Below are 57,671 nucleotides of genomic sequence, written 5' to 3'. Positions count from 1 at the left end.
CGGCAAACATTCCTGGAGGGGCGAACGTCCACCAGGAACTGCCACGTTCCCGGGTGATGTCTTCTAATTGTTCTAGGGACAAGTAGTTTGCTGCCGACAAGTCAAGTTTGTTGTGGGCCACCGGGCCATCCGCCCCCATGGCTGCTGCTTCCCAGCTCGCGGCCAAGAATTCTGCGTCGGTATCGTGCAGGTCCTCTACCCTACGCCGCACCTTTTCTGGGTCCATGACCAGAACATGCGTGTTATCCGGCACCAGGTCCAACAGCGACACCATCGGCGTATCCGCCAGCACCGGAAGCAACGCTTCCATGCCTTCCGATGGGATCTTTTCCGAGATCTTGGTGAGCAATTCCGCTAGCGTCGCGTTGGAAGCATACTCGCGTGCGAGTTTTTCCGCTTTCGCTGCTACCGCATCGGTAATGGGCAGTTCACGAGCCGGGAAAATAGCAACTTTGCCAACTTCGATCTCAGAGATCGTGCGTTGGTCTGCCACAGAAAACTGGCGGATATCGGTGATTTCATCACCCCAGAATTCGATGCGCACTGGATAGTCCAGGGTCGTGGGATAGACATCGACGATGCCGCCGCGTTTGGCGAATTGGCCTTTTTTACTGACCATATCGACGTGCGAATATGCACGGAATTCTAATTCAGCAACCAGCTGCTCAAAGTCATATTCTTGGTCTTCAGTCAAGCTAATCGGCGCCCGGCCATCGACAGATTCCAACACTGGCTGCGCCAATCCGCGTGCTGGGGTCACGATAACTTGCAGATCGTCTAAGCGGTGCAGCACGGCAGCACGCTTGCCGACGATATCTGCCCCCGGAGACAAACGCTCATGCGGCAAGGTTTCCCATGCGGGAAACATCGCGACCTTATTGCCCAGCATGGCAGCTAATTCTGCTTGTAGGTCTTCAGCTTCGCGGCCGGTGGCTGTGAGTACAACGACGGGGGCATGGTGCGCCAGGGTGCCGATAGCCCAGGGACGAGCTTGCGTAATGCCGGTGATGTGCAGGGTTGGTTCACCAACATGATTGATGAGCCCTTTGAGTTTCGGATCGCTGGCAGCAACTTTTAATAGGCCGGCGAGCATATTCACTTCGGGATCATTCTCCTGACTGAGATGGCTGGTGGCTGGAGCCTCACCCCTTGATATGAAAAAGCTTCCCCACCAGGACTCGAACCTAGAATGACGGTACCAAAAACCGTAGTGTTGCCGATTACACCATGGGGAAATGTCGACACTCCTACACTGCCATTCGAAACGACCATCAGTGAATGATGACATCGAGGCGATATGCAGTTGCGTGCCAACGGCTTGTAAGTTTACACAATCAGATGAAGAAATGAAAAACCAACGGCCACACAAAACGCCATACAACACGTAGCCAGGGCTTTTTCACACCCTACTCGCCATTACCATTAGCCTGGAATTATGAATCCCGGCTCCTCGCGCACCGCACGCAACCAGCAGCACAATGGCCGCCATATTGCTATCGCCAATGCCCTGCAAAACATCGGCGACCAGACTGCCTCAGCCAAAACTGTCTTGCCCTGGTTGTTTACTGCCGCTGGGGTGCCAGCAGCATTTTCTGGTTTGCTGGTGCCGGTTCGCGAGTCGTTAGCAATGCTCCCGCAGGCTGCACTGCGGGGTTGGGTGACATCACAGGAATCTCGGAAACGAATTTGGATATTGGGCTCACTTGGGCAAGCACTCTGTGCCGCGCTCATGGCACTCGCTGCATTGGTACTGAGCGGGCCCTCGCTAGGCGTCACGGTCGTGGCGCTTTTAGCCTGCCTAGCGATTTTTCGTTCCTTGTCTTCACTCTCCGGGAAAGACGTTTTGGGCCGGGCTGTGAGCAAGGGACAACGCGGCGCGGTAACCGGCACCGCGACCACACTATCGGGCATCGTCACTATCGCTGTCGGTGGCGTGCTGTTGTTCGTCCCCTCCCCAATTCCTACTTGGGTCGGCGCAGTCCTCATTGGGATTGGCGCACTCGGTTGGTGTGTGGCATCGCTTTCTTTCGCGCGTGTCGACGAAAACTTGGATACTCGCTCACTAAAGAAAGCCATGCAACCAGGCCTTCCCACCGACGCACTTCCCTGGTATCGCGATACCTGGCAGTTATTACGTGACGACGCTCATTTCCGGCAATTCGTCGTCGTTCGCTCTCTGCTCCTAGTCTCGTCACTATCCACCGCGTTTATCGTCACACTGAGCACGCTCAACGACAGCAGTTTCGCCGAATTGGGCGCCTTTGTGTTCGTCTCTGGTCTTTCAGCACTGCTTGCAGGAAAAATTTCCGGGATCTGGTCTGATCGTTCCTCCAAGACCGTGATGTCCGCCGCCGCTGGCACGGCTTCATTGGTGCTGTTGCTGCTGGTAGCAAGCTCACTGACTCTCCCTCCCGGCTGGAATTCCGTACTATTTCCACTGGGATTTTTCTTGGTGTCTCTCAGCCACGCCGCCATACGCGTGGCCCGTTCAACCTATCTCGTGGACATGGCTGAAGACGACCAACGCACCCGCTATACCGGCGCCGCAAACACACTGATGGGCGTGATTCTGTTATGCGTCGGCGCGTTGTCGTCTGTCATCGCACTCAAAGGCCCTGCTTGGGCGTTAGTATTTTTGTCTCTCATTGGTTTTGCCGGTGTTTGGGCAGCTCGCAAGCTTCCGGAAGTCTCACAAGGTGGCTAAAACCCCACGGTCAAGCGCGCACGCGCGAACACATCGTTATGATTGGTGCCATTAGTTAACCCCCATTTGTTCAGGAGTGAATTCTCGCTGTGGCTCAACAATCTTCCTGCGCGGTCATCGTCTTAGCTGCCGGCGCCGGTACACGGATGAAATCTACGACCCAGAAAACGCTGCATGAAATTGGCGGGCGCTCGCTGCTTTCCCATAGTGTGCACGCCGCGGTCGGCTTAAATCCGGACAATGTCGTCGTGGTCGTCGGCCACCAGCGTGAGCAGGTAGTGCCAGCCGTCGACACGCTTTCCGAGGAACTCGGCCGTAAGCTGACCACCGCCGTGCAAGAAGAACAACTTGGCACCGGGCACGCGGTGCAATGTGCGATGGCTGGGTTGGAAGATTTCCAGGGCACCGTGATTGTCACCAATGCTGATGTGCCCCTACTGCGACCAGAAACCCTCGATCACCTACGCGAGCACCATGAATCCGCACAAGCTGGCGTTACGGTGTTGTCCGTCGAACTTGCCGACGCCACCGGCTATGGCCGCATTGTGCGCGACGATAATCAGCAGGTTACCGCAATTGTCGAGCATAAAGATGCTTCAGCAGAAATCCGAGAAATTACCGAAATCAACTCCGGAGTCTTCGCTTTCGACGCTGCCATCCTGCGCGATGCGCTCACACAACTGAACACGGATAACGCGCAGGGCGAGTTGTATATCACTGACGTGCTGGCTATTGCGCGCGAGGCTGGCCATGGGGTCGGTGCCTATGTCGCAGCTGATGCTGGCGAGCTCGCAGGCGTCAACAACCGCGTACAGCTGGCAGAAGCAGGCAAGGAATTCAACCGCCGCACCGTAGAAGCAGCCATGCTCGGGGGCGCTACCATTGTCGACCCTGCCACCACCTGGATTGGCGCGGATGTCACCGTGGGCCAAGACGTCACCATCCACCCGGGTACGCAGCTGTGGGGAAAAACCTTCATCGCGGACGGCGCGGAAATTGGACCGGACAGCACACTCACAGATGTCGTCGTAGGCAAGAATGCGCGTGTGATCCGTGCCCACGCAGAAAGCTCGCGTATTGGCGCAGGGGCGAACGTCGGACCATTTACCTACCTTCGCCCAGGTACAGAGTTGGGTAATAACGCCAAGCTCGGTGGCTTCGTTGAGACGAAAAAAGCCACTATCGGTGAAGGCTCCAAAGTTCCGCACCTGACCTACGTGGGTGATGCGACCATCGGCAAACACTCAAATATTGGTGCTTCTTCGGTCTTCGTTAACTATGACGGCGTGAACAAGAATCACACCGTGGTGGGCGATCACGTGCGCACAGGTTCAGACACGATGTTCATCGCACCAGTAACCGTGGGTGATGGCGCCTATTCTGGGGCAGGTACAGTGATTAAAGACGATGTTCCACCAGGGGCACTGGCCGTCTCAGGTGGCCGCCAGCGCAATATCGAGGGCTGGGTCGCGCAAAAGCGCCCGGGTAGTCCCTCTGCGCAGGCTGCACAAGCTGCCGAAAACAGCACAGCCGACAACGGCGAAGCTGACAATCGCAGCACTGATAACGGCAGTGACCAGGGTTCCGAACAAGCGTAGACATCAAAGCAGAAGGGTTAATCCTATGACTGGCAAGATCGCTATGAACCAAAAGAACATGATGGTCTTCAACGGCCGCTCGCACCCAGACCTCGGCGAGGCTGTCGCCAAGGAATTGAGCACAAAAATCACCCCAATGCGAGCAGAAGACTTCGCAAATGGTGAGATCTTCGTTCGCTTTGAAGAATCGGTACGCGGCGCGGATTGTTTCGTTATGCAATCCCACGCGACCGTCGAAGGCGGCGATCTAAACAAATGGCTGATGGAGCAGCTCATCATGATTGATGCGCTCAAGCGTGGTTCCGCTAAGCGCATCACGGCCATTTTGCCGTTCTACCCATACGCACGCCAGGATAAAAAACACCGCGGACGCGAGCCTATTTCCGCTCGCCTGATCTCTGATCTGTTGCAATCCGCTGGTGCTGACCGTTTGGTCTCCGTTGATCTGCACACAGACCAAATCCAAGGCTTTTTTGATGGTCCAGTCGACCACATGCACGCCATGCCGGTGTTGACCGACTACATCAAAGAGAACTACCCAACTGAGAACATGTGCATCGTCTCGCCTGACGCTGGCCGCGTGAAGGTCGCAGAAAAATGGGCAAACGTCCTCGGCGGCGCACCGATGGCCTTCGTCCACAAGACGCGCAGCGTTGATGTAGCCAACGAAGTCGTCGCTAACCGCGTGGTCGGTGATGTTTCGGGCAAGGACTGCATCTTGGTAGACGACATGATTGACACCGGTGGAACTATCGCGGGTGCCGCAAAGATCTTGAAAGATGAAGGCGCCAAGTCTGTCGTTGTAGCCTGCACCCACGGCGTATTTTCTGGTCAAGCCCGAGAGAAGCTCTCGAACTGTGGCGCTGAAGAGGTCATCACCACCGACACCATCCCTCAGTCCACAGAGGGGTGGGACAACTTGACCGTGCTCTCCATCGCCCCTTTGCTGGCTCGCACCATCAACGAGATCTTTGAAAACGGTTCCGTTACCACGCTGTTCGAGGGGTCTGCCTAATGAAAAGCTTTGACGAATTCCGTGACAAAGTAGCCTTGGTTACCGGCGGCGGCTTCGGCATCGGCGAGGAAATCTGCTATGAACTCGGGGAATTGGGAACCCACGTTGTAGTCGCCGATTCCAAAGAACATAAGCCGTCTGAGGTGGCCGAAAAAATCCGTTCTAACGGTGGTTCGGCGTATGCCATTGAGATCGACATGACTGCCGAATCGGATTACAAGGCTGCGGTACAAACCGCCGTAGAGCAGTTTGGTGGTTTACATTACGCGGTTAATTCGCCAGGCTACGGCGGTGAAGGCGAACTCACCGGAAAGCTGAATGGTCGGCAATGGCGCGATTTGGTTGATCTCAACCTCAACGGCGTCGCTTATGCCATGCGTTATGAGATCGAACAATTCTTAGACATGGACATGAGCTCGGAGTGTTCCATCGTCAATGTCGCTTCTGTGCACGGGCTAGTGGCGGCTAAGGGCAAAGCAGCCTATTCCGCTGCCAAGCACGGCGTCATCGGGCTAACCCGTTCAGCCGCCGTGGAATACGGCTCCAAGGCAATTCGTGTCAACGCGGTGTGCCCAGGCTATATCCGGAACGCCCTGCTGGCGAATTTCATGGATGAAGATGAGCTGACCAAGCTGATCAACGACCATCCACTTGGCAGGCTGGGGTCAGTTCGAGAAGTTGCCGCGATGGTGCTGTTCCTGCTTTCGTCAAACGCATCGTTTATCACCGGCAGCACGCAAACCGTGGATGGTGGCTATACCGCCATTTAGGTCATCCCCATTTAAGACCATAATCTTTAAGAACATAGCAATTCCAGGTCTAGGCACAGTATCGCCTGTGTTTCGTTGCTGGCCTGCTGTTTGCTATGATGGCTCTCGTCTCGGCGAGGGCCATTCATTTTTGGCCGTTATCGACGCGATCTACACTTAACCCGGTAGCTCCCCCGGTCGTGGATGTGCCCTTGCCTGTGCACGTTTGTCCACATATTTATTTTCACTACACTGAGGAGTTATCTATTATGGCTCAAAATACCCCTGCTCTCGCGGCACAGCCACGTAATGAGTTTGGTAAGGGCGCTGCCCGCCGTTTGCGTCGTGAATGGCGCGTGCCTGGCGTTCTGTACGGCCCAAACACCGACCCAATTCACTTCTCTGTAGACCTGCTGGAGCTACAGACATTGATCCGTTACAACGGCCTGAACGCAGTTCTGGAATTGGAACTTGACGGCGAAAAGCACCTGTCCATGGTGAAGAACGTTGACCAAAACGTCCTCACCCTAGACGTCGATCACGTGGACCTATTGTCGATTAAGCGCGGCGAAAAGGTTGAGGTTGAGGTTCCTGTCACCGTTACTGGTGAGCCTGCCGCTGGCATGATGTTCATCCAGGACAACGACGTCTTGTTGGTTGAGGCCGACGTTCTGTCCATTCCAGAAGAGATCGAAGTTTCCATCGAAGGCGCAGAAGATGGCACCGTCATCACTGCAGCTGATTTGGACATCCCAGGTGGCGCCACCCTGGTCGCAGAAGAAGACACCGTCATCGTCTCCGTCATGGAGCCACAGGAAGACGAAGAACTCGAGGCTGCTGCTGCCGCCGCTGAAGAAGGCGGCGCTGAAGCCGGTGCAGACTCTGAAGAGGAATCCGATGAGGAAACCCCTGCAGATCGTCTGGACCCTGACACCGAGTCCTCCGACGACAAATAAGCCACTGGATAATCTAGCCGTCGGCTAGATATGCCCAAACAGAAAGTCGAGTCCACCCCATGCACACTGCGAACGCTCTGTCTCAGCACAATAGTGTTCTGATAGTTGGGCTCGGCAACCCCGGTGCGCGTTATGCACAAACTCGGCACAATATTGGCTATCGCATCGTCAATGAATTAGCAGAAACGACAGCTTTCCAGCCTGTGCCATTTAGTTTGCATAAACGTACCGGGGCTTTTGTGGCCGAAATGCCTGCTGGTTCTATAGGCTACGGCTCCCCAAAAATCATCCTGGCGCGCACCGGTACACCGATGAACACCTCTGGCGGTGTGGTCAATGCCCTGGCAAATTATTTTCATATTCCGGCTATCGGCATCGTCGCAGTTTATGACGATATGGAACGCGACTTTGGCGATTTCACTTTAAAACACGGCAGTGGCGATAAAGGCCACAACGGCTTGAAATCCCTTACCAAAGCTCTGGGTACCAAAGACTATGCTCGTCTCAGCGTTGGCATTGGACGGCCCCCTGGCAAGATGGATCCGTCATCGTTTGTTTTAGGCAACTTTTCCGCCGCCCAAGAACGCGAATTGGATTTTATTATTCCGGACGTCGCTGACTATCTCCGGAAGGCACTTCTATAAATTTTCCCCTCGGGAATCCTCTGATATCGGGATATCGATCACGAATAGCCGGTATAGTGGGAGTTACGACTGCACAGTTGCACCCAAAACGAGGAGTTCCCTTGAGTTTCGAATCCATTGCGGATGTCGTCCAACATATCGAAGATGAAGATATTAAATTTGTCGACATTCAGTTCACTGACCTTCCCGGTGTAGAGCACCACTTCAGCATCCCTGCCTCGGAATTTACTGAGGAGGCAGCAGAAGAAGGCCTGGCTTTCGACGGCTCCTCAATTCGAGGATTCACCACCATTGATGAATCCGACATGATGTTGCTGCCGGATCCACATTCTGCAATCGTGGATCCTTTCCGCACGACAAAAACCTTGAACATCAAATGCTTCGTGCACGATCCGTTTACTCGTGAACCGTTTTCACGTGACCCACGCACGACTGCGCGTAAAGCGGAGGAGTATCTGAAGTCCACAGGCATCGCTGATACCTGCTTCTTCGGCGCCGAAGCCGAGTTTTATTTGTTCGATAAGGTTCGTTTCGATACCTCCACCAATGCTGGTTTCTACGAGGTGGATTCGGACGAAGGCTGGTGGAATACCGATAAAGAAACCACTATCGACGGCCTACCAAACCCTGGCTATAAAAATCGCCCTAAAGGCGGCTATTTCCCTACCGCACCGTATGACCAGACCGTAGAAATCCGCGATGCCATGGCATTGAACCTAGAAAAGGTTGGCTTTGAGCTAGAGCGGTTCCACCACGAAGTGGGTTCCGGCGGCCAGCAGGAAATCAACTACCGCTTCTCCACCCTGCTGCACTCTGCAGACCAAATTCAGCTGTTCAAATACATCATCAAAAACACCGCGTTCCAGCATGGCAAGACTGCAACGTTCATGCCAAAGCCACTGGCTGGCGATAACGGTTCGGGCATGCACGCCCACCAGTCGCTGTGGAAAGATGGTGCGCCGCTGTTCCATGATGAAGACGGCTACGCGGGCCTGTCAGACATCGCCCGCTACTACATCGGTGGCATTCTGGAACATGCCGGTGCAGTACTGGCATTCACCAACGCCACGTTGAATTCCTACCACCGTCTGGTCCCTGGTTTCGAGGCGCCAATCAATTTGGTCTACTCCCAGCGCAACCGTTCGGCAGCCGTGCGTATCCCAACCACCGGTAATAACCCGAAAGCGAAGCGTTTGGAGTTCCGCGCACCGGACCCTTCGGGCAACCCATACTTGGGCTTTGCGGCAATGATGATGGCTGGTATCGACGGTATTAAGAATCGTATTGAGCCACATGCTCCGGTGGATAAAGACCTTTACGAGCTCCCACCAGAAGAGGCCCAAGACATCCCGACCGCACCAACCTCGCTGGAAGAATCGCTGAAGGCCTTGCAGGAAGACAACGAGTTCCTCACCGAAGGCGATGTCTTCACCGAAGACCTCATCGATACCTACATCAAGTACAAGTACGACGAGGAAATCACTCCGGTTCGCCTGCGCCCAACCCCGCAGGAATTCGAGATGTACTACGACTGCTAAGCACCAAGCTTCACGCGCCAGCGCCCCACTTTCGGTGGGGCGTTTTTTGGTTGGCTGTCATTTCGAGGAAACTAAACCACCGAATTTTAGGTCATCTATTCTTTACAGGTCGCATTTAGTAAGCTGAGAATTAGATACGAGATTAGGCCTGCCTTAACGTATCTGTCATAGTCTAATGTTGTCTAACGCTGTTTAACGCTGGTGGGCCTTAAAGAAAGGACCCACCATGCCCCGTACCTCCTCGAACCCCGATGGCAAGACAAATCCACTTCCCTATGCACAGCGCCGCGCAGAAGATGCGCCCGGACACTGGCTGCTTGCGCGGCTCGGAAAACGTGTGCTGCGCCCTGGCGGATTGGAACTCACCCGCAAGCTATTGCACAACGCCAAACTTACTGATGCCGACGTGGTCGAGCTAGCGCCTGGATTAGGCCGTACCGCCAGCGAACTACTCACTTTCCAACCAGCCAGCTATATCGGTGTCGACAAAGACGAAGATGCCGCGCGCATTACTGGGGAGATCGTCAAAGATACCGGCCGCATGGTACATGCAGATGCCGCAGATACTGGCCTGCCTGATGCTCATGCCGACGTTGTGTTGGGCGAGGCGATGCTGACGATGCAATCACCACGCGGCAAGCAGAAGATCGTGAACGAGGCAGTCCGTGTACTGCGCCCCGGCGGACGCTACGCCATCCACGAGCTCGGCTTGCAACCCGATGACCTCGACGATGAGTTCAAAACCGAGTTGCGCAAGAATCTCGCCCGCGTGATTAAGGTTAATGCCCGGCCGCTGACCATTGCTGAGTGGACGAAGCTTGTGGAAGAAGCGGGTTTGCAGGTGGAATGGACTGACACCGCACCCATGGCATTGCTGCAAATGCGCCGAAACCTTGCCGACGAGGGATTTTTGGGAACACTGCGCATCATCAAAAACGCCGCCCTGGACGCCGATGCCCGGCGCCGCATGTTGGCCATGCGCAAGCTATTTAATCAGCACAGCGATGTGCTGTGCGGCGTCGCACTCGTGGCACGAAAGCCAGAATAATTTTGGGAAAAGATCACAACTATTCCACCATCCCAACGCTTACCATTAGATAAAATGGTGGATGTATTCAACCGCAGAAAGGATGAACCATGACCTATGTAAACATCTCCGCACTGAGCTTTCCGGAAGGTGCCGCCGAAGAAATCGAGCAGCGTTTTGCGCAGCGTGCCAAGGGCGTCGACAAGGCAGAAGGGTTTGAAGGCTTCGAATTGCTGCGCCCCGTCTCTGGCGAAGATCGCTACTTCGTGATCACCCGCTGGGATAGCCAAGAAAACTACCAGAAGTGGTCAGACGCTCGCCCAGAAGGCAACCACGTGGAAGATGAAAAACGCGGCATGGCTGTCGACGTGCTCGGCTTCGAATCCATCCAGCTAGAACACTAAAGTGGAAAGCTAAAACCATCCTCGCGGCACGTTTAGCGTGTCGCATACGCACTAGCCCAAATAAAAGCCGCGGGTCCAATCTCGGACCCCGCGGCTTTTATCGGCAGTGGCACTAGTACCAGTGCATCAACTCCCCCGCGACTTATAGCTCGCTGATTGGACTGCGGTGCGGCAGCACACGTGGGCGCTTACCCGCAATATCTTCAACGCAGCGTACTACCTGGTTGGAGTAGCCATACTCGTTGTCGTACCAGCCGTAGACCACCAGGTGTTTGGTGCCATTGGCAATCGTCGCCAAGCCATCAAAACGTTCGGGGTAGGAACACGGATGGCATTACCGGTGAGCTTGCCCACTGCCCACAAATGGCAGGCATGGTGTATAGCTACTTAGGCTACAGAATGATCTATTCCGTGGTTGTATCACCCACCCCTGTGAGGGCCCAACCATCATAATTAACCTCAAAAATCAGAGGCAGGTCTGCCGGTAACCATCCACGATAACCAAAGTATTCCGGGGCCCTATGGGAGCACAAAGTAACATCTAGCCTATCGAGCACGTCAAAATCAACGTCACCGTCGGCATCTTTCAGGTACACCACCTCTTGAGTGTCGTAGCTGCCTAAGTCATAAGCCTCATCAGGCTCCAGACCCAGATGTTCGGAAATATCATCGACACTGGTGTACGGACATTGGACACCAAATTCTACCCAATGCTGACCATAAGCATCGCGAACCGAGATAGTAACCGGGCCCCCAGATTCACTTGCAGCTGGTAACGCTTGTTCAATTTCGCTTGAACAAGCCACCAAGAACGCCATCAAAGACAACGCAAGGAACGCTTTACCCTGCCCAAAACTCAAGGGAAAACGGGAAGAATATCTCATTTCGGCAATGTCTCTAGCAAAGATGCATTCGCCATATCTTTACAGACATAAACGATTCCCTTATCCATACCCTCTTTTCCTTTTATCATCAACCCAATAGCACGTCCTGCAGCATTGTTAAGAACATCCATCTCCGCTTCGCCTGGATCATTCGGCCATACGTCTTCGTGGTTATTCGCAATCCGTAACGCTGCATCTTCAGACAAATGCAAAGTCATCAATCCGCTCCAGTAGCAGTGACGAAAAGCACGGCATGGCTGTCGACGTATTGGGGTTTGAACCCATCCAGCTGGAAAGCTAAACCAGGCACCACGCAAACACAAAATAAAGCCGCGGGATCCGAGAGCGGACCCGCGGCTTTTATCGGCACTGGCACTAGTACCAGTGCATCAACTTCTCACGACTTATAGCTCGCTGATTGGGCTGCGGTGCGGCAGCACGCGGGGACGCTTACCCGCGATGTCTTCAACGAAGCGTACTACCTGGTTGGAGTAGCCATACTCGTTGTCGTACCACACATAGACCACCAAATGTTTGGTGCCATTGGCAATCGTCGCCAAGCCATCGACCACACCGGCTTTAACGGAGCCAACGAAGTCCGAGGAGACCAATTCTGGGTCGTTGACGTAGTCCACCTGCTGACGCAGATTCGACAGCAGCGCCACCTTGCGCAAGTAGTCATTGACCTCGTCCTTGGTCACCTCAGTTTCCAGTTCCAGGTTCAACACCGCCATCGAAACGTTCGGGGTTGGCACGCGGATAGCATTACCGGTGAGCTTGCCTTCGAATTCCGGCAAGGCCTTTGATACCGCCTTGGCAGCACCGGTTTCGGTGAGCACCATATTCAGACCCGCAGCGCGTCCACGACGGTCACCCTTGTGGTAGTTGTCGATGAGGTTCTGGTCGTTGGTAAACGAGTGGGCGGTTTCCACGTGGCCGTGCGCGACGCCGTAGCGATCGCCCAGTGCCTTGAGCACCGGAGTAATGCCGTTGGTGGTACAGGATGCTGCAGATAGCACCTTGTCATCGTCACTAATGCTGTCTTCGTTGATGCCGAAAACGACGTTCGGGATATCGCCCTTGCCCGGCGCCGTCAGCAAGACACGGTCTGCGCCCTTGGCCTCCAGGTGCTGCGACAAGCCCTTGCGATCACGCCATGCGCCGGTGTTGTCGACGACAATGGCGTTGTTGATGCCATAGGAGGTGTAATCGATTTCCTGTGGCGCGTTGGCGTAGATAACCTGGATCTTGGTGCCGTTTGCCCAGATAATGTTGTTTTCTTCATCCACGGAAATGGTGCCGTTGAATTCGCCATGCACGGAATCACGGCGCAGCAGCGAGGCACGTTTAATGATGTCGCCGTCGCCCTTGGAGCGCACGACAATCGCACGCAAACGCACACCGCCATAGGATGCTTCGCGCTCCACCAGGATGCGTGCGAGCAGACGACCAATACGGCCAAAACCGTACAGCACGACGTCGGTGGGTTCTTTCACGTTGGTGCGGCCACCAATGACTTCCTCTAACTCGGAGTGCAGGTAGTCAGAAAGATCAGTAGCACCGGATTGCGCAAACCCAACGGCCAAGCGCCCGACGTCGATCGATGCAGTACCCAAATCCATTGAGGTGAGTTCGCGCAGCACCGGCAGGGTCTTCTCCAGCGGCAAGTCTTCTTCGATGACCTGGTGCGCACGTTCGTGGGCTTTGATGATATCGATGTCGGTGACGCTAATCAGCAAACGACCAAAAATAGAGGTCACAACGTTGTTGTTGCGGTGCAGCGAGCTGATCAGCGGGATCATCTCCTGCGCCAGCGCGATGCGTTCATTCCAGTTGTCGTGTCCTACCTCGGCGGGCTGATTCACAGTCATCTTCCTTTACGCGGGGGTATCGGGGTGCAAAATTACAACCCACATCCTACCCTGATTTTGGTTACTACCCCCGTAATTGGGCAAGGATGTCGGCGACACTGCCCTGACCGATCTTGTCGACGTCTTCGCCGACCAAGCAATATGCCACCCGCGGATCATTCTCCTGTCGCAGTGGCGCCAGCAATGAGTTCAACAGCGGATACATCGCCGGCACGTCATCGTGGTGTTCGCGAATAAATTCCGTCTCGAGACCGCGGGCCACCCGGCCGGAAAACGCCCGGGTCGCAACCGAGGCACCCCCGGCCTGCAGTAGGGTGCGGTTGAACTCACTGGTGCCGGCTTCGTCGGCAAGCAAAAACGCCGAACCGCAACTCACCGCTTTCACCCGCGGAAGCTTAAGCAACTCACGGGCATCGTCAGCAGTACGCACCCCACCAGAGGCCACGAGTTGTGCATTCACGCCAGCCAGCGACATCGTCTCGATAAGATCAACCAACCCTAGCCCGGACGGTTGTTCTTCCACCGACCAGGTTCCGCGGTGACCACCAGCGGCTGGGCCTTGCACGACTAGAGCATCGGCACCTGCATCTTGCGCACTCAACGCGTCTTCAATACTGGTGACGGTCACCCATGCCTCGATACCAGCCTCATGCAGGCGGCTTATTTCTGCAGAGCTAAAACACCCGAATGTCGAGCTGACCACCGTCGGTGGATTATCGGCGGACACAACAGCATCCAACTTATCCTGCCAACCATTGCTGTAATCCAGGTTTGGAAGCTGATCCGCTACCGCGTAGTCGCGCTGTAATTGTTGGTGAAAAGCGCTGATCTCCGCAGTAATTTCCAGCGGGGTTTGTGGGGCAAATAAATTGACCCCGTAACGCACCCCCGAATCCATGCCGGCGAGCATGTACTGCGCGTGGTCCACCGAAGTGGTGCCGAACGCCAGAAAACCGAAGGAACCAGCTTTAGCGGCTGCGTTAACCAGCCGCGGTGTGGACGGGCCACCTGCCATAGGTGCGATGAGTATACGGGATTCTAGTTGGCGTAATACTTCCGACATATCTGCCAGGCTAATGCAGATCACCGGCGTGCAGCAGTCAGTAGAGAAAACCCCCGCAATAATGAGACACTGGGCGGGTGAATATTGTGCGCAACCTATTATCAAGAATTTTCGGACGCAATACCGAAAGCACTAGTGACGCAATCGCCAACCCCGCCGACGGTGGGTATCAAAGGGCAACGACCCAACAACCGGTATTAAATCTTGCTGACGTCACGGCCGAGTGGCTAATCGTCGGCTTGGGTAATCCGGGGCAAAAATATGTGGCCACGCGCCACAACGTGGGCTATATGGTGGTCGACGATCTGCTGGCCGCATCCGGCGAGACCCTCCAGCCTATTAAAGATGTGCAGGCTTTCGGCACCATCATTGAATGTGGCGAAAACTCCGCTCTGGTACTGCGCACCGCAAGCTTTATGAATAATTCTGGCCCGGCGATTGCCGAAGTTGCTCAACAACTGGGCATCCCCGCCGAGCGAGTGTTGCTTATTCACGATGAGTTAGACCTGAAAGAGCACAAAATCCGCCTCAAACAAGGCGGAAATGAAGCCGGACATAACGGCCTAAAATCGACGACTGAGCACCTGGGCACCCGTGATTATCCCCGCGTACGTATGGGGGTGGGCCACCCTGGGAAAGGAAACGACATCATTGCCTGGGTTCTAGGCCCGGTCCCAGCCGGGGCTGGTTTTGATGAGTTTATTGCCACCGGCGCCGAAGCCGCCCGGTTAATCGTGGCCAGGGGTTTAGGCGCCGCGCAAAACGAGATTCATTCTCGCTAATTAGTTTTGTGCAGTGCTGGTGACCTGGTCAAGCAGTTTGTCCAGGCCAGCCTTGGCCGCATCGGATGCGCGGAATTCACCATTGGCATCTTCTGGGTATGCAGCATTGAGGTCGATGTTCACGTCTTCGTCTGCCAGCTGCATAGCCAACATACCGCTAACTACAGTGCGCCAGGTGTCGGTCGCACCTTTGCCTGCCTGTGAGTAACCGTAGCCGACGAAACCGATTGGTTTGCCCTGCCATTCCTGGCCAAGCTGGTCGAAGGCATTTTTCATTGGGCCAGGTACGGTGCCGTTATATTCCGGAGTCACGAAAACAAAGCCGTCGTACTGGGCAATTACTTTGGCCCACTGCTGGGTCTTAGGATCCCCGTACTCGCCATTGGCCATGGCAGGGACGGTATCTGCAGCCAAAAATGGCAGGTCATGATCCTGCAGGTCGATGATTTCGTAATTGTGGCCGTCATTGCGGTGGGATGCGTGCTCGTGCACCCAGTGGCCAATCGCTTCACCAGCGCGGCCTGCACGGATCGAACCAATAAAGACACCAATATTCACGGTTACCTCCTAGAAATAATGAAGTTGATACAACAACAATAAAACGACTTTAGTTGACCTGTCAACAATAACTTCTTGGTATTCGTGAAAACCAGATCCACGTCGGCACGCACAGCACCGAACCATTAGACTGTTCAACCATGACCACTGCTGTTTCCTCCCCTGCCCACGAGGCCTCGCGCCGCCGCACCTTTGCTGTGATCGCCCACCCCGACGCGGGTAAATCAACCCTGACCGAGGCGCTGGCGCTACACGCACACATCATCACCGAAGCTGGCGCGGTACACGGCAAAGGAAACCGCAAAGCCACCGTGTCTGACTGGATGGACATGGAAAAAGACCGAGGCATTTCCGTGGCCTCTTCCGCGCTGCAGTTCAACTATTCCCCGGAAGGCCACGACGGCGAACCGTACGTGATCAACCTGGTAGATACCCCTGGACACGCAGATTTTTCGGAGGATACCTACCGCGTTCTCACTGCCGTCGACGCGGCAGTCATGCTCATCGACGCCGCCAAGGGCCTGGAGCCGCAAACACTGAAGCTATTCCGCGTATGTAAAGCCCGTGGTTTGCCGATTATCACGGTGATCAACAAGTGGGACCGGGTGGGCCGCGAACCTTTGGAGCTTGTCGACGAAATCGTCAACGAAATCCAGCTCCAGCCCACACCGCTATACTGGCCGGTCGGCGAAGCCGGTGACTTCCGCGGGCTCGCCCACATTAACGACGGCGGTGAAGCCGATAACTACATCCACTTCATCCGCACTGCCGGCGGTTCCACCATCGCACCGGAAGAGCACTACTCACCGCAGCAAGCTGGCGAAAAAGAAGCCGAGGCTTGGGAAACGGCGGTGGAAGAAGCCGAGCTTTTGGCTGCCGATGGCGCGCTGCACGATCAAGATTTATTCGAACAGTGTGTGACCTCGCCGTTGATTTTCGCCTCCGCGATGCTGAACTTCGGCGTACACCAAATCCTGGACACGTTGTGCGCAATCGCCCCAGAACCAAGTAGCCGCGAGTGCGACCCCAAGGTAGTGGAAAAGGCCACCGGGGCCATCGCCGAAACCCGCGAGGTGGACGACGATTTCGCCGGCGTCGTGTTCAAGGTTCAAGCCGGCATGGACCGCAACCACCGCGACACCCTAGCCTTTATGCGCGTGGTCTCTGGCGTCTTCGAGCGCGGCATGCAGGTCACGCACGCGCAATCTGGGCGCAGCTTCTCGACGAAATACGCGCTGACCGTTTTCGGCCGCACCCGCGATACCGTTGAGGCCGCCTATCCAGGCGATATCGTCGGATTGGTCAACGCGGGATCGCTGGCTCCTGGCGATACCATTTATTCGGGCAAGAAGATCCAGTTCCGCCCGATGCCACAGTTTGCTCCGGAAAGTTTCCAAACCTTGCGTGCAAAATCGCTGGGCAAATACAAGCAATTCCGCAAAGGGTTGGAGCAACTGGATGCCGAAGGCGTCGTGCAGATCCTGCGCAACGAACTGCGCGGCGACGCTGCCCCAGTGATGGCAGCCGTGGGCCCGATGCAATTCGAAGTCATGCAGGCCCGCATGGAGGTCGAATACAACGTGGAAACCGTCGTCGAACCCGTACCTTATTCGGTAGCACGACGCACCGATGCGGCCTCAGCTGAAGAATTAGGCCGCCAGCGCGGAGTGGAAATTTTCACTCGCACCGACGGCGAATTGATTGCGCTGTTCGGCGATAAATGGAAGCTCGCGTTCGTACAAAAAGAACACCCAGAGCTCACCATGGAGCCGTTGGTAGCCGATTAAGCATCAGCCCGCGCTGCGTATAAGTCGACTAGTATAGCTCGACCGCCCGCAAGTCGATACTGCCATCACCAGTGATTTCCAATTGGCTAATCGGGCGGTTCTTTACTGTTTCCGGCAAGCTAATCCTTAAGGTGCGTATCCAGTATTCACCGTTGCTGGTTTCCGTGGTGGCATCTTTCAGTACCGGGTTGGGTGTCGGCACTGGGACTGGCTGGCGGGAACCATCGTCCATGATCGCCGTAATTTCCAGCTTGGTTTCTTTCTTGCCGTCTTCCCGGCTGCCAGTAGGCATCATGTGCATGCTCAGCGCTTCCGCGCCTGCAGAACTCACCGGAACCACCGCGGGGGATTTAGTCAATTGCACGCGGGCATTGACAGAAGCGGAATTGACGATTCCCAGGTCCACGAAATCGCAGCGGTCGTCATACTGCACCGGGTTCATAGAGGGATAAATCCGACAGAACTCGGCCTCACTCCCTGGCAGTTGCGCTTCTGGCTCTGAAGCAATCCATTGCTCTGCAGCGGCCGGGGTGACAGCATACACACTCGCTTCTCTGCCTGCGAGCTCACTCGGTAGCTCGTCATCAGCCTGCAATGGATACGGCCCGTCTTGGCCACGGAGAGTTTGATCAAACCAAAGCCGGAGAGCTTCTGCTAAAAATTCCTCATGCTCTGTGGCACCAATGTCGCTAATTTCGCCATCATCGATGCGGTCGTCGAATTCCCGCTTGGATAAAACGCGGTTAATATAGTTGTGCCCAAGCCCCGACACAATAACGTTTAAGGCTGCCGTGTTTCTGTCTTGCCCCACGTATTCCGGCAACCAGTCAGCTGCGGCCTGGGAAGTATCCCCATCTGCTTGCCCATCGATGGTCAAAGTAGGCACATCGGCGGGAGCTGGGGAAAAATTATCTTCTGGAAATTCTGGCACATGGTAGAACCCGCCATAGCTGGCCAAAGATATCTCAGGCCACATTTCTGCAGCCTTATTTCCTAGCAATGCAGAACGCGAGTGCATAAACACACCAGTGCGAGAAAGATCCGTCATGCCCACAAGGCTGTCGTCTAAGTGCTGCGACTGGCCCTGGTTCGCCGCCTCTAGTTCTGTACGAATGGCACTGACCACACCCGCCCAGGCTTCCACCTGGTCGTATGGTTGCGTGGGGCTTTCTGGCGCCCACAACGGGCCTAAGTCAGGAACGACGACGGTGTATCCGGCCTCTGCGAGATCCTCTGCCAAATAGTGCATTCCGCGATCTGCACGTACCTCATCTACCCCATCTGGGCACGGGTAGGCGAAAGTATCATCAGCGCAATTAAACGTGCGCAAATGATTCACTACCACCAGCGGAGCATTGCTATGCCCCGCCGTTGTCACGCTGCCGCGGACGGGTAAATCTATGTCTGGAGAAACCTGATAATCCTCCAGCGCAAATTCATAGGTGGTGGCAGTTGTTTTTTCCGTGGCCGTAGTAGTTTCTGCAGCCGTATTCTGCCCCGTTGTTGCCTGTTCTGGCGCTGCCTTCCGCGCGTCGTCATCAGACGGAGCCGAACAGGCCCCGAGCAACAAAGTAGTACCTGTCAACACAGCTAAAATACTCGAACGCATGACAGACAATTCTACCGGCACGGTGGGTTCCGGTCGTGTTTACCGGACAGGGCTGGGAAGCCGCCAATCATCAAACGTAGGGTGAACTAGTCTCTAGCCCACCCTACGAATAGCTCCAACTGCACAATCAATGAGCCAGTAGGAGCGCCGACTCACGGTAATCAGAATCCGATGGCGCGCAGAGCCTGATCGTAATCGTCTTGAGTGACCTCAACCTTGGAACAATCCTGGGGGACATAAATGCTCAGACGTGGCTCACCTGGCTTACCATCAAAGCGGGCACGACAATCCGCAGCCTGCTGCGGGGTTGTTAGACCATAATTTAAGGCATTGTAATATTTGTTATCCACGTTCTTAAGAAACGCCACCAATGCGCGGAAGTTGCTTGGCTGATTACCGCTCGGGTCGTTCCAGAGCACGGAGCTGCCAATAGACAGCGCCGAGCTGAGCTGATTCACCACTGAATTGTCCTGAGCCGACGACGATTGCACCAGTTGTTTCTGAACAGGCGTCGCTTGAGCGACTCCGCCACTTGCCAGGCCTGCCAGCGTGAGAACAGCCAAGCTTGCGGTGAACATTTTCTTCATGAATACTCCTTGTCTAGTTATGTGATCGAACATTTCATGCTTCACCAGTGAAGCGGTTCATACAGCTGCTATTTTACATAGCACTACCTAACAATACCTAGACGCACCTTTATGATCCCCCCCCACACACCGAGGGCAAATGCTTAGGAACAAAACCGGAACGATACCGGAACAATGTAGTCGTGGAAGATAATTCAGATAATTCTGAGATTAAATTCGTTTTCCTTTAACCGGTCAGGAATTCTTCCCATTGCGGCCATTCTTTTTCCGTTTGGATCTGGCCCATCCGGTAGCTGTGCAACAGCTTTTCGGCATCGCGTTCCGTTGATTCCACGGACAAATCCGTCGGAAAGAACAATTGCGCACGGCCTTGTTTCTCCAACGTAAGCAGGCGATCTTTCGCGGCATTGTATTTATCCGGCCGTTCAATCATGGCCTTGGCCACAGCTGGGTGTTTAAAAAATGCTCGACGCAAAAAGCCCTCACGCTGCGTGGCTGGGCGCACATAATCGCGGGGCTTCGTCGCCAAGAAAAGAATCTTTCTAAAACCAGCTTGCTCGGCCTCATTGACCACAACACCACCGGAATCTCCCAATGCACCATCGACAAACGGCACATCATCAATCAGGCGCATCGGCATGATCAGCGGCAGTGTGGATGAGGCGCGTACGCGCATCATCAGATCCGGCAAGCTTGGCATGTCCTCCCGGCCCCAGTTGACGGTCTCTCCGGTATCGGCACGCGTGGCACTGATGCAGACTTGTGCCGACGATTCCGTGAACGTTTTCCAGTCAAACGGGAGATCTTTGTCGGCGGCTTTTTCGTAGATAAACTCTGCATTGAAATATCCCCGACCGCGCAAGAAATGACTCAACCCACCAAACGAGGGGTTATTCGCGAAATCCGTGAACGAACTGCGGGCGCGTTCTTTATCACCGGAGAGGAAATTCACGGTGTGTGAGGCACCAGCGGATACACCACCGACCCAGCCAAATTGCACTTGCTTTTCCAGCAGGTGCACAATGCTGGCGGCGGTATAGGAATTGCGCATTCCCCCGCCTTCAATCACTAAAGCTGTATCTCGTGCGTCGATCATCCTTGCCCATAATAGTCGCGAGCTCGCGAAATTGTGACTAAAAGTGATTCACCATTAACCGGTTAGAATGACCGCATGGGACTATTCGACCTGCTACGCGGTTCTGCTAAGCCCACTCTCACCCAGCTTCCTGATATTGCACGCCACGTAGGCGTCGACAAGCTGGCAGTGCACACGGCGGAAGAAATGGTGATCATCACAGGATCGGCGCAGGTTGCAGGCATCATTCTGGATGCCGCCCACAATAATCACGCTGCGGTGGTTATGGGACCCAATGCGCAGATTGTATTAGTGCCGACGAAAACTGATGATCTGCCGGTACACGATCCGAACAATGGTTGGCTGCTTCCGCTAAGCCCCGCACTCCGTTCTGCAATCACCCAGCGCTTGGCACCCAAGCCATGTGAACTGGAACTGACCGAACGCATCGGCATAATTATTGAATAAAACGAATGTATACGAGCGCTTAAACTCCGAGTGCGCCGAGCACGATTAACAGCACGCCCACGCTGTAGCCTGCCACCTTGCTCAAGAGCTCAGTGCTGTGTGATGCCTTAGTAAACAGCCGCCCAATAGGCGAATTCGGAGCAATACGGACCCAACCGACGAGCAAAGCGGCGATGATCGGCAGCGACAGCGCGATGCTGGCATATAGCACCACCCCGGCCCCCAGCATCGCTGGTGCAGGATGCAAGGCTGCCAGTACGATTAGCCCTGCGAAAAATGGCACGGAAGTCGCCGATTGCACTACGCCGAGGCCGAAGCCAATCCAGAACGTCATCGGGGACGGCCGCTGCAGCCCACCAAGCAATCGCCCCACCACCGCCGGCGGTTTCCCCTTCGAGATCCACGTACCCAGCAAGGTGACCACACCAACCGCCATCAACGTCAGGCCGAAGGCCGCAGAATCCAGAATTTTCTGCATCAACTCACCGAAGCCAGAAAATACAACGGTCACCAGCAAAGCCAGCGCAAAAACCCCAGACCAATTGCCCGCCACCAATAGCGGGGTAACCTTTTTATACATTCCGGCTGGCAGCAGCACGCCTAGGGCAACGATCACTGCGATGGACAAGACATTAATCGAGTCCATGAAGGCGTAACTGACGGCGTAGAGCATAGTTGAAACTTTACCGTGCGCGGCTAGCAGCTCACTGATAGATCCAGCCTGATAGGTCCAACCCTGGGTGAGACAGTCGATCAGGGGCTGGCTTGTAGACTCAATGCTATGCTTTCTGCCCCGCGCACCGTCACCGATATCGCGACCGATGGCTTCCTCGCGCAAGCCGATTGTCTGGCGCTATTCCATGCTCGTTTTGGCGAGATCAGCCGTGTGCAGCTCACCGTGCACCCGGAACCTGACGGCACGGAAACCCAAAACCCGACCGACCAGAAAGCACTTGCCGACGGCTGGGACCGGGCAGTGACGGTATCGTTTGCAAGCAGCAACTTGCAGCAGCAAGTGGAGCTAGCAGGTACTTGGGTCGCGACCATCGCCGATGATGCTTGGTATTGGCAGACTGCTGCCGTCATTGATTTTCCAGGGATCGCAGAATTGGATCCGCAGCATCCACAGGTCGCAAGCGATGAGCTCCTAGCTGCGGGACGCACGCTATTTCGTAATATTCCAGCGGTATTGGTTCCGCTTACTGCATCTTCACGCAAGGACGAGACCCAGCGCTGTGCTGTCGTGATGATTAGAGATTTTGCCGAGGAAGGTCCAGTTCCACTAGCACTGACGCATGGTTTAGCGAAGTTGCCCAACAACTACGACGTTATGCGTGCACTGAAAGGCTTTGCAGTGGTACGCGGTCTTGATTTTTATACCGATTCGACGACTGCCACCATCGGTTCCGGTGACAACCAGATAACCATTACCGTGCGAAACGGTGTTGCTGTCGATGTGGCCTCAAAGATTACGAAGACCTCGAAGATTACGAAGCAGCTTGATTCGGACGAGACAAACGTGCCGCCGGAGCCGACCATTGACAAACTTATCCACGACGGACGCCAATTTATCCGGCAGCATTCCGACGACGAACGAAGCACCAACACGGCCGTTGACTGCTGGGCTCTTGCCACTGTGAGTGGTGATACGTGGACGTGGGCATGGGCCGATCCCATGCTCGCGAACACGCCTGGTGCACAAGAAAGCCGAAAGCTCTTAGACTTCGGGATCCAGAATGGAGTCATAGATTTTGTCCGACCACATATTGATATTCGACGGATGCGTAGCTGCTTAGCGTTTGAAACCGAAGTCTCCTATACCAATCTCGCCGACACTTGCAGCGAGCAAAGCACAGAACATGCCCAGACTATCGCCACTCTTGTCACAGCATGTGCACCTATCACAGAGTGCTTTAGCCATAAGATCGACCAACTCGATAAGAAAACCACGGGTGTTTTGGTCTTTTCTTCCTAGACTCATGACGCAAGCCCGGAAGCTAACTCTCACACTTGCTAGCTTCCGGGCTTGTATCCGGGTTGCGGGTGGGTGAGCTCAGTGGTGCCGCTAAGCGCAGCACCAACCGGCCACCGCATGCTAGAAAAATCTAGCTCTCTTTCGCTTCTACTGGCGTTTCACTCACGACGATGCCATCCGCATCGGCATAAACATACTGTCCAGGGACAAATTCAATGCCACCAAATTGCACGGTGATATCGACTTTGCCAACCTTATCTTTCGCGGATTTGCGCGGGTTGGTCCCCAAAGCCTTGACACCAATATTCATAGTGCCGATTTCTTGGGAATCCCGGATGGCTCCATTAACGATGATCCCAGCCCAGCCGTTATCCACGCCTGCGCCAGCGATCATGTCGCCGACCATAGCGGTATGCAGATTTTCTTGGGCATCGATGACCAAGACTCCGCCTTCGTTCGGTTGGTTCAAGATTTCTTTCACCAAGGCATTATGTTGAATTGCCTGGATGGTGGAAATCTTGCCGCAAAAGTCGGTTTTTCCTCCGTAGTTGGTGAACTGCTTGTCGCAGCTGCGTAGCTGTTCACCGTGGATATCTCCGATATCGGCGGTGGGAACGAATTGGATCGCCATGATTAGAACTGGCCTTCCTCAGTGGAACCCTTCAATGCGGTGGTCGACGACGTTGGGTCGACGGTGGTGGCGATGTTGTCGAAGTAACCGGCACCGACCTCACGCTGGTGCTTGACGGCGGTGAAGCCGCGCTCTTTTGCTGCAGCGAATTCCTTATTCTGCAGCTCGACGAACGAGGTCATGCCGTTGCGTGCGTAACCGTGTGCCAGGTCGAACATGCCATAGTTCAGGGAGTGGAAACCTGCCAGGGTAATGAACTGGAAGGTAAAGCCCATGGCACCCAGTTCTTTCTGGAACTTCGCGATGGTCTCGTCGTCCAGGTGCTTGGACCAGTTAAACGATGGCGAGCAGTTATAAGCCAGTTTCTGGTCTGGGAATTCAGCCTTGACGGCCTCGGCAAACTGCTTCGCGGCTTCCAGGTCTGGGACACCGGTTTCCATCCAGATCAGGTCGGAGTACGGCGCATAGGACTTTGCACGTGCGATACAAGGCTCGATACCTGGGCGTACGTGGTAGTAGCCTTCTGCCGTACGGTCACCTTCGATGAATGGCTTGTCGCGCTCGTCAACGTCCGAGGTGATCAGGGTTGCAGCTTCTGCGTCGGTACGTGCAATAACGACGGTTGGAACACCAGCAACGTCGGCAGCCAGACGTGCAGACGACAGGGTGCGGATGTGCTGCTGGGTAGGGATCAAAACCTTACCGCCCAGGTGGCCACATTTCTTTTCGGAAGCCAGCTGGTCTTCCCAGTGAGTACCTGCAGCACCGGCGTTGATCATGGCCTTCTGCAGCTCGTATACGTTCAGTGCACCACCGAATCCGGCTTCACCATCGGCAACGATAGGAACCAACCAGTTGTCGATGGAGTCATCGCCTTCGACACGAGCGATCTCGTCGGCACGCAGCAGTGCGTTGTTGATGCGGCGAACCACCTGCGGAACGGAGTTCGCTGGGTACAGCGACTGATCTGGGTAGGTGTGGCCAGCCAAGTTGGCATCACCAGCAACCTGCCAGCCGGACAGGTACACGGCCTTCAGACCACCGCGGACCTGCTGTACAGCCTGGTTACCGGTCAGGGCACCTAAGGCGTTGATGTAATGTCCATCGCCCTTCGAGACCTCGTCCCACAGGATCTCAGAGCCGCGGCGTGCCAGGGTGTGCTCTTCGACGACATTGCCTTGCAGCTCGGCTACCTTTTCTGCCGTGTAATCACGGGTGACGTTGGCCCAGCGAGGGTTTTCATCCCAATCTTTTTGGATTTCTGCGGCGGTACGTGCTTGACCGGTAGTAGTCATCGCAACTCCCTTTCTCGTTGGCTTATGAGGTGATTCACATCATGAGTCATGAATCCGATCACGTCAAGAATTGCATGTGGCCTACAGCCGACGGGGGTAGTGTCAGAATTCACATAAGTTTTCGAGATGAAAATACCCACTGAACAGCACCCGCAGAACAAAAACCCCTATGCGGTGCACGAATGCCACAGTCAAACAGTACGGACATACTGTTAAAACAGTACGATCGGACTGTTTTCTTAAGTTATTTTCGATAGTCGAACAGGGGTGAATTTACGCGTTTCCGGAACCGCACTACACACAGTGAGGCAATTCACTTATTGTGGTCTCATGCCCCGGGGCACAGTGAACGCCCATCGTGAGTGTCCACTCACACAGATCACGTACTCCCCTGAGGGTCTGACCGCGAGGATTAGAAGGAGTTTTATGACTAACGAAGACACCACCCCACGCACAGAGGTTGCAGGCCTCAACGTCGACAACACCCTCTACGAATTCGTCAACGGCACCGTGCTGCCACGTATCGGCATCGACGCCGACAAATTCTGGAATGGTTTTGCAGACATCATCCGCACCCACACCCCGCGCAACAAGGAACTGCTGGCCCGCCGCGACGAGCTGCAAAAGACTCTCGACGAGCACTTCCGTACCAACCCAGGCCAGCCAGATCCCGCAGAACACGAGAAGTATCTGCGCGAGATCGGTTACCTGGAAGACAAGCCAGCACTGGCTGATGTCACTACCGCCAACCTGGACTCCGAAATCGCCGAAGTCGCTGGCCCACAGCTCGTCGTTCCAGTTCTCAACGCACGATTTACACTGAACGCAGCTAATGCGCGTTGGGGCTCGCTGTACGACGCCTTGTACGGCACAGACGCTATCTCGGAAGAAGGCGGAGCAGAGCCAGGTGATTCCTATAACCCTGTCCGCGGTGACAAGGTCATCGCCTGGGCTCGCAACTTCCTGGACGAGGTCGCTCCCCTGGAACAAGGTTCGCATGCCGATGCCGAATCTTATGCCATCGACGGCGACAAGCTGGCAGTCACCGTGAATGGCTCCACCACCGGCCTAGCCAATGCCGAACAGCTCGTCGGTTTCAATGGCGAGAAATCCGCACCATCCGAGGTGGTGCTGCGCAACAACGGCCTGCACATCCTAATCCAGATCAACCCAGAACATCCCGTCGGCAAGACCGATAAGGCTGGGGTGTCAGACGTCATTCTAGAATCAGCCACCTCCACCATCGTGGACTTCGAAGACTCCGTTGCCGCCGTCGATGGTGAAGACAAGACCCTGGGCTACCACAACTGGTTCGGCCTGAACACCGGTGAGCTGAAAGAAGAGCTGGAAAAGGGCGGCCAGACCATCACCCGCAAGCTCAACGACGACCGCACTTACACGGACCTTTCTGGCACCGAGCAGACCCTGCACGGTCGCGCCCTGCTGCTGGTGCGCAACGTCGGTCACCTGATGACCAACCCTGCGATCCTGGTCGACGGCGAGGAAATTTTCGAAGGCATCATGGACGCTGTTTTGACCAGCGCCTGCGCTATCCCAGGATTGCAATCGGATAACCCTCGGAAGAATTCCCGTGCGGGATCGATCTACATCGTGAAGCCAAAGCAGCACGGTTCTGCCGAGGTAGCGTTCACCAACGATTTGTTCGCTTCGGTGGAAAAGCTGCTGGGCCTGGAGAAAAACACCTTGAAGGTTGGCGTTATGGACGAAGAACGTCGTACCTCGGCCAACCTGGCTGCTGCGATCACCGCGGTCAGCGAGCGCGTTGCCTTCATCAACACTGGATTCCTGGATCGCACCGGTGATGAGATCCACACCTCCATGCAAGCTGGACCGATGGTGCGCAAGGCCGATATGCAGACCGCACCATGGAAGCAAGCTTACGAAGACATCAACGTCGACACCGGTATCGCACTGGGACTGCCTGGTAAGGCACAAATCGGTAAAGGCATGTGGGCCATGACCGAGTTGATGGCAGACATGCTGGACAAGAAGATCGGGCAGTTGAAAGAAGGCGCATCGACCGCCTGGGTGCCATCCCCTACCGGCGCAACTTTGCACGCCACTCATTACCACCACGTCAACGTTCCGCAGATGCAGGAAGAGTTCCGCAAGGCCGGCGAGCGCGACAACTTCCTGAACCTTCTGACCGTCCCGGTTGCTGAAAACCCAGACTGGTCCGATGAGGTGAAGAAGGAAGAAGTCGACAACAACTGTCAGTCCATCCTGGGCTACGTGGTCCGTTGGGTAGAACAAGGTGTCGGTTGTTCCAAGGTCCCAGATCTTTACGACGTATCCCTGATGGAAGACCGCGCTACCCTGCGTATTTCTTCACAGCTGCTGGCTAACTGGATTGAGCATGGCGTCGTCAGCAAAGACTTCGTCGAACAGGAGCTGCAGAAGATGGCGGAAGTCGTCGACAAGCAAAACGCTGGCGACGATGCCTACCGCAATATGGCTCCGAACTTCGACGAGTCGGTGGCGTTCCAGGCGGCTCGCGACCTGATTTTCAAGGGCACCGAGTCCCCGTCCGGATACACTGAGCCAATCCTGCATGCTCGTCGTCGTGAGTTCAAAGCGAAAAACGCTTAACAATTCACCGATTCATCCTGGTGTGCTTAAGCACTGAAACAGCGCAGTGGTACACGTACACGAACTCCACATGGCCTAGTCCCTGTAGCAAAATTCAGGGGCTAGGCCAAAATTATCGGCAGCGCCACCATCGACAGAATCAACACAATAAAAATTCCGGCGATCCACCAGGCAGTGCGGTGCGCGAAGTTCAGGGTGAAATTCATCCCTGACTCCAGCTCTACCCATAGCCTCGGGTTATCCGGGTTGTGATAAAACATTCCATACTTGAGCTTGTCTCGGGGATCTGCCGGTGGATAGCGCTCATCCAATTCCTGCATGATCCGCGCGCTGCGCACCACCATACCGAAAGCGACTGCGAGAATCGCACCGATAAGCAACCAAATGGCAATTGCCCCGGTGCCCACAACAGGAAACTCAAACAATCCGGCGGTAATGCTGACCAACAGCACCACCACAAGCGCGAAGCTAAACTTGCCCAACATCGGCTGCATCAACTGTGCCAGTAAACGCTGCCGATTAATCGCACGTTCTGGTTTATCGTGCAAGCCATCTTTGGTCTGGTTCGTGATTCCCACCAGAATCCCGCAAGCTCCCGCGCATACTGCCGTAGTAATCGCTGGCCCAAGGCCAACGTGGGCTATCGCTGCCGGAAAAGATTTCGCGCTAAAACCATCTGCCGTCCCCGAAGCATCGAAGTGCGTAGGCATCGGGTCTGGCACGGCATGCCAGTTAATCCACAGAAAAGCCAGCGTGGCAACAATGACTGCTATACACGCTAGGTACCAGCCGAACTGAAATTTCGGGGGTGGCAGACGATCCTGTTTGTTACCGGAGGAGCTCACGGATCTCACCTTCCTGAACCTCAGAAATTGTATCCGGCTGGAACTGCGGTTCGTCGTCTTTATCGACCAGTACACAGCACACACCTTCGTCGAAATCAGGGCGGCCGCGCAAGTATTCGCCAACCCGGTATTCGTTATCCAAGGCGTCGGCAAGCGAATCAACCTGGGCGTTTGCGCGGAAAATTTCCGCAGCTGCCACCAGCGAAGTCGGCGATGCATGTTTCAAGGTGTCATTCACGCCAGCGACGAATGCTCTATCCGCACACTGTTCCAAAGCTGTGACGACCCTAGCCCAGGAATCCTGCGCAAAAACTTCCTCGATGGTCTCAATCTGCGAGGCCAACGGCGCGGTATCCGGGTTCGTATTCGCATATTTTTCCACCGCAGCCGCGTATCCGGATTCGATAACTGCTTCACGGAAAGCATCGGCATCGTCGGAGGCAATCTGGTGGGTAGCATAGCCAGTCCACAGCAGATCTGCGGCCTTCATGCGGTAGGCGGTCGTCGCCAGGTACAGCGCCAAGGCCCGAGACGCCTTACCCCGCGAGCCGACCATGCGCTGGAAAAAATATGTCATGCCGACATCTGTAATAAACCCGATGAGCATCTCTGGCATGGAAACAAAAGTTTTCTCGGTCACCACACGGTGAGAGCCAAAAGCGCTAATACCGGTACCACCCCCCATGACCACCCCATCCATGAGTGCAATGAATGGTTTCGGGAACTTATCGATGGCGTCGTTAAGCGCATATTCTTTGCGGAAGAATTCGTCGACTCCGGCCTTATTGCCCGCGAGACTTTGTTCACGTGCCGCGCGTACATCACCACCGGCACAAAAGCCTTTCGGGTTATTGGAATAGATCAGTACTTGCGTAACCGAATCATCTCTCGCCCATGCATCCAGCGCCCGGTGAATAATCTCCACCATCTCCAAGTTCAGGGAGTTCAGCACCTTCGGGCGGTTGAGTTCAAGAATTCCCGTTCCATTGCAAACAGAACTAATTACTTGGCGATCCTGTGTATCAGTCATAGCACCATCAGTCATAGCCCCATTGTGGCACAGTTAACGCAATAAAGTGAGGGCTGCAGCACTCCCGCTCCTCTACGGAGCCAGGATTAGTACTACAGCCCTCGGGTACAGCACGTAGCGTGAAAGCTACACTACGACTATTTCACCTGGAACTACTTGACCTGAAATTCAGCCATTTCGTCCCACTCGGTTTTACCCTCGATCAAAGTGTTGATGATCTTCGGGGTTTCAACCAGGTACTTTGGCATCTCTTCGGTTGCACGCTGGAAGTGCTCAGAGGTAACGTGTGCTTCCGCACCATCATCGGTGAAGCCTTCTACCAGCATGAAGTGGTTGGCATCCTGAGGGTCGCGGTACCAGTCGAAGAACAGGTTCTTTTCTTCTGCCTGAGTAGCTTCCGTGAACCAGGAAACCTCTTCCAGGAAGTTTTCGGCGTACTCTGGCTTTACTTGGTAAGAAACGTTAATCAAGATCATGTTCTCGATTATACGCTTAATTTAGTTGATGCGTACACAACGCTAGCGTGTGGCTACGCACATTTAGTGCAAGAAAAATTCCGCCAAGTACACGTTGCCGTGCGCATCAACGCCCGAAACACCAAATCCCTTGCCATCACCAGTGCGATTCGTAGGGCTTAGCAACCAGGCAATACGCTGCGCAGCCTCATGCGGAGCCAGCCGGTAGATATTGCCCGTCCCACGGTCATGAGCAGTATGACCACGGCCAACATTGGCGTGGAATTCCACTTCCCCGCGCGCAGCCTGGTTAGCCCAGTCCTGGGCAATGCGCTGGGCTTCTTCATTTCGGTGGTGCCCCATAGCCAGCAAGTGCAACTTCGTGGCCTGTTCCAAACTCCAGGACGCTACACCAGCGCTGGCAGCCGAGGACCCAGCCGTCAATACCTCTGGAGTCGGCCAGACCGGGTTTGGCTGTGCGGAAGAAGCCGGTTGTGCGGATGCAGCAGCAGGAATACCTGCGCTGATCACGGTGGTAGCTGCGAGCGCGGTGAAAAATTTACGGGAGAAAGCCATACCTATATGGTGACATAAGCAGCCACCTAACCGGCGGCTTTCACCCAGCGTGTTTGATAAATGCGCCGACGCCCAGAGTTCGCCCTGCCGCACACCTACATTATTTCGGCTCCAGTTGATCAGCTAGCTCCATCCATTCGGCTTCTAATTCTTCTCGACGCCCAACAACCTCTGCCTTTTGTTCGTTAAGCTCCGTCAGTCGTTGCGTATCAACCTTTTCCGCTGCTACAGCCATTTTCTCGTCAATCTGGGCTTCTGTTTTCTCCAGCTTGTCCATCTTGCGTTCCAGCGCTCGCAGTGCTTTGGTGATCTCGCGTTCTTGCTGCGCAGAAATGCCTGTACCGCCACTATTTTCTGTCTCTGAAAAATCAGTAGCCTTACTAGAACCTAGATCCAAGGTTACGTTCGAAGCAGCATCCTGGGCAGATTGACGTACCTGCAAATACTGTTCAATTCCGCCCGGCAGATGCTGCAAATTACCGTCACCAAACAAGGCATAGGCGGCATCAGTAATGCGCTCAATAAGATAGCGGTCGTGCGACACCACGACCAGGGTGCCCGGCCACTCATCCAACAGGGATTCGAGCTCCTGCAGGGTATCAATATCAAGGTCGTTGGTGGGCTCATCAAGCAGCAAGACGTTGGGCTCGCTCATTAATACCCGAGTAAGTTGCAGACGACGGCGTTCACCACCAGATAAATCACCAACCGGGGTACGTTGTCGCTTCGGGCTAAACCCCAGGCGCTCGGCCAGTTGCGATGCCGATAACTCTTTTTTGCCCATGTGTACATAGGTTGCTACATCTTCAACAGCATCCAACAGGCGACGTTGCGGGTCCAAATCATCAAGTTCCTGACGCAACCAACCCAGACGTACGGTCTGGCCTTCGATGCGCTTCCCCGCGCTAAGTTCATGCTCGCCAGCTAATGCTCGCAACAGGGTAGTTTTGCCGGATCCGTTCACCCCGACCAAGCCCACGCGCTCCCCCGGGGCTAAGCGCCAGGTCAGATCGTCGACAAGCACATGCCCATCCGGGGTTTCCAAGCGCGCATTCTCCAGCTCGATAACCTTGCGGCCCAGTCGCTGTTTAGAAAACGACATCAGCTCGACACTATTGCGCACCGGTGGGACATCTTTAATGAGTGCTTCTGCAGCGGCAATGCGGTATTTCGGTTTCGACGTCCGTGCCGGCGCACCCCGACGTAACCATGCCAATTCTTTACGTGCTAAATTCTGTCGCCGCTGTTCGGCAGCTTCGGCCTGCCGCTGACGCTCCGCGCGAGCAAAAATCCAATCGTTGTAGCCGCCGTCGTACACGTCGACTTTTCCATCGTGAACTTCCCAGGTCAGCTGTGCTACAGTATCCAAAAACCAGCGATCGTGGGTCACCACCAATACGGCTACTTTCCGATGCAATAGGTGATCCGCCAGCCATTGCACACCTTCAACATCTAAGTGGTTGGTTGGCTCATCGAGCACCACCAAATCCAAATCGCGCACGAGAGCCGCCGCCAAATTCACCCGGCGTTTTTCCCCGCCGGATAGTTGTCCAACCTTGGTTTCTAACCCGAGCTGGGCTACTCCTAGCCCGCCCAAAACATCGCGGACTTTTGCATTCGCGGCCCATTCGTACGTATCTAGCCCCAACGGCTCGACCACCGTGTGCCCAATTGTTGCTTCCGGGTCTAACTCTGCACGTTGAGTAACCACTGCCATCCGTAGATCCGAATTTCGCGAGACTCGGCCACCATCGGGTTCTATTAAACCTGTGAGTACTTCCAGCAGCGTGGTTTTGCCGCCGCCATTCACTCCGACGACACCGATGCGCTGCCCCGATTGCACACCCAACGACACACCGTCGAGAAGGGTTTTCAGACCAAACGATTGCGAGATATTCTCTGCATTTAACAGGTTCACCATAATGATTCCATCTTAAAGTAGAACCGTACGATTCACTCAGCGCACTATCTAGCCCACACGGCGGGACACAATCGGCCACAGCCAGCTGCCAAGAAGCTTTTTGCAGGGCGATTTCATTTTCATTACTGTGATTTGTATGAAACGCCGCATATTTTCCACAGTCACTATGGCCGTAGCAACCTCATTTGCGTTGGCCGCATGCTCAAGCCCAAATGAGGACACCACCAGCGCTGAAGCCACCACCGCCACCTCAGAAGCTCATGACCACAATCATGATCACGAGGGCCACGACCATGATGCTCCTGGCGCTGATGATGCTGACCTGACCGAAGTCTCTTCCCTACCACAACGCGTCGTACTCTCCCATGACAAGGGCTTGACGACGATCGACCCAGCCACCGGCGAAATCGTGGATGAAGAAAAAATCTCCGGTTTCCACCGCCTGAACCCGGCTGGCAACACTCGACACCTCTATGTTTCCGGCAAAGATGGCTTTACGATCTTCGACACCGGCGCTGTGACTCAGCCTCACGGCGACCACAACCATTACTACGAAAAATCCCCTGAGCTGACTGACAACATTTTGCCGGCCGACAAGCCGGGCCATGTGGTTCAGCACGACGGCAAGACTGCGCTTTTCGACGACGGAACCGGCGAAATCACGATCTTCGATAACGACGAACTCGAAGACGGCACCGACACCATGCGTCCGGCGCATATCGTAACCGCAGAATCCGGGGATCCACACCACGGTGTGGCGGTCCCATTCAAAGACGGTAGCTACCTAACCACGGTAGGCACCGAGGACGAGCGCCACCGCATCGAATATCGCAGCTTGGACAACGAAGTTCTGGCATCCACCGACGACTGCCCGGGTATTCACGGCGAAGCAGTCGCAAAGGGTGGCAACGTCGCCTTTGGCTGCACCAATGGACCTATTGTCTTCGATGTAGAAGCCCAAGAATTCCACAAGGTAGACGCCAATGACATCGCGAAAGACGGCTATCAGCGTTCCGGTAATCTGGCGGGCAGCGAAGACTCCCCGATTGTCCTCGGCGACAACAAAACTGACGAAGACGCTGACCTTGAGCGCCCAACCTCCGTGGTATTGATCGACACCACCGACTACTCCATGAAGACCGTAGAACTCGAGGATTCATACTGGTTCCGTTCTCTGGGCCGCACCGCTGACGGCGATGGCGTGGTCTTGACCTACGACGGCTACTTGAACATCATCGATGTTGAATCCGGCAAAGTCACCGACCGGATCGAAGTTATCAAGCCATGGAAAGAAAAAGATGAGTGGCAACAGCCCGGCCCAATCCTGAAGGTCGATGGCGATATCGCTTACGTCACCGACGCAGAAAACAAAGAGTTTCTGATGGTGGATCTGCAGGAAGGCGAAGTGCTCACCCGTACCGAGTTGGACTTTGCGCCAGTGGAAATGGGAATTGCCCGCTAACTTAACATTCTATTAGCTCAGCACCCCCAGCCGGACTCATGGCAGTAATGCCCCGGGTACCGGCTATTTTCTTTTCCACTTCTGTTGCAACATAGTGTGCAGTCTGCTCATCGGCACACAAAAATGCACAGGTGGGCCCAGAACCGGACACTATCCCTGCGAGTGCCCCAGCGTGGCTTCCCGCATCGAGGATGCGGGATAAATCCGGACGCAGCCGCAATGCAGCCGCCTGCAAGTCATTCCGTAATAAGCCAGCGAGTTGTTGCACATCCCCAGATTGGGCGGCAGCCGTTAATGCTGTGGTCTCACTTAGGCTCGGATCGTGCGGAACCGCCGGTGTTCCTTTCTTCTCACCGCCGCCAGCATCTGGCTGCGGGCTGCCCTGATACAACTGATCGAATTCTGCAAATACCTGTGGCGTCGACAAGCCTCGCTCATTGGCCACCAATGCCCAGTGATACGTACCAGTTGTGGGCACAGCATGCAGCTTTTCTCCCCGGCCTTGCCCCAGTGCGGTGTAGCCGTGCAAGCAAAATGGGACGTCAGACCCTAGCTGCGCAGCAATATTATGCAATACGGACTCATCCAGCAGCTCGATATTTGCTTGCTCCGCAAACAAGGAGTTAGCAGCACGCAACGCGGCTGCAGCATCAGCGGAACCACCCGCCATGCCTCCAGCGACCGGAATGTTCTTTTCAATTAGCACCGTCACCGGTGGAAGCTCCAGCTTTCCAGCGTGTTCTGCTTGCAAAGCAACAGCAACGGCGTCAACAGCTTGCCAGGCGAGATTCGTAGCATCGCTGGGGACCGAATTACTATCTTGTCCAGTCACAGTCAATGCGCGCACCGGTCCGTGCCCGGAAGATTCGTCCTGCTCAATCTGATCATTAGCCAGGCTAACCCGCACGGTATCGGCGAGATCCAGTGATTGAAAAATAGTCACCAGATCATGGAAGCCATCGGCGCGGGCAGGGCCGACCGCCAAATGCAAATTCACCTTGGCAAACGCCTTTGCCGCGTACGAACTACGAGGGGACGAGCGAAATAAATAATCGTCTGTCATGAGAATCTATCTTGTTTTTATTCGGCTAAACCGAGCCGGACGAAATCAGCCACGCTTAGTTTCTCACCCCGTAAACCAGGATCAATGCCTGCTGCTCTTAGCGCCTGTTCAGCCTCAACCGCCGAACCGTAATATTTAGACAAAGCAGCACGTAAAGTCTTGCGGCGTTGTGCAAAAGCTGCATCCACGAGTGGGAAAACAGCCTCTCGAGTGTCTTGCGTTATTGGCCATGGGCAAGCATCTTCCGAGAAACGCTCGATCCGTACCAAACCTGATTTGATTGTTGGGGCTGGCCAAAAAACATGTTCAGCGATAGTTCCGGCCCGAGTCACAGTGCCATAGAAACCAGCTTTGACGCTGGGAACACCATAAATTTTGTTTCCGGGTTGTGCAGCCAGCCGAGCCGCAACTTCTGCTTGCACCATCACCAAGACGCGGTTAATGCTGGGAAATTGCGCCAATAAGTGCAACAGCACTGGTACCGCGACGTTATACGGCAAATTAGCAACCAAAGCTGTGGGAGACGGGATCGATTCAGGGGATGCGGAGTTTACTTGATCTGGACGTATGCGCAGCGCATCAGCTGTAATTAAAGAAAAGTTTTGCTTACGATGGCCAGCGCGAGCAGCCACCGTTTCCGGCAATTTCGCAGCTAGCTTTTCGTCAATCTCAATGGCTGTGACATGCCGTCCCGCTTCCAACAAACCTAGCGTCAACGACCCCAAGCCAGGGCCAACTTCCAGCACGTGATCGTCTGCACGCACCCCGGCAGTATCAACGATGCGACGCACTGTATTGGCGTCATGGACAAAATTCTGCCCCAGCTTTTTCGTCGGGGTGATGCCAATATCCTCAGCAAGAGTCCGGATTTCTACCGGACCCAAAAGATCTACCGTGCGCGAGGTTTCAGCACCAACCAAATCGTGTTCCATGCAGGTAGTTTAGCAGTTATTAGCGCAAGCCCATCTTGGCAGTACATGCAGGCCATGCACCCCAGCCTTGGGCTGCCTGAGTCTTTTTCGCAATCTCAATCTGCTGCTCGCGCGTAGCAAGATCGGCGGTTGGTGCATATGCCGTTCCGCCATAAGCAGCCCAGGTACCAGCGTTGAACTGCAAGCCACCGTGGTAGCCGTTACCAGTATTAATGGACCAGTTACCGTTGGATTCACATGCAGCAAGTTCATCCCACACCGAACCGCCTGCCACGGCAGGTGCAGCAGGCGCAGAAGCCGCAGGTGATGCTGGCTTTGTGCCACGAGCAATTACTCGCTTTTGCGCAGGCGCGACCTCACGCTCATCAACGCGTTCGACAGACTCTTCATGCCCGTTGACGAATTTCTTCCGCAGGTTAACTTCCCGGTTACCCATTGTCCCGGCTTCAATCACGTGCTCATCACCTTCCGGCAAGTTTGCATCGTCGCGATAGATAACCTCAGGTTCAATCGGCTCATTGATGAGTTCATCTTCGAAGTGAACGCGATCAATGGCAATATCCATGCCCGTAGTTAACGCAGTATCTTCCGGCAGGTGCAGTCGATCAAACTCACCTAGGTGAATATCGCGAATATCCAGCAATTCACCCACGGTACGCACTGCTTGCTGGGTGTAGACGGTTTTCCCGCCATCGGTGATCGAGATAATTTTCGGCTCCACAGCCTCCAACTTCATTCCAGTGGTGAGTTCGTCATCACCAGAGACTTCTTTACCATTAGCCAACAATTTGGCATTCCGATGTAAACCATCAATTTCGCTACGCAGCTCACCGATGGTGCTAGCGGTAGTAGTCAGTTCTTTATTTGCCCCGTCGATGGTGACAGCCACTGGCTTTGTGGTGCGCACCGTGATGGTGTCGCCTTCATGCACGCCCTCCGAAAGCGCCGGGGAAATTACATCATGCGCACTCAGCTCCACGTTAGCGTCGGCAAGCGCAGCTTCTACATCACCGGCAAATGTGGAAAGTTCGATTTTTTCCCCATTGGCATCAACCACAATATCTTTTTGCGCATCCAGTCCAACGACACCACCGACCAGCAGAGCACCAACGACACCCCCAGTAGCAACGCGTAAAGGGGTAGATGCATTGGAGTTAATCCGCTGGATCCGCTTTTTGGTCGACATGAACTTCCTTAAGACTCTCGAACTGCGTACTGAACAGGAGCAACCACTGCACCTACTGCACATTGAATGCCAGTAACCCGCAATGAGGCCAACTCATTCTGCAACGACGATAACAATACGGTAACGCGGCGACGCGTGGCGAAACGCGCTCAAAACCCAGCTGTCACAAAATTCACAAATCACACAACTTTCTCCAAGGTCACTACCAACCCAGCTAACCTGGAAGAACAGAAACTATGCAATTTGTCACACCTGTACCGTATGAGCGACGTGACGTTAGTGGCTTTCATCCAGCCCGTATACGCGATGATAGGTAGCACGCACCTCGGCAGCGAGTTCTTCAGCACTTTGACCACGCTGCTGTGCCACGCACAGCGCAGTATGCCCAACCAACGACGGCTCGTTTGGCGCTCCACGAAACGGCTCCGGGGTCATAAACGGAGCATCCGTTTCAATCAACAACTGCCCCCGCGGCACCAAGGAAGCTGCACGCCGCAGCTCATCGTTTCGTTTAAATGTCACGTTTCCAGCAAAGCTCAATATCCACCCACGCTCAATAGCTTCGCGCGCCATCGATACTGGTGAAGAAAAACAGTGCAGCATAACCTGTGGCGGCGCAGGCTCATCATCAAGAATTCGCAGTAAATCGGCATCTGCTTCCCGATTATGAATCATCAACGTCTTGCCTACTGCGCGCGCGAGCTGTGTATGCCAACGTAAGGATGCTTCTTGTTGTTCCAGAGTGGCAGTCGACTCTGGAGCGTGCTTGATCCAATAAGAATCGAGACCGGTCTCACCAATAGCAACACAGTTTTCATCACGCGCCATCTCCGAGAGTCGAGTTTTGGCTTCGTCGTCCAGCTGCTCTGCCTTAGTCGGATGAATCGCACACGCAGCGTGTAGGTTGGGGTGTTGCCTTGCTGCGCGCAATGCTTGCTCGGCTTCAGCTAAATCATCCCCCACGGTGCAGATTTCACCGACGCCGCCGGCAATAGCGCGCTCAAGAAACTCCTCGAGACTACTTCCACGGCAGGACGTAAGGTGCGTATGCGCGTCAACGATACCGGTAATTTCCGGTGCGGGAAATGGCTGCGGGCGTGATTTCTTCTTCGACATAGCACCCTAGTTTAATAGCGAAATCCTGATTTGCAGCCACCTTGTCTTAAGGTCTTTAACGTCTTTAGCGTGCAAAGTCTTAACGTACAAGCTCGTCATCAATGTAGACCTTCTTACCCGCGCGATACCCCAGCGCGGACATACCCACGCCAGTCAGAGCCATCGCGATCAAAATCAACAACCACTGGCCAGTCGCTTGATACACGAATCCAATCAGTAGTGGCAGAATTCCGGCTAACAAATAACCGTAAGGCTGCACGAAACCAGACAATCGTGCAGTAACTTCAGGGGTACGCGTCCTTGCTGCCAACAAAGCGAGAATCGTGGGAAAACACAAACCACCTAAGCCAAGCACTATGGCCCACAATTCTGGAACTGCGTCTCCAGCAAAAATAATTCCCAAATAACCAACGGTAGTCAGCGCACCGAAAAGCACGATTACCGGGCGTAAGTCGCGGATTCGAGCAACCAGAAACGGCATGCTCACTCCCCCGATGACATTGACAGTCCCGAGCACCGATAAGCCTATTGCTGCCCTACCTGGTGCGACACCCTGATCGATATACATCTGCGGCAGCCAACCCATTTGTACATATGCATTCGACGATTGCAGGCCGAACAGTAGCATCATCGCCACTGCAGTTGGAGATCGCCACAAAGATGTCTCGGCAATCATATCGCAACCGACCTCTGCATCCGCACGGGACGCCGAGGAGGTGGATGCGGTATCTGCGTACTTTTCAGCGGCGGGCTTCGCGGGTTTATCCACTCCAACGCGTATTAGCACCAGGGTCCAGACGATAGCTTGCGATACTGCTAGAGTGGCCCAGATTCCTAGTGCAGGGCGCCACGCTTCCGAACCGGAAAACCACAAGGCACTCAATGGCGCAACGGCACCTGACAATCCTAAAAAGCCGGAATAGCATGACATCAGTACTACTGAACGCCGGGGTGCATGTTGTTTAATCCAGGCAGGTAACAGGACATTCAACAGTGCAATACCGCTAACAACCAACGCGGTCAGCACAAGAAAAGTGCTCATGCCACCAGGTAAATAAGCTCCAATCAATGGCCGGAAGGCAAGGCCCACCAACATGGCCGCCATTCCCGCGAAAAGTGTAACGCTCAACCCGATACGCCGAGCTATCGGCACAGCTGCCAGCCCCATGATGGCAAAAGCAAAACCGGGCATAGCGGTAAGCAGTCCTGCAACCGAAGCAGGCGCCTGAAAACTAACCATGACCTGCTTCAGCACCGCACCCAGCGAAGAAATCCCGGCGCGCAAATTTGCCGCCGCCAAGACCACTGCAACAACGGCAAGTGGGGTACGAATAACCCCACCAACCACTAATTTTGAGCGCTTGGACTGCTCGTCACGCGTCAAACTCACCTTCCACCATGCTGCTTAACGTTATGAAGCTGTTTAGCGTTATGAATATGAATTATTCTTCCGAATCCGTCACCGGCGCCCATTCTGGCCCAGTTTCGGCCAGTTCTGGATCGAGTTTCGTAATCAGCGGCTTCGGCTTTGCCAAAACGGTACCTGGGACAATATCTAAGCGCTTCCATTCTGCCCCCTGAGCCGCGTAATCGCCTGTGATCGCAGGATACTTTTGGCCTTTCTCTGGCACACCGACGCCGATGAGCTGCACATCATAGTCGTCGGTAACCTCTACGATTTCCGGCTGTGCAGCCCACACATCCTCACGCCCCAGAGTCTCATGTACTCGTTGTGCCAGATGTGGCAGGTACGGAGTCAACAACACGTTACAATCCGAAACGACCTGCAAGGCAGTCCAGAGAACTGTCGCCAAGCGCTCACGCTGGGAATCATCCTTCGCCAGCTTCCAAGGCTCATTTTCGGCGATGTACGCATTGGCTTCACCTACTACATGCATAGCATGCGTGATACCGGCTTTAAATTTGGAAGTTTCCAGCGCCGCGCCAACAACGTCAAACGCGTTGCCCGCCAATTCGAGGATGCGACGGTCGCTGTCGGTTAATTCACCAGGCTTTGGCACCTCACCGAAGTTTTTGTGCGCCATAGAGACGGTGCGATTGACCAAGTTACCCCAGCCATTCGCCAATTCGTTGTTAATGCGCCGAACGAACTCGTCCCAGGTGAAATCAGCGTCGTTGTTTTCTGGCCCCGCTACCGCGATGAAATACCGCAGTGCATCTGGACCAAATTCTTCCAAGAAGTCTTTGACGTAAATGACCAAGCCCTTAGACGAGGAGAACTTGGAGCCAGACATGGTCAAAAACTCGGAGGACACAATTTCCGTCGGCAGGTTGATTTCACCATAGCGGTGCTGTTCCCCGCCCTTCGCACCTTTGCCGGCATAGCCAAGCAATTGCGCAGGCCAAATCTGAGAGTGGAAGGTGATGTTGTCTTTGCCCTGGAAATAGTACGACTTCGTTTCTGGATCCAGCCAGAATCGCTTCCATGCATCCGGGTCACCAGTGCGCTGGGCCCACTCAAGCGAAGCAGACAAGTAGCCGATCACCGCATCAAACCACACGTAGAGCTTCTTCGCGTTGTTGTTTTCCCAGCCCTCAATCGGTACTGGCACACCCCAGTCAATATCGCGGGTCATTGCACGTGGGCGCATATCTGCCAGTAAGTTCTGCGAGAATTTTAGAACGTTCGGGCGCCAGCCTTGCCGTCCCGACAACCACTCACGCAAAGCGTCGGCAAGCGCAGGAAGATCCAACAAAAAGTGCTCGGTCTCACGGAAAACCGGGGTTTCGCCGTTGATCTTAGAAACAGGATCAATCAAATCAGCGGGATCGAGTTGGTTACCGCAGTTATCACACTGGTCGCCGCGAGCACCATCGGCGTTGCAAATCGGACAGGTTCCTTCAATATAACGGTCCGGCAAAGTACGTCCCGTCGACGGCGAAACCGCCCCCATGGTGGTTTCCTTCACCATGTAGCCGTTGTTATATAAACCTTTAAATAGTTCCTGCACCGTCGCATAGTGAGTCCGGGTAACTGTACGGGTAAACCAGTCATAGGACAGGCCCAGACCACGCAAATCTTCGACTATCTGCCGGTTATAGCGGTCAGCCAACTCACGCACGGAGACGCCTTCTTTATCAGCTTGCACCAACAGCGGAGTGCCGTGTTCATCAGTGCCTGAAACCATCAGGACATTGTTGCCACGCATTCGCTGAAAGCGCGCGAATACATCGGAAGGTACGCCAAATCCTGCGACGTGTCCGATATGACGGGGGCCGTTGGCATACGGCCAGGCAACATTCACAAGCACATTTTCAGACATGCCCTCAAGCATAATTGAACCCCGGCACCATGTGGTTACCGGGGTTCATAGAACTCACAGGATGCGCAGCTGATTCACATCCATACAGCGAGCAACACCACGACTGATGCTGCGACCGCTAGTGCTGTTGGTTATTTCTTACGCATCGATTCTGGCTTCAAATTTTCCAGGCGTTCAGAACGACGTTTCTTCAGCTCTTCCTTGCGGTGTGCTTCGCGAGTCAAACGACGTTCACGAGCCAACTTGCGCGCGAAAGCCTGCTGTTCCTTTTGCTCGACATAGATTACGTCATTACGTAGGTCCTTCACCAAGCTAAACATCAAGCCAATGATGATCAGAAGGAACGGCGAAGCGGCCACGATGGTCACTGACTGCAACGAATCCAAAGCATCCTCGCCGCCACCAATGAGCATGGTCAAACCAACCGCAGCGGTCAAAACACCCCAAGTCGCCGACAACCACGGGGTAGCTACCATGCGTCCGCGCTGCGACATCGAGCCCATCACGGTTGACGCAGAGTCTGCCGAAGTAATGAAGAACGTCGCCAGCAAAACCATAGCGACAATCGAGGCAATTGAACCCAACGGCAGCTGATCAAACATGTTGAAGAGCATGTTTTCCGTCGTGCCATCGCCATAAACCACGCCCTCATTGTCGCGTTCCATATCGATGGCGGTGCCGCCGAAGATCGCAAACCAAATAGTGGAAACACCAGATGGAATCAGCAACACACCGACGCAGAATTCACGTACGGAGCGACCACGGGAAATACGAGCCAGGAACATACCAACGAACGGCGACCAGGACACCCACCATGCCCAGTAGAAAATCGTCCATGCAGAGCTAAAGTCAGCGGCTGCTTCACCGTTTTCTGCGGTGCGTCCGGCCATCATCAGGAAGTTTTGCAGGTAGGAACCCAACGACCCTGGAATCAAGTTCAACTGCACAACGGTTGGCCCAACGATAAAAACAAAAATTGCAAGAGTTGCTGCCATGATCAAATTGGCGTTCGACAGGTACTGAATGCCCTTACCGACGCCTGACAGCGCCGAAAGAATAAAGGCCAATGTCAACACCAAAACAATGCCGATTACCACAGACATCGATGGGTCATCGATAATCCCGGAAGCGGCCAAACCTGCTTGAATCTGCAGTGCACCAAGCCCCAACGAACAAGCGGTACCGAAAACCGTCGCAAAAATCGACAAAATATCAATAACACGACCGATGCCGCCCGCAGCAGCTTTTTCACCAATCAACGGCACGAATGCGGAAGACAGCAGCTGCTTGCGCCCTACACGGAAGGTCGAATAGGCAATCGCCAAACCTACGATCGAGTAAATTGCCCACGGATGTAACGTCCAGTGGAACATTGCCTGCGACATGGCACCGCCAACCGGGTCATTGTCGATGCCCGGCACACCATCGTTGTAGAAGAAAGTCGGTTCCGCAGCACCGAAGAACATCAGGCCGATCCCCATACCAGCGGCGAACATCATTGCGATCCACGAGATGGTATTAAATTCAGGCTCTTCATTAATCGAACCTAATTTAATAGCTCCAAATTTCGAAGCAGCAATAGCGATCACGAACACCACGAACACGGTGGTGAACAGCATGAAGGCCCAACCAAAATTGTCAATGATCCAACCAAAAGCCGTGCTGGCGAAGGCTGTAAAAGAATCAGTGAACACCAGGCCCCAAATAACGGTAGCCAACACCAGTAGCCCAGCCGGGGCCACCACCGCCCAGTCAATCGAGCTATCTTCGGTTTCCGAAGCCAACTCCACTGAATCTTCCACGCTGCTTACCGCAACATCATCTTCATGTTCCAGCATGTAGGCGATCTGCCTGGTAGCCGAAAGCTCATCAAGATCCTCGCGTACCAAATTGGCATTGGTTTCTAGTTGTGGACCATCCGCAACTTTATCGCGGTCAGCACCCACAGCACCATCGGCGCCTTTAGAGTCGTGTGAGTCAGGTTTATTCATGGATACCAGCGTGGTTGAAAAACACCCGGCAATCAAATTCAAATAAGCTGAAAAACAGCTGTTAAGCAAATAAAGACGTCAACTACGTGACTCGTCAGCAAGGCAACGCATTTTTACTGGCATTATCTAGCTAATATCACTCACAATTCTCAAAATGCCACAGAAGCGCAGCTGCTGTGTTTTTCGCCACTATTCCTCTTCTTTGGCTCGAGCGCGCAGGAATGCGTCGTAAAGTTCCCGATTCGAATGCGCAGTCCAGGCCCCAATCTGCTTGCACGCTGCTTTCAAACGCATGCCACCATCAACAAGTTCGGAGACCCGGCCGACTGCATCCTCCACGGTCAAGTGAGTCTGCTCGCCTCCCTCAATGACGACCGTAATTTCCCCTTTGACTCCGTCTTCTGCCCACGCTGCCAGCTCGCCAAGCGGAGCTTGTTTCACCTCTTCATAGAGTTTGGTCAGCTCACGACACACAGCTCCACGACGCTGCTCCCCCAAGACCTCCGCAGCAATGTGCAAGGTATCGGCTAAACGATGTGGAGATTCAAAGAAACACACAGCCCGCTTTTGATTACGCAGTGACTCCAGCCAACTACGCCGGGCACCGTCTTTACGCGGCGCAAAACCATCAAAGATAAACTTTCCCACCTGCAGCCCACACAGCGCTAGAGCAGTGGGCACCGCAGACGGGCCAGGAATAGCTGTCACCGGCACCCCAGCTTCGTGCGCAGCTGCCACAATATTATGTCCCGGATCCGAAACCACTGGCATGCCAGCGTCGCTAACCACCAGCACACTCGAATTGCGTGCTGCACGCAGCAGCTCAGACACCCGTCCGGCCTCGTTATGATCAAAATTCGAGACCACCTTCGCACGCAATTCCACCCCCAGAGCATTCGCAAGGTTTCGCAATCTTCTTGTATCTTCAGCAGCAATGAGCTCTGCTTGTTGCAGTGCGCTAATCAGCCGGGGGGAGGCGTCAGCAAGGTTTCCCAACGGGGTGGCCGCCACGATGATTCCATGCGGCAATTGCTGCTGCAGGTTTGCATTGTGGTTCTGCGCGCTTAACTGCTCTGGCTGATCGTTCATCACGCCTCCAGCATGGCATATCTGCTACCCGAACTCAGCACCGCAACTAACTACGAACTTTTTTCTTTTGCGCTCCGAGCTCTTGGTGTCGTCGTATCGTCGGCTGTTTATTCTCGCCTAAACTATTCCGAGTGATGGCCGTTGCTGAAAAATCGAGTGCTCCCCTAGCACGTACACGCCGGGCACACGCCCGCAGCGTGCGCCCGTACTCTACGCCCCAGCTAATAAGAATCCCGTTCGACCGCCGCGACGGTTGGTCATTCCTTCTCATTGGCGCGTTAGCCGCAATCACACGCTTTCTCGGGCTTCCACATCCAGTATCTTCCGGGACGCCGATCTTCGATGAAAAGCACTACGTGCCGCAGGCATGGGACATTGTGCGTAGCTGGGAGCACCTACTTATCGGTGGAATCGAATCCAACCCAGGTTATGGGCTCGTCGTCCATCCTCCACTGGCGAAACAGATAATTGCGCTTTCTGAGTTTGTCTTCGGGTACTCCCCAATGGGCTGGCGCACGATGGCAGCAGCCTTCGGAACAGCAGTCGTAATCATGACCATGCTGCTGGCGCGAGAGCTCACCCAAACCTGGAATATCGGCGCACTAGCTGGAATATTAGCCACTTTCGACGGCGTTCTTCTGGTCAGTTCAAAGTTCGGCATGCTGGATATTTTCCAAGTGTTTTTCATTATTACTGCCGCCTGGATGCTCGCGCGTGATCATAGGGACATGCGACGGCGGATGCACCAGGCTTGGAAAACGCTCGCCGACGAATCAACCACCGGTGCTTGGCGTTCGGTATTTGGCCCACGCTTCGGCGTGCGCTGGTGGCGTTTTGGAGCTGGCCTCATGCTCGGTGGCGCACTAGCAATTAAATGGTCCGGACTTTATTACATCGCCTTTTTCGGCCTGTTTTGTGTATTCGGCGACCTGCTTATCCGAAGGCGTTATGGCATCAGCCGACCATATTCGGCAATCTGCCTGCATGATATTCCCGCAGCGCTCGCCTCATTAGTGTTAGTGCCTATTCTGGTCTATCTCTGGAGCTGGCGGGCATGGTTTTCTAGCGAAACCGCGGTTTACCGCCATGCAGCTGTCGATGGCACCATCGACGACGATTCGCCATTACAGGCTTTACCAGATTCAATCGCCAGTTGGTTCTATTACCACCGATCGGTGTTAGATTTTCATGCTTCGTTGACAACATCAGGTGGTCACGAACACCCCTGGGATTCCAAACCTTGGTCCTGGTTAGCTGGGATACGCCCGATTCTGTATTACTCCAACACCGAATTAGATTGCCCGCTTGGCGGCGCCAAAGGTGGCTGCCGGGAAATGCTGTTTTTGTTTGGCACCCCGGCAATCTGGTGGTTAATTGTGCCGGGCCTAGCGTGGGCGTTGTGGGCCTTAATAATTCAGCGAGACCACGCTTTCGCCTGGCCGTTGGTTGGCTTTGCCGCTGGTTTTTTGCCATGGCTAGCGGCTTACGACCGGCAAATGTATTTCTTTTACGCCGCCGCGTTTATCCCATTTGTTCTTGTCATATATGCGATTATTCTCGGACGTCTCATGCACCAGGGCAGATTCGTGCGCTGGCGTCTGCTTGTCCGACTCACTGGTCACGAGCTACGGCTGGGCAGCATCGTCGTTGTCGTATACCTCGCCACAGTCGTCGGGATGTTTGTCTATTTCTCGCCAATTTTGTACGGCTTACCAGTCTCAAACAGCTGGTATCACTCAATGATGTGGTTCCCCAGCTGGACATAACGATGCTGCACGTAGCGGTAGCGTATCCACAGCCAGGCGGTAGCAAGTGCGCTCACAAGCAGCATGGCGATCAACAAAATTTGTTCACTGGTAGCTACCCCAAGAACCAGATCTCGAACAATAAAACCACTAAAGAACATTCCCATCGCACCAACGACCGGCATTAAGCCGGATGCCCAATAAGGGCGCCAAGCAGCAGCAAGCAAACCAAGCGAGACCCCAGCACGCAAAGCTGCGCCTTCCATCAGTGCGGTTGCCAGCTGCGGATCCGCGCTCGGATCGAGAACTGCCTCGCCCTGGACGTCTAAAGTTTGCGGGATCAATCCCCCAGAAGCAATCACTTGCACGACGGCCCAAATGCCGAAACCAACGCCACACACAAGTAGCGTAAGCCGGGCAAGAATCGTATTCAGCTCAGCCCTGCGTGCCGAACGACGCCAGGTTGGTTCCACACCAGCCAAAATATCTTCAGTCAATTGCCGCGGCGGGGTTAATTCATCACCGCTGTACTCATTGGCGTGATGCATACTCCTCGTCAGCGCAAGCGCGCGATTTTGGAAAGTCTGGCATTGCTCACACCCGGAAACATGTGCGTCAAGAATTTCGTCAGTAATGCCGGCAGGCTCGCCATCGATGCGCGCGGACAATGCAGTTTGGATTTCATCATGACTCGGCACGACTCAACACCCCATCCACGCTGGCTCGTCCGGCACCGAAAACAACTATCACAAGTAATAGAGTAAGAAACATCAAGAAGGATTCATAACTCGGTTGCTCGCCCAAAAAATCAAGACCGCCCAGAAAATACTGGAGGGCGGCTGTTACGACAAATAGCACCCCCGCTGCAAAGGTGGTCAAAATTCCAACTACAACCGCAGCACCGAAGAAAATCTCCAGCAGCATCACAGTCCACCCCGTAATGGCTGGAGCAGGCACTGCCACAGCTGAATAGGCACCGACAGTGTCGTCCATCCCCCGGAAAAATAGCTTATCCAGGCCGCGAATGATGCAGATAACTCCAACTACGATGCGTACGAGAAACAACATGGCATCACGGATGGCGGGCTTGTGCATGCTCACTAGACTACCCCGGCTCATCGCTGGGAACCGAACATGCCATTTCCCTAGTCTAAATAACCAGTAACACACACTAACAACCGGAACCAGCCGGAGCGCTGTGGCTTACTGTTCTGTATGAACAAAGGAGACGCTATGAATGAACTAATCCCGCTGAGCAATGGCATGCTTATCGACAGTAATGGCATTACCCGGCCACCGTGGGCCTGTGCTAACGACTTACTGCGAGAATATTATGACACTGAATGGGGCCGAGAAATCTATGGTGAACAAGCCTATTTTGAACGGCTATGTCTAGAAAGTTTCCAAGCAGGTTTATCTTGGGAACTTATTTTGCGCCGCAGGGAAATCCTGCGCAAGGTATTTGCAGACTTTGATCCCGATCACCTAGCAGTTTTTCAGGAAACAGATGTGCAACGCGTGCTCAAACATCCTGGGATGATCCGCAACGAGCGCAAAATTCGTGCAGTCATCAGCAATGCACAGGCTTGTGTCAATTTACGTACGGATGCGGATTACCCGGGTGGGCTGGAAGAACTCATTCGCTCTTGTGCTCCGCAAGACGCAAGAAACAAAACGGAGACAGAGGCACGTATAACCATCTATAGCCATTTAGATGAAGTACCGACGAAATCCGAGGAATCAGCAGCGCTGGCAAAACTGTTAAAAAAGAAGGGCTTTAGCTTCGTTGGGCCAACATCGATGTACGCATTACTCGAAGCCCTCGGGCTCATAAGATATGAAATTGCACCCGGGGACCCGGCCATAAACGCCACAAGAGGCCAAGCTGAGGTGGCCGAGTCCTAAGGCTTATACCACCCGGCGCCCACGGGTGCGGACAGTGCGACCAGCGTTAAGTGACCCGTCGCGGGCAACACTACGCAAGGCAGGGACACGGCTGGCTTGCTGTTGCCGGTACAACGTACGCGAAGCATAATCGCCGCGATCATCGTTGAGCTGTTGATGATCGATAGTTCGTAACTCATCGAAATCCGGGCTCTCATCATCAATTTCCAACACCACAGCACCTGGGCGACGCAAGTTCGGATTGACGAAAGGTCTGTGCTCGTCCAGACGGTGTTCGTCATCTTCTCGGTTGCGCACTCCCATTCGCGCACGGCGCAACTGCCTTATGCGGCGGGCACGCAGCTCCTGCTCTTGTCGTACTTGTCCACGCAATGCAAGCAAGTACAACAGGGTAAGCAAACCAGTAACAGCTGGCAGTGCCCAGAACCAACCACCAGTTGGTATTGCAACGACCAGCAGGACCGCGAGTGCCCCAAGCAACAGCACCAAATTATTACGACGACGCTTCGTACGTTGTGCCTGCAACTTGCGTTCTGCCTCTGGATTCCAACCACCACGCTGTGAACGACGAGCAGCAAAAGCGAGTTCTTCTTCAGTCAGCGTTAATTCTGCTTCCCGGTCCGCACGCGCAGATGCCACCGAATATGCTCCCTCCGCATCCGATCCCCCGGAGACAACATCATCAGCCATAGCCGCATCATCAGTTTCAGCTTCGGCACCCTCAGTTGGATTCATCTCGGCTGGATTCGCTTCGGCTGACTCAGATTCACTGGCCGTGGTTTCTGCGGATTCTTCTACTGCGCTCTTAGTAATCATCGCATCGGCATCAACAACGCCGGGATACAACAGATCCACCGGTGAAGTATAGGTCTCATCGTGGCTATACATCTCATCCGGTGACAGCTCCGAAATGATTACGCGCGGTTGAGGTTCTGCTTCCTCTTCAACTGACTCAGAAGCAACGTCCGCAGCTGCACCGGATTCATTGTCAATTCTTTCGCCAACACCAAATTCTGCACCCAGTTCCTTGGCATTAGCAGAACCATGCGCTTGATCAGCAACGAGTTCGCCATCAATAACATCGTCGGATGAGGAAAAGGACTCGCCCTGGTCAGCAACCAGCTCGCCGTCAATAACTTCTGCTTCGTTTGTGTTCGAATGCCCGGAGCCGTCTACGCTGTCAAAGCCTGTTTCATTGCTGGAGGTAGCATTATCGCCAACATGGGTCTCGGCAGCGGAAGCGCGCTTATTCCACGGTTCGTCTATGATCTCGTATTCTTCAGCGTCAACCAGTTCGTAATCAGCAGCAGGTTCAGTATCAATACCAGAGACTGAACGTGCACCGGCCATCCGCGGTCGCATTGGGGTTTTAAGCACATCCTTGCCACCCGAAAAGACCACGCGCGTGTCATTGAAGCCTTCGCCGGAATGACGAATCGGCTTGTGCCCACGGAAGATCAACGGCGCAAGCACAACGAGCCAGACGACGATGATCAAAACAATGATCAGGGTTGTTGACATGAGGAAATTGCCACCTTCCGAAGTAAGCAACTAGGCGCTAGTTATCGTTTTAGACTAATGGGAAGTGTGTGACTGAACCGCCAGGCACGCCGCAAAAGACTAGACTCACAACAACTTTCCACTCGCACGCAAACGTGCAGTCGCCAATGTGCTGTAATCGTCGGCAAGCAAACTAGCTTGTTGGTGATCACGCCACGAGCCCGCAATATGTAGATACCCGCGCAAAATGCCTTCCTCGCGGAACCCATTGTTCATCAATACTTGCCTACTAGCAGGATTATCCGGCAGATACGTGGCAGTTATTCGATGCACCCCAATGCGCTGGAATGCGTGGTCTATACCGAGCGCTAAAGCAGCTGTTGCCACTGAATTACCCATCATTAAAGAAGCCACCCAATACCCTACCCAGCAGCTCGCCACGGTTCCGTGTTGGATTCCACCTAAAGTAAGTTGTCCCGCAAACTCATCATCAACCTCGATCACAAATGGCACGAGCTCCCCATGCCTGGCTTGTACATTCAGCCAACGGAGGTGCTCTAACCAAGCAGTTTTCGTATGCGCAGCTTCCCACCCTCGCATCGCCGTCGGTTCAACCGGCTGTAACCACGATTGATCAACTAGCCGCTGCTCACACCAATCCGCACCGTCGCCACGACGCAGCGGACGCAGTCGAACACGAAGTCCACTCGTCGTCCGCACTTCTGCAGTAGATTCCGGCCAACCAGGATGCACAGGGTGCGGTGTGCCTCGCGCTGGCTTCTTAGTTCTGCTAGCAGCTATTCCGAAAGGATCCAGCATGAATACTCAGTTCGTCCTGCCGAAAATATCTCGCATGGCCGTCCCCATGCAGCAGGGCTCGTAGTTTTTATGCACGCTGCGTCAAGAACATGACTTCGACGACGTCGCCAGGGCGTACTTCATCGACTTCTTCGGGAATACGAATCATTGCATTCGCTTGTGACAGTCCAGCCAACAAATGCGCGGGAGCGCCAGTGGCTCCGCCCAAACCTTCCACCAAATAGTCACTGGTTTGTGCATCACGCATTAACCGAGCCCTAATATATCCCCGCCTGCCAGGACGCGAGGTCAAATGATTTATCGATCGTGCCCGCACCAAGCGTCGGTGCGCCGCCCCCTTGCCCAATGACAAGCGGATGAGCGGCCGAACAAAAACTTCAAAAATTACCAAGGAAGAAACCGGGTTCGCTGGCAATAGGAAGACCGGTACCCGTTGTTCACCGATCAAACCGAATCCCTGTACAGACCCTGGGTGCATAGCAACCCGGCTGGTATCAATGTCCCCGAGATCTTCGAGTACTTCGCGCATCACCTGGGAACCAGAACCACCAACAGCGCCGGAAATCACGATAATTTCGCTGCGCATGATTTGGGATTGCAGCATCTCTTTGATGCGCCGCGGCTCTCCTTCTGCGATTCCTACGCGATGCACATCGGCTCCAGCGTCTTTCGCGGCCGCGGCGAGCGAATACGAATTCACATCAAAAACTTGCCCCAACCCAGGGTCGCGATCAACGTCGACCAGCTCCCGTCCGTACGAGATAACAGACACCCGCGGACGTGGATAGGCCAGTACTTTTTCCCTTCCCACCGCAGCCAGCAAACCAATCTGGGCCGGGCCCAAGATCGCGCCAGAAGACACCGCAACATCGCCTGGCTGGATATCATCGCCAACGCGCCGCACAAAATCCCCGGAACGCACGGCCCGATACGGCGTCATACGTTTACGGCCTCGGTCTGTCCACTCCAGAGGTAATACAGCATCCGAAAGAGTTGGCAAAGGCGCACCTGTGTGCACCCGCACCACCTGTTTTGGCTGCAAACGCAGTGGCTGCCGCGAGCCAGCCGGGACCTCCCCAACCACAGGCAATGATTTTTCCGCGGCAGGAGGCGTAGGTGCTAAAGGGGCATCACCGACAGAATCCGTATCTCCACGAGGTGGAGCTGCACGAAGCGCTCGTTCCCCGCCAATATCAACTGCACGGACCGCGTAACCATCAATCGCCGCTTGTGGGAAACCAGGAAGTGGCTGGCTAGCTTGCACTTCCTCGGCACACATCATGCCCAGAGCGTCGGTAATCGCTATGCGCACCGGCTCCGGGGTCATGGCCGTATCAGTAATCAGCGCAAGCTGTTCTTCGACCGAACGCATAGTTGCTCTACCTTCCTGATCTTCCTGGCTTTCGGGATTATTCCGAAATCCCCTGTTCTTGTTCGTAGTCAGCTAACAATTTCTTTAAGCTCCGATACAGAGTCGGGCCATACTTCTCATTGCGCAAGCCAAAATCAACGTTCGCGGGGATAAAACCACCAGGATTTCCCAAATCATGGCGGGTCCCCTGATGCACGACGACGTGCACCGGATGGCCTTCTCGAATCAGCAGTTCAATGGCATCGGTCAACTGCAATTCGCCACCTTTACCCGGGGTGATGCGGCGCAGCGCGGAGAAAATCTCCCGGTCCAGAAGATACCGGCCAGCTGCAACTAGCGTCGATGGTGCCTGCCCGGCATCTGGTTTTTCCACCATGCCTCTGACCTTGTGTACTCGTTCTGCGGATACCCCCGAGATGTCGTCAGCAGCTTCAACGTCAAATACTCCGTAATTCACGGTCTCTTCCGGAGCGACTTCAAAGGCACACAACACCGAGCCACCTAGCTGCGCTCGCACCCGTGCCATTTCTTCCATCACTCCCATTGGCAGCACGAGATCGTCGGGAAGCATAACCGCAAATGCTTCTTCCTGCTCACCCAATAATTCAGAAGCCAATCCCACCGCATGGCCTAGTCCAAGGGGTTCCTCCTGTTCTACAGCGACAGGCTGAATAAGTTCCCCGGCACGTTGGACTTTATGGGCCTGGTCGTCTTTACCCCGTGATTGCAGCGTCTCAACTAGCGCTGGGAACGCATCAAAATGCCGCATGATTTCTTGTTTATTAGGCGCGGTGATTATTGCGAGACGTTGTGCTCCACACGCTGCGGCTTCTTCTGCAATCATTTCGATACCCGGGGTATCAACTACCGGAAGGAGTTCTTTCGGCACAGTCTTCGTCGTCGGCAAAAACCGTGTGCCCAACCCTGCTGCTGGAACGACAACAGTGTTGATGATCGCTGAGTTCTTGTGCGGTGAATCCTGGATGAATCCGGAAGCATCTTGAGACATGCCCAAAACACTACCTGTTTACCGGCCCCAATTGGCTACGGCTTTCCGTAATCATTGTAGAACTATTCTAGTTATTATGAGCTCTTTTCCACTTGCCACTGCAAAAACCGAGTTACGCAATAAACACCAGCAGGCACGACAGCTCGCTGCGCACAACCGTGACACCTGGCGGAAGTCAAATGCAGCATTGAGCCACAACGTAGCGGAATTTCTCAAGTCCTTACGATGCCCTGGGCAGCCTTTGCGAGTCGCAGGATATGTTCCGCTTGACGACGAACCTGGAGCCGGAACTTTACTCAATGCTCTGGAATCTCACACAGATGAACTTTGGCTTCCGATCTGCCAGCCAGGTTTCCGTCTATCCTGGTCGCAATACGATGGCCCGGATTCACTCGCAGTGCGCAATCCGAGACTTCCTATCCCCGAACCTCGTGGCGAAGGTATTTCCAGCACAGAGTGTTTGCCAACACTTGACCTCATAGTTCTGCCTGCTTTAGCAATAGACCATACCGGCTACCGGCTCGGAAAAGGTGCTGGCTTCTATGACCGCGCAATCGCCGAGGCCTGGACAGCGTGTTCGAGCAATACGAGTTCTTCTGCGGTGACGAGTTCAAAAGCAATGCCAGAACTCGTCGGTGTAGTTTTTTCTACAGAGGTACGTCCGTTTGTGCCACACGATGAGCGCGATTGTGCTGTGAATAAGATAATCACTGAAATCGGCATTACCACGATTTCTTGATCCGAAGGGTTCCATCGGGAACCGCCATAGTTCAGCGGCAGTCTAATGCAGTATGCCAAGCTTTTCCCGCTTATTTCATCAACTTCGCACCCCTGGCCACCAGCGTTCCGTATTGCTGCGCCGGATCTTAGCGATGCTGCTGGTTTGCGCTGCTGCGATACTGGCCCTGCATTCTCGAAGCAACGATCCAAAAGTGGTGGTGTTTACCGGCGCGCTCGAAGCCGGACAAATGATCACCATTAACGATATAAAACTGCAAGAACGCCCCGAATCTTATACTCCTGAAGGCGCGTTCACCGCCACCGAAGATGTGTTGGGAACCATCGCGGTGTCTGCCGCGCAACCAGGTGAGGTAGTAACAAGTGCACGCTTCATTAGTTCAGAGCTCACCGCGACGTTGGTCCATGGAAAGAACTCAGACGAGATCACTGGTGAAAAGTCGGGAGAGCCGGGCCTTGAATCCGTGCACATGGTCCCGATATCTTTGGCTGACCCAGAAATAATTCCGCTGCTTAATCATGGCGATACAGTCAGCGTTATTACGGAAGACGCATCAGGAAACTCCCAAACGTCATTCGGGGCAGATCACCGGGATGCAGAACGCGGCGCAGAAAACGGTCCCGGTCTCGATGCAATCGACCACGCTGGAATTGACCACGCTAGAAACAGCATTTCGCCATATTCCGGCGGGCCCGGCCAAATCGAAAGCAACACTGTCATTGCTGAAGGCGCACGGGTTATCCTAGCGCGGGAAGCCACATCTGCAGGCAGCCGAGCTACAGTAATGCTGGCGCTACCCGCCTCGGCAGCACAACGCGTCGCAGTAGCTTCTCTAGCTTCTCCACTAACGGTAGTTCTCACTGGAGAACGCGCCACCGGAAGGGATGCTCACTGATAGAACCACTTAATCGTGTGCGCTAAAGTGTGCACTCATGTTGCAAGGTTTCAAAGAATTCATCATGCGCGGCAACGTCATTGAGTTGTCCACTGCCGTGATTATCGGCTCAGCCTTTACCGCGATTGTTACTTCGGTTTCGGACCATATTATTAACCCGCTGATCGCTTCTTTCGGTAGCGCGGATGTTTCTGGTTTGGGTTTCCATGTGAACCCGAACAACGAAGCGACTTTTTTGGACTTCGGTGCCGTCATCACCGCTGTCATCAATTTCTTCATCGTTGCATCAATTGTCTATTTCCTCATCATTATGCCAATCAACAAGCTAGAAAAGGCTCGAAAGCGGAGCCTGGGCATTGGCAGCGACGACGACAACAGCGACGACAAAGATCCAGCAGCAACTACCGAAGAACTACTAGCAGAAATTCGTGATTTATTGCGGGATCACACCCCTGCAAACTCACAGGCGACAAAATCAGAGACCAGCAAAGATCAGTAGACACTGTGCGGCGGGCGTTGTTCCCGCCAAAAAGACTCATCAAAACCTGTACTCGCGAAAGCCTGCTCTGCTGGCTTCGCTGTGGCATTGCGCCCAGGCTCATACACAGCCGCGCCTAAGCCATACCCATTTTTTAATTCACGCTCGGCGGTTCGATCATAGTTCGGAGCATCAGAAATCCGCTTGGTTCGCCGACGCCGCCCGCGGTTGTTCGATTCTAAATCATTGTTCACTGTAGACCGCCGTTTCGTGACTCATCGTTCAACCAATAGTCGCTACAAATTCTGTTTGTCTAGCTGCGCCTAGACAAAGGTCTTAAGAATCCAGCGAATGTTTTTGTAATTGATCGATCAGGTGGTGCACCAGTGGCCCCAGCGTTGCCATGCCATCGCGAATCGCAGCCCTAGATGATGCCAGATTCACCACGACTGTAGATCCAGATATCCCACAGATACCACGGGAGGTACAGGCATCCACGGCACCACAGGCTTGACCGGAAGATCGCAAAGCCTGAGCCAAGCCCGGAACCCGCATATCGACCACGCTACTGGTAGCTTCCGGTGTGCAATCTCGCGCGCCTACACCAGTACCACCGATCGAAACTACTAGATCGACGCCGCCGACCACTGCTGTTTCAATGGCTTGCCGGATTTCCGACTGATCATTACGAACCACGACGATGCCGTCAACCGTGAAATCGTCTTCTGCCAACAACTCGGTAACCAAACGTCCGGTATCATCCCAGGAATCCGGGGCGCGGTCAGAAACGATGACCACCAGTGCACGTCGATAAGCAGGAAGATCCCCTTCTTTCTCGGCGGCAAGGAAAAACTCAGCGTCGGGATCGTCCAGATCCATCAACGACGGCCGGGCATTGCGGGTGGCGCGCAGATCAGTGTCTTCTGACATTCAAGCTCCAGTGCTGTTTAGAGGGGTGCTGACTAATGCTATCTAGTAACTTACTAGTTCGACAGCGTTACCTCTACCTCTTTCGGTTTATCGGCGCCTTCTGAAATTACTTCCAGTGTGACAGTCTCTCCGAATTCATGTGAACGAGTAGCTGCAATCAAGGTGTCAGAGTCATCTACCTGTCGATCATTCAGTCTGGTGACAACATCTCCCACCTCCAGCCCAGCCTGATCAGCCGGACTGCCCGGTTCCACGCCAAGCACCAAAGCGCCATTCACCGGGTTACGCGCATCCACCTGCACACCAAGCAGTGGGTGACGCGCTTCGCCTGTCTCAATGAGCTGCCGGGCAACCCTCATCACAAAATTAGATGGAATAGCGAACCCTAGGCCAATGGAGCCGGCTTGGTCCTTCCCGGCTGAAAGTGAAGCGATCATTGAATTCATGCCGATCAAGTTGCCGTTCATGTCCACCAAGGGGCCACCAGAGTTTCCCGGGTTAATCGCAGCGTCGGTTTGAATTCCGTCAATCAGCGACGACTCCCCTCCTTGCTGCGAAGCGCGCACTGGGCGGTCTACTGCTGAGACAATCCCCGATGTCACTGTCGAGCTCAGACCCAACGGCGAGCCAATAGCGACAATTTCTTGCCCCACACGAATATCATCCGAGTCACCAAACCCGATCGTCGGTAGGTCATGAGCATCGCGAATCTTAATCACAGCAATATCTGTAGCTGCATCGGAAGCAACGAAATCCGCGGCATGCCGAGTACCATCACTCATTGTGACTTGAATCTGGCCATTCTGCCCATTCGCAACAACATGATGGTTGGTCAATACGTATCCGTCCGAGGAAATAATAGATCCAGAGCCGTCGGCAACCTGTCGTTGATCAGCGACGCGGATGGAAACCACAGTGGGAACAACTTTGTCTGCTACCTGCTCCACGGATCCTTCGACAGCAGGCTGGGCGTTGTTCGACACCGGTTGACTCAAATTCTCAGACACTGACGTGGCTGGTTGGTTAGATGACGTCGAGTTAGACGACGTCACAACCCCCGTGATAACTCCAGTGCTGATAGAGCCAACCAACATTAAAGCCAATGCAGGCACGAGTCCAATAGTGCGCTTTGGTTTTTGCACGGGATCCGCTTGATGCGCATGTACCGGCGCAATATGCTGGTCCTGAGTTTGTACGGTTTGTACGGACTGTGGGGATCGTTGCGCATTCACGCCTGGGCGGTCGAATTGCAACGTTTCCTCATTGGCACTGTGAGGTTCGGAGGCATCTCCTGGGCCCCAGAAATTATTGGGCTGCTGATGCGACTTATTCCATGAAGAATACGGAGATGAAGCTGAGTGATGCGGGGAAGATGATTCGTTAGCGCCAGGCTCACCGTGCCGGCCGAAGGATCCGTGTTTATTCATGGAGTTCATTATGAATGCTCTGACTGTCTTATCGCTGTACGGGCTATTTTGAAACTCTGCAGGATTTATAAA

The 57,671-nt window shown here is 54.4% G+C and carries 54 protein-coding genes and 1 pseudogene (1 of these 55 only partly in view); 20 read left to right on the top strand and 35 right to left on the bottom strand.

The annotated features are described in order from the left end of the window. Window positions 1-1,093 carry the 5' portion of a transcription-repair coupling factor gene (gene mfd / locus O146_RS0103575; RefSeq protein WP_035000569.1) on the bottom strand. It extends 2,630 nt beyond the left edge of the window, so 1,093 of the gene's 3,723 nt are visible here — the first part of the coding sequence; it begins with the start codon at window positions 1,091-1,093; its stop codon lies off the left edge, out of view. A gap of 342 nt (window positions 1,094-1,435) precedes the next feature. On the opposite strand from mfd, the gene O146_RS0103570 reads away from it, so the two are divergent. The 9 genes from O146_RS0103570 (at window position 1,436) to O146_RS0103530 (ending at window position 10,635) form a co-directional block, all read left to right on the top strand. Further along, window positions 1,436-2,704 carry an MFS transporter gene (locus tag O146_RS0103570; RefSeq protein ID WP_027017682.1) on the top strand — a complete coding sequence of 423 codons (1,269 nt, stop codon included), beginning with the start codon at window positions 1,436-1,438 and terminating at the stop codon, window positions 2,702-2,704. Between the two features lie 89 nt (window positions 2,705-2,793). Next, window positions 2,794-4,302 carry a bifunctional UDP-N-acetylglucosamine diphosphorylase/glucosamine-1-phosphate N-acetyltransferase GlmU gene (gene glmU / locus O146_RS0103565; RefSeq protein ID WP_027017681.1) on the top strand — a complete coding sequence of 503 codons (1,509 nt, stop codon included), beginning with the start codon at window positions 2,794-2,796 and terminating at the stop codon, window positions 4,300-4,302. Between the two features lie 25 nt (window positions 4,303-4,327). Continuing rightward, complete coding sequence (locus tag O146_RS0103560) at window positions 4,328-5,317, top strand: ribose-phosphate diphosphokinase (protein ID WP_027017680.1); 990 nt, start codon at window positions 4,328-4,330, stop codon at window positions 5,315-5,317. Then, a complete protein-coding gene (locus tag O146_RS0103555; protein ID WP_023019730.1) occupies window positions 5,317-6,087 on the top strand; it encodes an SDR family NAD(P)-dependent oxidoreductase in 771 nt (256 codons plus the stop codon). The genes O146_RS0103560 and O146_RS0103555 overlap by 1 nt, the downstream gene beginning before the upstream one ends. A 248-nt stretch (window positions 6,088-6,335) precedes the next feature. After that, on the top strand, window positions 6,336-7,022 hold the full coding sequence (locus O146_RS0103550; protein WP_021353256.1) for a 50S ribosomal protein L25/general stress protein Ctc: 687 nt from the start codon (window positions 6,336-6,338) through the stop codon (window positions 7,020-7,022). Window positions 7,023-7,081: 59 nt separating this feature from the next. Beyond that, window positions 7,082-7,666 (top strand): aminoacyl-tRNA hydrolase, encoded by a 585-nt coding sequence (gene pth, locus O146_RS0103545; RefSeq protein WP_027017679.1) that lies wholly within the window; start codon window positions 7,082-7,084, stop codon window positions 7,664-7,666. Between the two features lie 101 nt (window positions 7,667-7,767). Beyond that, window positions 7,768-9,204: a type I glutamate--ammonia ligase gene (gene glnA, locus O146_RS0103540; RefSeq protein WP_021353254.1), complete on the top strand. Its 1,437-nt coding sequence runs from the start codon at window positions 7,768-7,770 to the stop codon at window positions 9,202-9,204. A gap of 226 nt (window positions 9,205-9,430) precedes the next feature. Continuing rightward, window positions 9,431-10,252: a class I SAM-dependent methyltransferase gene (locus O146_RS0103535; RefSeq protein WP_027017678.1), complete on the top strand. Its 822-nt coding sequence runs from the start codon at window positions 9,431-9,433 to the stop codon at window positions 10,250-10,252. A gap of 89 nt (window positions 10,253-10,341) precedes the next feature. Next, entirely contained in the window at window positions 10,342-10,635 is a 294-nt protein-coding gene (locus O146_RS0103530; RefSeq protein WP_027017677.1) for an antibiotic biosynthesis monooxygenase family protein, read from the top strand. Between the two features lie 142 nt (window positions 10,636-10,777). On the opposite strand, the pseudogene O146_RS12565 reads toward O146_RS0103530, so the two are convergent. The 5 genes and pseudogenes from O146_RS12565 to O146_RS0103505 all read right to left on the bottom strand — a co-directional run. Beyond that, window positions 10,778-10,939, bottom strand: a pseudogene (locus O146_RS12565) (glyceraldehyde-3-phosphate dehydrogenase); the annotation flags it as partial. 100 nt (window positions 10,940-11,039) lie between these two features. After that, complete coding sequence (locus O146_RS12130; protein WP_027017676.1) at window positions 11,040-11,519, bottom strand: hypothetical protein; 480 nt, start codon at window positions 11,517-11,519, stop codon at window positions 11,040-11,042. Further along, window positions 11,516-11,836: a DUF6973 domain-containing protein gene (locus O146_RS10970; RefSeq protein ID WP_425265828.1), complete on the bottom strand. Its 321-nt coding sequence runs from the start codon at window positions 11,834-11,836 to the stop codon at window positions 11,516-11,518. The genes O146_RS12130 and O146_RS10970 overlap by 4 nt, the downstream gene beginning before the upstream one ends. A gap of 87 nt (window positions 11,837-11,923) precedes the next feature. Next, window positions 11,924-13,390, bottom strand: coding sequence for a glyceraldehyde-3-phosphate dehydrogenase (locus tag O146_RS0103510; protein WP_027017675.1), 1,467 nt, complete (start codon window positions 13,388-13,390; stop codon window positions 11,924-11,926). A gap of 64 nt (window positions 13,391-13,454) precedes the next feature. Further along, window positions 13,455-14,453 carry a nitronate monooxygenase gene (locus tag O146_RS0103505; protein ID WP_027017674.1) on the bottom strand — a complete coding sequence of 333 codons (999 nt, stop codon included), beginning with the start codon at window positions 14,451-14,453 and terminating at the stop codon, window positions 13,455-13,457. Between the two features lie 77 nt (window positions 14,454-14,530). Here O146_RS0103505 and pth (O146_RS0103500) point away from each other — a divergent pair, with 77 nt between their 5' ends. Next, the gene (gene pth, locus O146_RS0103500) at window positions 14,531-15,235 is read left to right on the top strand and encodes an aminoacyl-tRNA hydrolase (RefSeq protein ID WP_027017673.1); all 705 of its coding nucleotides are present in this window, start codon (window positions 14,531-14,533) and stop codon (window positions 15,233-15,235) included. Here pth (O146_RS0103500) and O146_RS0103495 read toward each other — a convergent pair whose 3' ends face one another. Then, on the bottom strand, window positions 15,236-15,793 hold the full coding sequence (locus O146_RS0103495; RefSeq protein WP_027017672.1) for an NADPH-dependent FMN reductase: 558 nt from the start codon (window positions 15,791-15,793) through the stop codon (window positions 15,236-15,238). It abuts the gene before it with no gap. Window positions 15,794-15,933: 140 nt separating this feature from the next. On the opposite strand from O146_RS0103495, the gene O146_RS0103490 reads away from it, so the two are divergent. Continuing rightward, window positions 15,934-17,580 carry a peptide chain release factor 3 gene (locus tag O146_RS0103490; RefSeq protein ID WP_027017671.1) on the top strand — a complete coding sequence of 549 codons (1,647 nt, stop codon included), beginning with the start codon at window positions 15,934-15,936 and terminating at the stop codon, window positions 17,578-17,580. A gap of 28 nt (window positions 17,581-17,608) precedes the next feature. Here O146_RS0103490 and O146_RS0103485 read toward each other — a convergent pair whose 3' ends face one another. The 3 genes from O146_RS0103485 to O146_RS0103475 all read right to left on the bottom strand — a co-directional run bounded on the left by O146_RS0103485 (window position 17,609) and on the right by O146_RS0103475 (window position 20,872). After that, the gene (locus tag O146_RS0103485) at window positions 17,609-19,189 is read right to left on the bottom strand and encodes an alpha/beta hydrolase (RefSeq protein WP_027017670.1); all 1,581 of its coding nucleotides are present in this window, start codon (window positions 19,187-19,189) and stop codon (window positions 17,609-17,611) included. A gap of 161 nt (window positions 19,190-19,350) precedes the next feature. After that, entirely contained in the window at window positions 19,351-19,776 is a 426-nt protein-coding gene (locus O146_RS0103480) for a hypothetical protein (RefSeq protein WP_027017669.1), read from the bottom strand. Between the two features lie 226 nt (window positions 19,777-20,002). Continuing rightward, on the bottom strand, window positions 20,003-20,872 hold the full coding sequence (locus O146_RS0103475) for a patatin-like phospholipase family protein (protein WP_027017668.1): 870 nt from the start codon (window positions 20,870-20,872) through the stop codon (window positions 20,003-20,005). Window positions 20,873-20,947: 75 nt separating this feature from the next. Here O146_RS0103475 and O146_RS0103470 point away from each other — a divergent pair, with 75 nt between their 5' ends. Further along, the gene (locus tag O146_RS0103470; protein ID WP_027017667.1) at window positions 20,948-21,319 is read left to right on the top strand and encodes a hypothetical protein; all 372 of its coding nucleotides are present in this window, start codon (window positions 20,948-20,950) and stop codon (window positions 21,317-21,319) included. A 19-nt stretch (window positions 21,320-21,338) separates the two neighbouring features. Here the strand turns inward: O146_RS0103470 and O146_RS0103465 are convergent, their stop codons facing one another. After that, complete coding sequence (locus O146_RS0103465) at window positions 21,339-21,992, bottom strand: hypothetical protein (protein ID WP_027017666.1); 654 nt, start codon at window positions 21,990-21,992, stop codon at window positions 21,339-21,341. 108 nt (window positions 21,993-22,100) lie between these two features. On the opposite strand from O146_RS0103465, the gene O146_RS0103460 reads away from it, so the two are divergent. Continuing rightward, window positions 22,101-23,294, top strand: coding sequence for a DUF6882 domain-containing protein (locus O146_RS0103460; protein ID WP_027017665.1), 1,194 nt, complete (start codon window positions 22,101-22,103; stop codon window positions 23,292-23,294). 130 nt (window positions 23,295-23,424) lie between these two features. On the opposite strand, the gene rraA is transcribed toward O146_RS0103460, so the two are convergent. Then, complete coding sequence (rraA, locus tag O146_RS0103455) at window positions 23,425-23,925, bottom strand: ribonuclease E activity regulator RraA (protein ID WP_027017664.1); 501 nt, start codon at window positions 23,923-23,925, stop codon at window positions 23,425-23,427. A gap of 2 nt (window positions 23,926-23,927) precedes the next feature. Continuing rightward, on the bottom strand, window positions 23,928-25,220 hold the full coding sequence (gene aceA / locus O146_RS0103450) for an isocitrate lyase (RefSeq protein ID WP_021352777.1): 1,293 nt from the start codon (window positions 25,218-25,220) through the stop codon (window positions 23,928-23,930). A 426-nt stretch (window positions 25,221-25,646) separates the two neighbouring features. On the opposite strand from aceA, the gene glcB reads away from it, so the two are divergent. Next, window positions 25,647-27,830 (top strand): malate synthase G, encoded by a 2,184-nt coding sequence (gene glcB / locus O146_RS0103445; protein WP_035000529.1) that lies wholly within the window; start codon window positions 25,647-25,649, stop codon window positions 27,828-27,830. 101 nt (window positions 27,831-27,931) lie between these two features. Here the strand turns inward: glcB and O146_RS0103440 are convergent, their stop codons facing one another. The 5 genes from O146_RS0103440 to O146_RS0103420 all read right to left on the bottom strand — a co-directional run bounded on the left by O146_RS0103440 (window position 27,932) and on the right by O146_RS0103420 (window position 32,657). Next, window positions 27,932-28,675, bottom strand: coding sequence for a DUF1648 domain-containing protein (locus O146_RS0103440; protein ID WP_027017662.1), 744 nt, complete (start codon window positions 28,673-28,675; stop codon window positions 27,932-27,934). Further along, window positions 28,659-29,720: an enoyl-CoA hydratase/isomerase family protein gene (locus tag O146_RS0103435; RefSeq protein ID WP_244266802.1), complete on the bottom strand. Its 1,062-nt coding sequence runs from the start codon at window positions 29,718-29,720 to the stop codon at window positions 28,659-28,661. Before O146_RS0103435 ends, O146_RS0103440 begins: the two co-directional genes overlap by 17 nt. Window positions 29,721-29,857: 137 nt before the next feature. Continuing rightward, a complete protein-coding gene (locus tag O146_RS0103430; RefSeq protein ID WP_023019748.1) occupies window positions 29,858-30,181 on the bottom strand; it encodes a putative quinol monooxygenase in 324 nt (107 codons plus the stop codon). Between the two features lie 63 nt (window positions 30,182-30,244). After that, window positions 30,245-30,736 carry a hypothetical protein gene (locus O146_RS12125; RefSeq protein ID WP_023019749.1) on the bottom strand — a complete coding sequence of 164 codons (492 nt, stop codon included), beginning with the start codon at window positions 30,734-30,736 and terminating at the stop codon, window positions 30,245-30,247. 100 nt (window positions 30,737-30,836) lie between these two features. After that, window positions 30,837-32,657 (bottom strand): ABC-F family ATP-binding cassette domain-containing protein, encoded by a 1,821-nt coding sequence (locus tag O146_RS0103420; RefSeq protein ID WP_027017660.1) that lies wholly within the window; start codon window positions 32,655-32,657, stop codon window positions 30,837-30,839. A gap of 136 nt (window positions 32,658-32,793) precedes the next feature. On the opposite strand from O146_RS0103420, the gene O146_RS0103415 reads away from it, so the two are divergent. Beyond that, complete coding sequence (locus O146_RS0103415; protein ID WP_027017659.1) at window positions 32,794-34,119, top strand: hypothetical protein; 1,326 nt, start codon at window positions 32,794-32,796, stop codon at window positions 34,117-34,119. A gap of 1 nt (window position 34,120) precedes the next feature. On the opposite strand, the gene O146_RS0103410 is transcribed toward O146_RS0103415, so the two are convergent. From O146_RS0103410 to rsmI, 8 genes are all read right to left on the bottom strand, one after another. Then, window positions 34,121-35,182, bottom strand: a complete 1,062-nt coding sequence (locus tag O146_RS0103410; RefSeq protein WP_027017658.1) for a 4-(cytidine 5'-diphospho)-2-C-methyl-D-erythritol kinase — start codon at window positions 35,180-35,182, stop codon at window positions 34,121-34,123. Between the two features lie 17 nt (window positions 35,183-35,199). Next, window positions 35,200-36,114, bottom strand: a complete 915-nt coding sequence (gene rsmA, locus O146_RS0103405; RefSeq protein ID WP_051619237.1) for a 16S rRNA (adenine(1518)-N(6)/adenine(1519)-N(6))-dimethyltransferase RsmA — start codon at window positions 36,112-36,114, stop codon at window positions 35,200-35,202. A gap of 19 nt (window positions 36,115-36,133) precedes the next feature. Next, complete coding sequence (locus O146_RS0103400) at window positions 36,134-37,300, bottom strand: resuscitation-promoting factor (RefSeq protein ID WP_027017656.1); 1,167 nt, start codon at window positions 37,298-37,300, stop codon at window positions 36,134-36,136. 276 nt (window positions 37,301-37,576) lie between these two features. After that, window positions 37,577-38,416: a TatD family hydrolase gene (locus O146_RS0103395; RefSeq protein ID WP_027017655.1), complete on the bottom strand. Its 840-nt coding sequence runs from the start codon at window positions 38,414-38,416 to the stop codon at window positions 37,577-37,579. 79 nt (window positions 38,417-38,495) lie between these two features. Beyond that, window positions 38,496-39,806, bottom strand: a complete 1,311-nt coding sequence (locus O146_RS0103390; protein WP_027017654.1) for an MFS transporter — start codon at window positions 39,804-39,806, stop codon at window positions 38,496-38,498. Window positions 39,807-39,858: 52 nt separating this feature from the next. Beyond that, entirely contained in the window at window positions 39,859-41,700 is a 1,842-nt protein-coding gene (metG, locus tag O146_RS0103385) for a methionine--tRNA ligase (protein ID WP_027017653.1), read from the bottom strand. Window positions 41,701-41,831: 131 nt separating this feature from the next. Then, a complete protein-coding gene (locus tag O146_RS0103380) occupies window positions 41,832-43,691 on the bottom strand; it encodes a BCCT family transporter (protein ID WP_027017652.1) in 1,860 nt (619 codons plus the stop codon). 189 nt (window positions 43,692-43,880) lie between these two features. Further along, on the bottom strand, window positions 43,881-44,780 hold the full coding sequence (gene rsmI / locus O146_RS0103375) for a 16S rRNA (cytidine(1402)-2'-O)-methyltransferase (RefSeq protein WP_051619236.1): 900 nt from the start codon (window positions 44,778-44,780) through the stop codon (window positions 43,881-43,883). 134 nt (window positions 44,781-44,914) lie between these two features. Here rsmI and O146_RS0103370 point away from each other — a divergent pair, with 134 nt between their 5' ends. After that, window positions 44,915-46,546, top strand: coding sequence for a dolichyl-phosphate-mannose--protein mannosyltransferase (locus O146_RS0103370; protein ID WP_027017650.1), 1,632 nt, complete (start codon window positions 44,915-44,917; stop codon window positions 46,544-46,546). Here O146_RS0103370 and O146_RS10960 read toward each other — a convergent pair. Both O146_RS10960 and O146_RS0103360 read right to left on the bottom strand, forming a co-directional pair. Continuing rightward, window positions 46,513-47,223: a zf-HC2 domain-containing protein gene (locus O146_RS10960; RefSeq protein WP_051619235.1), complete on the bottom strand. Its 711-nt coding sequence runs from the start codon at window positions 47,221-47,223 to the stop codon at window positions 46,513-46,515. The genes O146_RS0103370 and O146_RS10960 overlap by 34 nt on opposite strands. Then, a complete protein-coding gene (locus O146_RS0103360; RefSeq protein WP_021352796.1) occupies window positions 47,210-47,620 on the bottom strand; it encodes a DoxX family protein in 411 nt (136 codons plus the stop codon). The genes O146_RS10960 and O146_RS0103360 overlap by 14 nt, the downstream gene beginning before the upstream one ends. Window positions 47,621-47,758: 138 nt before the next feature. On the opposite strand from O146_RS0103360, the gene O146_RS10955 reads away from it, so the two are divergent. Then, window positions 47,759-48,430, top strand: coding sequence for a DNA-3-methyladenine glycosylase I (locus O146_RS10955; RefSeq protein WP_081820555.1), 672 nt, complete (start codon window positions 47,759-47,761; stop codon window positions 48,428-48,430). Window positions 48,431-48,433: 3 nt separating this feature from the next. Here the strand turns inward: O146_RS10955 and sepX are convergent, their stop codons facing one another. The 4 genes from sepX to O146_RS0103335 all read right to left on the bottom strand — a co-directional run bounded on the left by sepX (window position 48,434) and on the right by O146_RS0103335 (window position 53,130). Continuing rightward, complete coding sequence (gene sepX / locus O146_RS0103350) at window positions 48,434-49,951, bottom strand: divisome protein SepX/GlpR (protein ID WP_027017649.1); 1,518 nt, start codon at window positions 49,949-49,951, stop codon at window positions 48,434-48,436. 105 nt (window positions 49,952-50,056) lie between these two features. After that, on the bottom strand, window positions 50,057-50,749 hold the full coding sequence (locus O146_RS0103345) for a GNAT family N-acetyltransferase (RefSeq protein ID WP_027017648.1): 693 nt from the start codon (window positions 50,747-50,749) through the stop codon (window positions 50,057-50,059). 67 nt (window positions 50,750-50,816) lie between these two features. Beyond that, window positions 50,817-52,121 (bottom strand): molybdotransferase-like divisome protein Glp, encoded by a 1,305-nt coding sequence (glp, locus tag O146_RS0103340; protein ID WP_021352800.1) that lies wholly within the window; start codon window positions 52,119-52,121, stop codon window positions 50,817-50,819. A gap of 37 nt (window positions 52,122-52,158) precedes the next feature. Further along, window positions 52,159-53,130 carry a UTP--glucose-1-phosphate uridylyltransferase gene (locus O146_RS0103335; protein WP_021352801.1) on the bottom strand — a complete coding sequence of 324 codons (972 nt, stop codon included), beginning with the start codon at window positions 53,128-53,130 and terminating at the stop codon, window positions 52,159-52,161. Between the two features lie 76 nt (window positions 53,131-53,206). Between O146_RS0103335 and O146_RS10950 the strand changes: the two genes are divergently transcribed. The 3 genes from O146_RS10950 to mscL are packed head-to-tail and all read left to right on the top strand — an operon-like array spanning window position 53,207 to window position 55,263. After that, window positions 53,207-53,869, top strand: a complete 663-nt coding sequence (locus O146_RS10950) for a 5-formyltetrahydrofolate cyclo-ligase (RefSeq protein WP_051619233.1) — start codon at window positions 53,207-53,209, stop codon at window positions 53,867-53,869. 52 nt (window positions 53,870-53,921) lie between these two features. Next, window positions 53,922-54,764 (top strand): SAF domain-containing protein, encoded by an 843-nt coding sequence (locus O146_RS0103325; protein WP_027017646.1) that lies wholly within the window; start codon window positions 53,922-53,924, stop codon window positions 54,762-54,764. A 37-nt stretch (window positions 54,765-54,801) separates the two neighbouring features. Beyond that, the gene (gene mscL / locus O146_RS10945) at window positions 54,802-55,263 is read left to right on the top strand and encodes a large conductance mechanosensitive channel protein MscL (RefSeq protein ID WP_035000526.1); all 462 of its coding nucleotides are present in this window, start codon (window positions 54,802-54,804) and stop codon (window positions 55,261-55,263) included. Here mscL and O146_RS0103315 read toward each other — a convergent pair. From O146_RS0103315 to O146_RS10940, 3 genes are all read right to left on the bottom strand, one after another. Next, window positions 55,257-55,496: a hypothetical protein gene (locus tag O146_RS0103315; RefSeq protein ID WP_021352144.1), complete on the bottom strand. Its 240-nt coding sequence runs from the start codon at window positions 55,494-55,496 to the stop codon at window positions 55,257-55,259. The two genes, mscL and O146_RS0103315, sit on opposite strands and share 7 nt — an antisense overlap. An 82-nt stretch (window positions 55,497-55,578) precedes the next feature. Further along, window positions 55,579-56,172, bottom strand: coding sequence for a MogA/MoaB family molybdenum cofactor biosynthesis protein (locus O146_RS0103310; RefSeq protein WP_035000525.1), 594 nt, complete (start codon window positions 56,170-56,172; stop codon window positions 55,579-55,581). A gap of 53 nt (window positions 56,173-56,225) precedes the next feature. After that, entirely contained in the window at window positions 56,226-57,599 is a 1,374-nt protein-coding gene (locus O146_RS10940; protein ID WP_081820571.1) for a S1C family serine protease, read from the bottom strand. Between the last annotated feature and the right edge of the window lie 72 nt (window positions 57,600-57,671).

It is taken from the genome of Corynebacterium pseudodiphtheriticum DSM 44287 (genome assembly GCF_000688415.1).
GTDB classification, from domain to species: domain Bacteria; phylum Actinomycetota; class Actinomycetes; order Mycobacteriales; family Mycobacteriaceae; genus Corynebacterium; species Corynebacterium pseudodiphtheriticum.
This window is presented reverse-complemented; position numbering and strand designations above follow the sequence as displayed.

Bases quoted from the DNA above. Each gene is read 5' to 3' on its own strand.
- O146_RS0103560 (WP_027017680.1), top strand. From the start codon at position 4,328: ATGACTGGCAAGATCGCTATGAACCAAAAGAACATGATGGTCTTCAAC.
- O146_RS0103475 (WP_027017668.1), bottom strand. From the start codon at position 20,872: ATGATCGACGCACGAGATACAGCTTTAGTGATTGAAGGCGGGGGAATG.
- O146_RS0103490 (WP_027017671.1), top strand. From the start codon at position 15,934: ATGACCACTGCTGTTTCCTCCCCTGCCCACGAGGCCTCGCGCCGCCGC.
- rsmA (WP_051619237.1), bottom strand. From the start codon at position 36,114: ATGGAACACGATTTGGTTGGTGCTGAAACCTCGCGCACGGTAGATCTT.
- O146_RS0103510 (WP_027017675.1), bottom strand. From the start codon at position 13,390: ATGACTGTGAATCAGCCCGCCGAGGTAGGACACGACAACTGGAATGAA.
- O146_RS0103370 (WP_027017650.1), top strand. From the start codon at position 44,915: ATGGCCGTTGCTGAAAAATCGAGTGCTCCCCTAGCACGTACACGCCGG.
- O146_RS0103360 (WP_021352796.1), bottom strand. From the start codon at position 47,620: ATGCACAAGCCCGCCATCCGTGATGCCATGTTGTTTCTCGTACGCATC.
- O146_RS0103345 (WP_027017648.1), bottom strand. From the start codon at position 50,749: ATGCTGGATCCTTTCGGAATAGCTGCTAGCAGAACTAAGAAGCCAGCG.
- O146_RS0103400 (WP_027017656.1), bottom strand. From the start codon at position 37,300: ATGTCGACCAAAAAGCGGATCCAGCGGATTAACTCCAATGCATCTACC.
- O146_RS0103395 (WP_027017655.1), bottom strand. From the start codon at position 38,416: ATGTCGAAGAAGAAATCACGCCCGCAGCCATTTCCCGCACCGGAAATT.
- O146_RS0103470 (WP_027017667.1), top strand. From the start codon at position 20,948: ATGGGACTATTCGACCTGCTACGCGGTTCTGCTAAGCCCACTCTCACC.
- O146_RS10950 (WP_051619233.1), top strand. From the start codon at position 53,207: ATGAGCTCTTTTCCACTTGCCACTGCAAAAACCGAGTTACGCAATAAA.
- metG (WP_027017653.1), bottom strand. From the start codon at position 41,700: ATGTCTGAAAATGTGCTTGTGAATGTTGCCTGGCCGTATGCCAACGGC.
- O146_RS0103420 (WP_027017660.1), bottom strand. From the start codon at position 32,657: ATGGTGAACCTGTTAAATGCAGAGAATATCTCGCAATCGTTTGGTCTG.
- mscL (WP_035000526.1), top strand. From the start codon at position 54,802: ATGTTGCAAGGTTTCAAAGAATTCATCATGCGCGGCAACGTCATTGAG.
- O146_RS0103485 (WP_027017670.1), bottom strand. From the start codon at position 19,189: ATGCGTTCGAGTATTTTAGCTGTGTTGACAGGTACTACTTTGTTGCTC.
- O146_RS0103480 (WP_027017669.1), bottom strand. From the start codon at position 19,776: ATGAAGAAAATGTTCACCGCAAGCTTGGCTGTTCTCACGCTGGCAGGC.
- O146_RS0103555 (WP_023019730.1), top strand. From the start codon at position 5,317: ATGAAAAGCTTTGACGAATTCCGTGACAAAGTAGCCTTGGTTACCGGC.
- O146_RS0103465 (WP_027017666.1), bottom strand. From the start codon at position 21,992: ATGCTCTACGCCGTCAGTTACGCCTTCATGGACTCGATTAATGTCTTG.
- O146_RS0103380 (WP_027017652.1), bottom strand. From the start codon at position 43,691: ATGAATAAACCTGACTCACACGACTCTAAAGGCGCCGATGGTGCTGTG.
- O146_RS0103460 (WP_027017665.1), top strand. From the start codon at position 22,101: ATGCTTTCTGCCCCGCGCACCGTCACCGATATCGCGACCGATGGCTTC.
- glp (WP_021352800.1), bottom strand. From the start codon at position 52,121: ATGCGTTCGGTCGAAGAACAGCTTGCGCTGATTACTGATACGGCCATG.
- O146_RS12130 (WP_027017676.1), bottom strand. From the start codon at position 11,519: ATGAGATATTCTTCCCGTTTTCCCTTGAGTTTTGGGCAGGGTAAAGCG.
- O146_RS0103430 (WP_023019748.1), bottom strand. From the start codon at position 30,181: ATGATCTTGATTAACGTTTCTTACCAAGTAAAGCCAGAGTACGCCGAA.
- O146_RS0103550 (WP_021353256.1), top strand. From the start codon at position 6,336: ATGGCTCAAAATACCCCTGCTCTCGCGGCACAGCCACGTAATGAGTTT.
- O146_RS0103535 (WP_027017678.1), top strand. From the start codon at position 9,431: ATGCCCCGTACCTCCTCGAACCCCGATGGCAAGACAAATCCACTTCCC.
- pth (WP_027017679.1), top strand. From the start codon at position 7,082: ATGCACACTGCGAACGCTCTGTCTCAGCACAATAGTGTTCTGATAGTT.
- sepX (WP_027017649.1), bottom strand. From the start codon at position 49,951: ATGTCAACAACCCTGATCATTGTTTTGATCATCGTCGTCTGGCTCGTT.
- rsmI (WP_051619236.1), bottom strand. From the start codon at position 44,780: ATGAACGATCAGCCAGAGCAGTTAAGCGCGCAGAACCACAATGCAAAC.
- O146_RS0103310 (WP_035000525.1), bottom strand. From the start codon at position 56,172: ATGTCAGAAGACACTGATCTGCGCGCCACCCGCAATGCCCGGCCGTCG.
- O146_RS0103415 (WP_027017659.1), top strand. From the start codon at position 32,794: ATGAAACGCCGCATATTTTCCACAGTCACTATGGCCGTAGCAACCTCA.
- O146_RS0103335 (WP_021352801.1), bottom strand. From the start codon at position 53,130: ATGTCTCAAGATGCTTCCGGATTCATCCAGGATTCACCGCACAAGAAC.
- O146_RS0103410 (WP_027017658.1), bottom strand. From the start codon at position 35,182: ATGACAGACGATTATTTATTTCGCTCGTCCCCTCGTAGTTCGTACGCG.
- O146_RS0103530 (WP_027017677.1), top strand. From the start codon at position 10,342: ATGACCTATGTAAACATCTCCGCACTGAGCTTTCCGGAAGGTGCCGCC.
- O146_RS0103570 (WP_027017682.1), top strand. From the start codon at position 1,436: ATGAATCCCGGCTCCTCGCGCACCGCACGCAACCAGCAGCACAATGGC.
- aceA (WP_021352777.1), bottom strand. From the start codon at position 25,220: ATGACTACTACCGGTCAAGCACGTACCGCCGCAGAAATCCAAAAAGAT.
- O146_RS0103325 (WP_027017646.1), top strand. From the start codon at position 53,922: ATGCCAAGCTTTTCCCGCTTATTTCATCAACTTCGCACCCCTGGCCAC.
- O146_RS0103505 (WP_027017674.1), bottom strand. From the start codon at position 14,453: ATGTCGGAAGTATTACGCCAACTAGAATCCCGTATACTCATCGCACCT.
- O146_RS10955 (WP_081820555.1), top strand. From the start codon at position 47,759: ATGAATGAACTAATCCCGCTGAGCAATGGCATGCTTATCGACAGTAAT.
- O146_RS10940 (WP_081820571.1), bottom strand. From the start codon at position 57,599: ATGAATAAACACGGATCCTTCGGCCGGCACGGTGAGCCTGGCGCTAAC.
- rraA (WP_027017664.1), bottom strand. From the start codon at position 23,925: ATGGCGATCCAATTCGTTCCCACCGCCGATATCGGAGATATCCACGGT.
- O146_RS12125 (WP_023019749.1), bottom strand. From the start codon at position 30,736: ATGGCTTTCTCCCGTAAATTTTTCACCGCGCTCGCAGCTACCACCGTG.
- O146_RS0103435 (WP_244266802.1), bottom strand. From the start codon at position 29,720: ATGACTGATGGTGCTATGACTGATACACAGGATCGCCAAGTAATTAGT.
- glcB (WP_035000529.1), top strand. From the start codon at position 25,647: ATGACTAACGAAGACACCACCCCACGCACAGAGGTTGCAGGCCTCAAC.